The organism is Pelomonas caseinilytica, assembly GCF_021353235.1.
Taxonomy (GTDB): Bacteria; Pseudomonadota; Gammaproteobacteria; order Burkholderiales; family Burkholderiaceae_C; genus Pelomonas; species Pelomonas caseinilytica.
In genome coordinates, this window is record NZ_JAJTWT010000016.1 from 1 (window position 1) to 57,283 (window position 57,283).

Below are 57,283 nucleotides of genomic sequence, written 5' to 3' on the forward strand. Positions count from 1 at the left end.
CCACGCTTCCTTCCCACGCTCGGTCGCCCTCACGCAGTTGCGCTTCGCTTCGCTCACTGTGACCAGCTCGCGGGAGGACTTGCACCTCCAGGATGTGCGCCCATGCTGGGCGCACACAAAAAAGAGCCCGCCAAGGCGGGCTCGAAAGTCGGGAGTTGACGTTCCCTGGATCAACCGTGCTTGGCGTCGAAGAACTGCTCGTCTTCCGTCGAGCCCTTGAGGGCGGCCGTCGAAGCCTGGGCTTCGATGGTGGTGGTGACGGCGTCGAAGTAGCCGGTGCCGACCTCGCGCTGGTGCTTGACGGCCGTGAAGCCCTTCTCGGCTGCGGCGAACTCGGCTTCCTGCAGCTCGACGAAGGCGCTCATCTGGTTGCGGGCGTAGCCGTGGGCCAGGTTGAACATCGAGTAGTTCAGGCTGTGGAAGCCGGCCAGCGTGATGAACTGGAACTTGTAGCCCATGGCGCCGAGCTCGCGCTGGAACTTGGCGATGGTGGCGTCGTCGAGGTTCTTCTTCCAGTTGAAGCTGGGCGAGCAGTTGTAGGCCAGCAGCTTGCCGGGGAACTTGGCGTGGATGGCCTCGGCGAAGGCCTTGGCGTAGGCCAGGTCGGGCTTGCCGGTCTCACACCAGATCAGGTCGGCATAGGGCGCATAGGCCAGGCCGCGGCTGACGGCCTGCTCCAGGCCGTTGCGGGTGCGGTAGAAGCCTTCGACCGTGCGCTCGCCGGTGCAGAAGGGCTTGTCGTTGTCGTCGATGTCGCTGGTGACGAGGTCGCCGGCTTCGGCATCGGTGCGAGCCACGAGGAGCGTGGGCACGCCCATGGTGTCGGCGGCCAAGCGGGCGGCGACGAGCTTGTTGACGGCTTCACGGGTGGGCACGAGCACCTTGCCGCCCATGTGGCCGCACTTCTTGGCGCTGGCGAGCTGGTCTTCGAAGTGCACACCGGCGGCGCCGGCCTCGATCATGGCCTTCATCAGTTCGAAGGCGTTGAGCACGCCGCCGAAGCCGGCTTCGGCATCGGCCACGATGGGGGCGAAGAAGTCGATGTCGCCCTTGCCTTCGCTCCACTGGATCTCGTCGGCGCGCTTGAAGGTGGCGTTGATCTTGCGGACGACCTTGGGCACCGAGTCCACCGAGTACAGGGACTGGTCGGGGTACATCTCGCCGTTGCTGTTGGCGTCACCGGCGACCTGCCAGCCCGACAGGTAGATGGCCTTGAGGCCGGCCTTGACCTGCTGCATGGCCTGGTTGCCGGTCAGGGCGCCGAGGGCGTTGACGAAGGGCTCGGTGTTGACGAGGTTCCACAGCTTCTCGGCACCGCGCTTGGCCAGGGTGTGCTCGATCTCGACGGAGCCGCGCAGGCGCACGACGTCGGCGGCGGTATAGCCGCGCTGGATGCCCTTCCAGCGGGGGTTCTCGGCCCAGTCCTTCTCGAGGGCTGCGATCTGTTGTTCACGGGTCAGGCGGCTCATGGAAATCTCCTTGCAAACATCGAAAACCGATGGCGCAAGACTAGTCCTGCCCCGGGCGCTTGTGGAGGGTCAAGTCTTATATAAGACAAAAAACTTTATCTTTAAAAAACAGTGACTTAGATTGTATTTTTCAAATCGCAAAACGTCATTCACCATAATGAGAAAAATTGCGGCGCCGCAACATCGCTGCTTTTCACGATCTGAAAGGTGACTTTCGAATCGTGAGAACGGGTCGTTTCAGAATGGCCCGCTCGCTCACACTTGCCATGCCTGTCCTGCAGCCCCCCCGCCTTCGCCTCGAGCCGCTCGACGACCGCCATTTCGAGGGTCTGCACCGCCTCAATCGCGACCCGGTCGTCATGCGCTACATCACCGGCCGGCCCGACACGCTGCAGGACACCCAGTCCATGATCGACCGTGTCAAAGCCCGCTGGGCCGAGTTCGGCTATTCATGGTGGGGATTCATACGCCGCGAGGACGGTGAGTTGATCGGCAGCGGCTGCATCCAGCACCTCAACCGCGACCCCGAGGGACCGCTCGAAACCGGCTGGCGGCTGCGCCAGGACGCCTGGGGTCAGGGCTATGCCAGCGAGGCAGCCCGCCACATGGTGGGCTGGGCCTTCGAGACGCTGAAGCCCGAGCTGGTCTGCGCGGTTTGCCAGCCGCCCAACGTGGCCTCGGCCACGGTCATGGAAAGGCTGGGCATGCGCTACGTGGGCCTGGGGCGCTGGTACGACATGGAGTGCAAGCGCTACGACATCACCGCCGATGACTGGCCAGCCTCGCCGGGCCACGCCGCCTGGTGTGCCGACCTGGCGGGCTGAGGCATAGTCCGGCGCTACCCATTCACTTGCGAGGAGGTCCCATGGCCAACACCGAACAGCGCAGCAACAAAATGGCGAAGAAGCCCAAGAAGGACGCCGCGCCCGGCAAGACCGCCGGCTCCGACCGGCCGGTCGCGCCCATGACCGCTGTCATGCCCAAGGGCAAGGAAGCCAAGAAGCAAAAATAGGCGCTCCGCCCAAAAAATGGGGTCAGAGTCGATTTTATTTAATCGACTCTGACCCCATATTTAGAGCCCGCCGACGAAATAGCGCTTCAGGCCGGCCAGCACCATCTCGACGGCGATGGCCGTCAGAACGAGGCCCATCAGCTTCTCGATCGCCGAGACGACCGAGTCGCCCAGCAGCTTGCGGATGCGGTCCGCCAGCACCAGCACGACGCCCGACACCAACATGGCAGCGCTGAGCGCACCTATCCATTCGTAGATGCGGTCGGGCTGGCGCGATGCCAGCAGCAGCACCGTCGCCATCGCCGACGGTCCGGCAAGCAGCGGCACGGCCAGCGGAAAGATCAGGGGCTCGCGGCCCGGCTCCAACCCATAGGCCGACTCGCCCGAGCCGCCGAAGATCATGCGGATGGCGATGATCATGAGGATCACGCCGCCAGCCACTTCCAGCGAGCGCTCCGACAGGTGCATGACCCGCAGGAAGCCCTCGCCCAGGAACATGAAGGCGAAGAGCACGCTGAAGGCGATGCCCACCTCGCGCATCGCCACCCGCGTGCGCCGCTCCCGCGGCACCGAACGCATGATGGGGATGAAGATGGGCAGGCTGCCGAGCGGGTCGAGCACCAGCAGCAGCAGGATCAGGGCGGAGAGGAAGCTGTGGTCCATGCCGGCATTGTCGGCGGGCGGCAAAGCCGCGCGGCGAGGCACGGCCCGGGGCACAGGGCGGCACCGCCTCCCGGCGGGCCGCCGCGGCCAGGTCAGAAGCGGTAGTGCATCCGCGCGTAGTAGGACGCGCCGTTCAGACCGAACTGCAAGCTCTCATAGTAGAAGCCGTTGTCGGTCTCGTTGGGGTCCTGCTTGGTCGGGTGGACGTTGAAGACGTTGCTGCCGCCCACGCTGAACTTGAGCGCCGGCGTGGCCTGCCAGCTCAGGCCGAGGTCCATTGACGCCTTGGGCTTGTAGACCTGGTTGGGCACCGGCGGGCCAGAGAAGGTACCCAGGGTCTGGCCGCCGAAGCGGATGATCTTGGCCTCGCCGGTCCACGCCCCCTGGCTGTACTCGAAGCCCAGGGTCTCCTTGTCGCGCGGGCCGCCCTGCTCGATGAAGAGTCGCTCGCGCTCGGACAGCAGCACGTCCTCGAAGCCCTTCAAGGAGGCCGGCGCATTGACCGCGGTCACCAGCGTATGGCTCACGTTGAGGGCCAGGAAGGTGTTCAGCATGCCGGCGCCCACCTTGGCCCGCGTTGAGGCTGTGAGGTCCAGGCCGCGCGTGCGGGTGTTGACGGAATTGACGAAGAACTGCGCCTGACCGACTCCGAGGCCCTGCAGGATCGCCCCCAGCGCCGGATAGTTGTCGGCATCGAAGCGGCCGGACAGCACGATGCGGTCCTTGATCTTGATCTGGTAAAGGTCCAGCGTGATGGCCGTGTCGGTGCTGGGCTTGGCGGTGAAGCCGACGGTGTAGTTCCTGGACTTCTCCTGCTTGAGCGCCGGCACGCCGGCGGCGTTGGCGATGGTGCTGCCGTTGGGGGCCAGCACGACGTCCAGCGGCTTGCCGCTGATGAAGTCGGTGAAGGTCGACGAGAAGTAAAGCTGCTGCAGGCTGGGCGCGCGGAAACCGGTGCTCGCCGCGCCGCGCAGCAGGAAGCCGCTGTTGACGGCATAACTGCCGGCCAGCTTGGCAGTCGTCTCGGACCCGAAGTCGCTGTAGTGCTCCGTGCGCACGGCCGCGTCGGCCGTCAGCGACGGCGTCAGGTTGGCCTCCCAGTCCACATAGAGGGCCTGGCTGCTGCGGCTGCGGCGGGTGGCGTCCGACGGCTGGAAGCCGGGAAAGCCCTGGCTGCCGGCGTTGCCGCCGAAGCCCACGCCGTCGGCATCGATGTAGGAGCCCGGCTCGCCTGCAACGATGTTGTACTTCTCGCGGCGGTATTCGGCGCCGAAGGCGACGTTGCTGCCACCCAGCAGTTCAGGGAAGAAGCGGCTGACGTCGAAGTTGGTGGTGTACTGGTCGAAGCCGAAGCCGCCCGCATTGAAGCTCGACGGGCTGACGCCCTTGCCACCGGCCAGCAGGTCCTTGTTGGCGATGGAGGCGTTCAGCGTGTGGCTGATGTCGTAGCGCAGCTTGTTGGAGCCGAAGGTCTGGGACAGGTCAGTCTCCCAGCCGGCGAAGGAGGACTTCCAGCCGACGATGAGGTAACGGTCCTCGATCTTGCCGTTGATGAAGGGCACGAAGCCGTCGGGGTACATGGCTGCCGAATTGCGGCTCGGGATGTCGTCGGAGCCGACGCCACCGCGGGCCCAGGCCGCCGAGGATGCATCGCGGTTCTGCGCACCGGCGGTCAGGTAGAGCTTGCTGTCGCCCGCGATGGGGAACTCACCGTTGAGGTAGACCGTCTTGTTCTGCACCTTGGTGTCACCAATGATGCGGGGGTAGAAGTCCTGACCACCGCGGCTCGAGCGCCCGCGATCCTGCCACTCGCCGGTGATGCCGAGCGTGCCGCCGCCGAGCTTGACGCCGCAGTAGGCCGAGGCCAGCCAGTTCTTGCCGTCGCCGGCCGAGTACTGGCCATAACCGGCCACCGCCTCGCAGCCGGCCTTCTTCTTGAGCTGGATGTTGATGACGCCGGCGATGGCGTCCGAGCCGTATTGGGCCGCGGCACCGTCGCGCAGCACCTGCACGTTGTCGATGGCCAGCAACGGCAGGGAATTCATGTCCGTCCCAGTGGAGCCCCGGTTGCGGGCGCCGAAGAGGTTGACCAGGGCCACCGTGTGGCGGCGCTTGCCGTTCACCAGCACGAGGGTCTGGTCGGAACCCAGGCCGCGCAGGGCTGCCGAGTCGATCAGGTCGGCGCCGTCCGCCCCCGTCTGGCGGGTGGAGTTGAAGGACGGCGACAGGTATTGCAGCGACTGGGCAAGGTCGAATTGCCCACCGCTCTCGGCGACCTTGCTCATCGAGTAGATGTCGACCGGCACGAGGGTGTCGGTCGAGGAGGCCGCCGGCAAGGACTTGCGCGAACCCAGGACGGTGACGCGTTCCAGGTTGTTGGCCTCCTGGGCCAGCACGGCGGACGAGCCGAAGAGGCTGAGAGCGGCCAGGGCGACCGGCAGAAGGCGGTGAACAGGCATGACGACTCCGTGAAGCTTTGTGATGGCGGCGGAGTTTGCCCCGGTCCACCGTGGCCTGGCCCCTCGGTGTTGTGGCCCGCCGACAGCTTGAAACCAACGAAACCATCGAAGCCCCGGGGCAACCCGAAGCCCTCGGCCTCGGCACGGTGCGTGCGCACCAGAGCGAGGCAAGACCGGCCCTGGCTGGTCGCCGCTAACCGCGGGGATGGTGCTGGGCGTGCAGTGCCTTCAGCCGCTCACGCGCCACATGGGTGTAGATCTGCGTCGTCGACAGGTCGGCATGCCCCAGAAGCAGCTGCACTGCGCGCAGGTCCGCCCCATGATTGAGCAGATGCGTGGCGAAAGCATGGCGCAAGGTATGCGGCGACAGCGGCACCGTGATGCCGGCGGCGAAGGCGTGCTTCTTGATCAGCGTCCAGAACATCTGCCGGGTCATGCCGGCGCCGCGCGCGGTGACGAAGAGGTCATCGCTGCTCTGCCCGGCCAGGATTTCGGCCCTGGCCTCCCTCAGGTAGCGCGCCAGCCAGTCGCGTGCATGCTCGCCGAAGGGCACGATGCGGCTCTTGGCGCCCTTGCCCGTCACGTGCAGCACCGCATCCTTGAAGGCCAGGTGGGCGCTCTTGAGGGTCACCAGTTCCGAGACCCGCAGGCCGCTGGCATACATCAGCTCGAGCATGGCGCGGTCGCGCAGGCCCAGCGGGGTGTCCACGTCCGGCGCGGCCAGCAGGGCCGTCACCTGGGTTTCGCTGAGCAGCTTGGGCACACGCAGCGGCTGGCGCGCGGTGGTCAGCTTGAGCGTGGGGTCCGCCTGGATGCGGCCCTCGCGCAGCGCCCAGCGGAAATAGCGCTTGAAGACTGACAGCCGCCGATTCGCGCTGGTCGCCTTGCCGGCCGGCCGGGCCACCGCGTATTCGAACAACTGCGCCTCGGTGCAGGCGTCCAGCGGCGTCGGTGCCAGCCAGGCGGCGAGCGCCGCCAGGTCGCGCCGGTAGGCCGCCTGCGTGTTGGCGCTCAGGCCGTCTTCCAGCCAGAGCGCCTCGACGAAGGCCTCGATGCCCGGGTCAGTCAAGTTTCAGTTTCTGCGCCGCCACGACCTTCCGGTAGACGTCGAGTTCGGCCGCGATCTGGGCCGCGAATTCCTGCGGCGTGTTGGCGATGATGAGCGAACCGGTGTCCTCGATGCGCTTCTTCACGTCGGGGAGTTCGGTCGCCTTCTTGACGGCGCCGTGCACCTTGTCGACGACTTCCTTGGGCAGGTTCTTGGGCCCGTGGATGCCGTAGTAGGCCATGCGGTTGACCGGCTCCAGCCCCACCTCCTTGAAGGTCGGCACATTGGGCAGGGCCGCCAGTCGCTGCGGCGCCGCGACGACGATGGGGATGAGGCGGCCGTCCTTGATGAAGGGCAGCGCCGAGGGCAGGTTGTCGAAGATCATCGGCACCTGACCGGCGACGGTGTCGTTCAGCGCCGGGCCGGCGCCGCGGTAGGGGATGTGCAGCACGAAGACGCCGGCGAGCGTCTTGTACAGCTCCATCTGCAGGTGGCCGATGCCGCCGGTGCCCGAGGTCGCATAGCTGTGCTTGCCGGGGTTCTTCTTGAGCTCGGCGACGAAGCCCTTGTAGTCGCGCGCGGGGAAGCTCGGATGCACGGCGATCACGTTGGGCGTGGCCGCGATGTTGATGATGGGCGTGAAGTCGGTCAGCGGGTTGTAGGCGATCCTCGGGTTGATGGCCGGGTTGGCGGCCGTCGTCGAGACGGTCGCCACGCCGAGGGTATAGCCGTCGGGAGCGGCGCGCGAGATCTCGGTGGCGCCCACCGTGCCGCCGCCGCCGGCCTTGTTGTCCACCACCATGGTCTGGCCGAGCAGGCTGGCCATGCGCTCGGAGACGATGCGGGCAATGATGTCCGTCGTGCCGCCAGGCGCGAACGGCACGATCAGGCGCACGGGCTTCGCGGGATAGCCCTCGGCCCAGGCGAGAGGGCTGAGGCCGGCCAGCGCGGCGGCTTGGAGGACGGAACGGCGTTGCATGTCATCGGTCTCCGGTGTTCTGGAGAGCCGATGCTAGCCCTAGATCAGGACGCCGGCTGTCCGAGCAGCCCGGCGCGCAGCCGGTTGTCGGTGACCTTCTCGCCGAGGAAGACCTTCAGGAAGGCGGTGTAGAAATCCTGGCCCTCGATGGGCTTGCCCCACACCTTGCCGTTCACCGTCAGCACCGTGCCGCCCTGGGCCGGCAGGTAGTCGATGCGCAGCAGGTCGCCCTTCTTCACGCGGCCGACCTCGGTGATGGCGGCATTGAACTGCCGCACGCGCTCCGCCACCGCAGCCTTCTCGGCCTCCGTGCAGTTGCGCTGCACGCCCTTGTCGACGGCCTTGACGAACTCCTGCGTGGAGACGTCCTTCACGAGCGGGATGACGATGCGCATCTCCAGGCGCTTGGGCCCGGGCTGGGCATAGACCGCGTCCGGCGTGGTCGTCTTGTGCGGCAGGTACAGGGCTGCAAGGTAGAGCGGGTAGATGGCCACCTGGCGCTTGCCGGCACCGTTGAGCTGGAGACTGGTGCCGTCGAGCTGCAGCGTGTCGGCGAAATCCTGGCCCTCATAACGCAACGCCTGGGCGGGCAGGGAGACGGCGGCGGCCAGGGCCAGGACGGCGGCGTGGCGGCGGATCGGCAGGTTCATTCGAGGGCTCCAACGGAAGGCGGTGCGGACGATAACGCGCCGGGAGGCTGCGGCGCGGACAGGGCCCAGGCGACATGCTCCGCCACCACCGGGTCGGCACCCTCCCCGGCCCGCTGAAGCGCCGCCCGCAGCGCCGCGTCGTCCACCTTGCGCAGCGCATTGCCCGCGGCCACGGCGAGGTTGCGGCGCCAGCGCACAAAACCGATGCGGCGGATCGCAGACCCTTCGGTGCGGCGCAGGAACTCGGCCTCGTCCCAGCCCAGCAGCGCGGCAATCGGCGTGCCCGCCAGGCCCGGCCGCACATCGAAATCCGCCAGCACCGCCGGCGCGGCGAACTTGTTCCACGGGCAGGCCAGCTGGCAGTCGTCGCAGCCGTAGACACGGTTGCCCATGAGCGGGCGCAGCTCCGCCGGAATGGGGCCGTCGTGCTCGATGGTGAGGTAGGAGATGCAGCGCCGCGCGTCGACCCGGTAGGGCGCCGTGATGGCCGCCGTCGGACAGACGTCCAGGCAGGCCCGGCACTCGCCGCAATGGCCGCTGATGGGCGGTGTGAGCGGCAGGGCCAGGTCGACGAAGAGTTCGCCGAGGAAGAACATCGAGCCGGCGTCGCGGTGCAGGGTCAGGGTGTGCTTGCCGCGCCAGCCCAGGCCCGAGCGGGTGGCCAGTTCGACCTCCAGCACCGGCGCCGAGTCGGTGAACACCCGATGCCCGAGCGGGCCCACCTCGCCCTGCAGCCGCTCGGCGAGCTTCTGCAGCCGCTGGCGCAGCACCTTGTGATAGTCCCGGCCACGGGCGTAGATCGAGACCTGGGCCTGGCGAGCGTCGGCCAGGCCGGCCCATTCGATGGCCTGCCAGCCCGGCGGCGTGGAGCGCGGCAGATAGTCCATGCGCGCGGTGACGACGCGCAGCGTGCCCGGAACCAGTTCGGCCGGCCGGGCGCGCTTGAGGCCGTGGGCGGCCATGTAGTGCATGTTGCCGTGATGGCCGGCGGCCAGCCAGGCCAGCAGCCCGGGTTCGGCGCTCGACAGGTCCACATCGGCCACTGCGATCTGTGAGAATCCCAGCTCATGCGCCCAGCCGCGCAAACGCTCCAACAGCGCGGCGGCATCGACAGTGGACGGGACATCCTGCATTTGGCCTTGATTCTAGAAACGCGCTTGCACTGGCCCGACGAGGCCGCCGCCGAAGCCACCGCCCAGCGCCTGGCCCGGGCCCTGCTCCCCGCCCCGAACGCCCTCATCGAACTGCACGGCCCGCTCGGCGCCGGCAAGACCACCTTCGTGCGGCTGCTGCTGCGCGCCCTCGGCGTGCAGGGCCGCATCAAGAGCCCGAGCTACGCCGTCATGGAAAGCTATGCCCTGCCCTGCGGCGCCACGGCCAGTCATTTCGACTTCTACCGCTTCGGCGACCCGCGCGAGTGGGAGGACGCGGGCTTGCGCGACGTCTTCGCGGCGCCGGGCCTCAAGCTCTGCGAATGGCCCGAGAAGGCCGCGGGCCAACTGCCCGCCCCCGACCTTCAACTCTTCATCGAACCGACATCCGGCGATGGCCGCGACGTGCGGGCCGTCGGCGCGCCGCGCCTCGTCGAGGCGCTGGCATGACGACGATGCGCCGCCGCTCCTCGCTCGGCCTCCTCGCCCTGCTGCTCAAGGCGCCGCAAACCCTGGCCGCGCCGACCCAGCCCGGCCAGGCCAGCATCGTCGCCGTGCGCGTGTGGCCGGCGCAGGAGTACACGCGGGTCACCATCGAGTCCGACCAGGCGCTGGCGGCCCGGCATTTCCTCGTCGACTCGCCGCACCGCCTCGTCATCGACATCGAGGGCCTGGCACTGAGCCCCGGGCTGCGCGAGCTGATCGGCAAGGTCAAGCCCGACGACCCCTACATCAGCGGCGTGCGCGTGGGCCAGAACACGCCCACCGTCGTGCGCATCGTGCTCGACCTGCGCCAGCCGGTGGCGCCGCAGATCTTCACGCTGACGCCGGTGGCGGCCTACAAGCACCGCCTCGTCTTCGACCTCTATCCCAAGTTCCAGGCCGACCCGCTGCTGGCCCTGGTGCAGGAGCGCGAGAAGGCGCCAGCTCCCGCGACGACGCCGGCCCAGCGGGCCGAGGCCGCGGCCAGCGCGGTCAACGACGCACTGGGCGAGCTGATCCAGAAGATCGAACGTCCGCCGGCGCCGCCCGCCTCCTCGGCCCCCTTGCCGCAGCCGCTGCCGCAGCCACCGGTGGCTGCCGCGTCCAAACCCGCGCCGCCCCCGCCGCCCGCGGCGGCGGCCGAACCCAAGATCGACCGCCTCATCATCATCGCCCTCGACCCCGGCCACGGCGGCGAGGACCCGGGCGCCGTCGGCCCGTCGGGCCTGCGCGAGAAGGACGTGGTGCTGTCGGTGGCCCACAAGCTGCGCGAGCGCCTGACGGCCAACGCCAACATCCGGGTGCTGATGACGCGCGATGCGGACTTCTTCGTGCCGCTGCACGAACGGGTTCGCAAGGCGCGGCGCGTGCAGGCCGATCTCTTCGTCTCCATCCACGCCGACGCCTTCTTCACGCCGCAGGCGCGGGGCGCCTCGGTCTTCGTGCTGAGCGACGGCGCCGCCACCAGCGCTGCCGCGCGCTGGATGGCCAACCGCGAGAACGCGGCGGACATGGTCGGCGGCGTCAACGTCGGTGCGGCCACCAACGACGCCAACGTGCTGCGTGCCCTGCTCGACATGAGCACGACGGCCCAGATCAAGGACAGCCTCAAGCTCGGCGGCGAGGTGCTGGGCCAGATCGGCAAGGTGGGGCGGCTGCACAAGGCCAAGGTGGAGCAGGCCGGCTTCGCGGTGCTGAAGGCGCCGGACATCCCGAGCATCCTGGTGGAGACGGCCTTCATTTCCAACCCGGAGGAAGAGAAGAAGCTCCGCGACCCGGACTACCAGGACCAGCTGGTGGACGCGCTGGCGACGGGGATCGCCAAGTACTTTGCGAAGAATCCGCCGATGGCGAGGCGGCGGAGTACGACGCTCTGAGTCTGGCGGGGAGCCTTTGCGACCTCGGTGCTCTGGTTTTTGTCGGGTAGCTTCTGTTGAGAGCCTTTCGGCTCGGTGCTTTGGTTTTGGTCGGGTGGCTTTTGCTGAGAGCCTTTGCCACTCTCTGCACCGCCGCGGGAATCCGCCCCGCGAGGGCGGGTAACTTTCTTCTGTCAGCGCCAGAAGAAAGTCACCAAAGAAGAGGCGCTCTAAACCCAGCGCCCTGCTGCGTTGAACGCCGAGAAGCGCCCCGAGGCGACCCGCTGCGCTCTCGCCGCTGTCCCTATCCCGAGCACCACAAATCGGACCTCCACGCCGCTTAACGCCGGCTGCACGCCGGGCTCACCAATGAAGACACCACATGCCACGACGCGCCGCCCGAGCGGCGCTTGCGTTGAACTCGTGAGTTCGGCGTGCAGCCGACGTTAGGCGCACGGACAGTGGCGGCATCGGGCTCGTCACAAGGACAGCGGCGAGAGCGAAGCGGGTCGCCTGTAGCCCGGTCCGAGCCTCAAGCGCGCTGGGATGCTCGCTTTAAAGCGCCTCTCTTTTGGTGACTTTTCTCTGGCGCCGACAGAGAAAAGTTACCCGCCCTCGCGGGGCGGATTCCCGCGGCGGTGCAGAGAGTGGAAAAGGCTCGATGCAAAGGCAACCCGACCAAAACAAGCCCCCGGGTCGGAAGGCTTTCAGCAACGGCGACCGAACCCGCCCATTCACTCCGCCACCACCACCGGCAACTCCACCACGCTACGCCGATACACCCTCTGCGTCGCCACCCGATAGTCCTGCGGCCTCGCATCGAAGATGCTCGGCACGAAAGTCTGCGGATTGCGGTCGTAGAGCGGGAACCAGCTCGACTGCACCTGCACCATGATCCGGTGCCCCGGCAGGAAGACGTGGTTGGCGTTCGGCAGCGAGAAGCTGTAGGCCAGCGGCTCGCCCGGCTTCAGCGCCTTTGGCTGCGACCACGACTCGCGGTAGCGCCCGCGGAAGATGTCGCCCGACACCATCAGCTGGTAGCCGCCCAGCGCCGGCTGGGCCGGCACTTCGTCGGGGTAGACGTCGATGAGCTTGACCACCCAGTCGCTGTCCGTGCCGCTCGTGGATGCGACCAGGCGGGCCACCGGCTCGCCGGCGATCTTGACCGCGCGGGTCAACACCTCGCTGGTGTAGACCAGCACGTCCGTGCGGCCCGAAGCCTCGCGCTGGTCGTCCACCAGCCAGCGCGGCCAGGTGAGGCCCTTGGCCTCGTCATAACCCATGGGTCGGATGGGCCGCTGGCGATAAGGCACGGGCTTGGCGGGGTCGGAGACATATTCATCGAACCCGGCGTCCCCACCGCGCGGCGCGCCGCCGAGGGTCAAGGCACCGCCGGGCTGCAGCGCGAGCGGCGTGGGCTGGATGCGGCAGCCGGCCGTGCAGCCTCGCGGCCAGCCGTCGAGCCCCAGCCAGCGCCCCGTGCCGGTCTCGTAGGCCGTCACCCGCGCCAGCGGCCGGGCCGGCTTGATGCCACGCAGATGCTCGTCCAGGAAGGGCTTGAGCACCTGCTGGCGGAACTCCCAGGCGGTGTCGCTGCGGAACTTGATCGCGCCGATGAAGCTGCCGTCACCGATGGCGCCTCCATGCACCCACGGCCCCATGGCCATGCGCACCAGCGGGGCCGAATCGGCCCGCGCCGTCAGCGCCTTGTAGACGGCCGGCGCGCCATAGATGTCCTCGGCATCCCAGAGGCTGTGCACCAGCAGGGTCGGCACGGTCAGGGGCCGGGCCGCGAGCAGCTTGTCCATGGCCTGCTGCTGCCAGAAGTCGTCATAGCCCGGATGGGCGAGCAGCTTGCGCCAGTAGCCGCTCTGGCCCAAGCCGCGGCGACGGCCGAGCTCACCGGCCGAGCCGGCCTGCAGGAAGGTGTCGTAGTCGTCGTAATGGCTGCTGAACCACTTGGCTTCGTTCTTGCGCGTCACGACCTGCTCGTAGACATAGCCCATGCCCTGCTGGCGGAAGGCGCCGTGGTGGAACCAGTCGTCGCCGCGCCAGCCGTCCACCATGGGGTTCATGGGCACGGCGGCCTTGAGCGCGGGATGCGGGTCCACCAGCGCCGCCAGCGACAGGAAGCCGTCGTAGGAGATGCCGATGATGCCGACGCGGCCGTTGCTCTCGGGCAGGTTCTTCACCAGCCAGTCGATGGTGTCCCAGGTGTCGGTGGCGTGGTCGACCGGCGTGGGATTGAGCGGGCCGCGAAAGGGGCGGGTCAGCACGTAGTCGCCCTCGGACTCGTACTTGCCGCGGATGTCCTGCACGACGCGGATGTAGCCGCCCTCGACGATGACGTCGGCGGCGTGGTCATAGCCCTGGATCAGCGCGGCGAGGTGGGAACTCTCGTTGTGGCTGGTCAGCTCGGCCGCGTTGTAAGGCGTGCGGGTCAGCAGGATGGGCGCGTCATGGGCGCCCTTGGGAATGAGGATGACGGTGCTGAGCTTGACGCCGTCGCGCATCGGGATCTGCACCACGCGCTTCTCGTAGTCGAAGCTGTCGGTCGCCGGGGTGACGGACTCCGGCGTCTCGCTCGGCAGGCCCGGGTAGGCCGGCGGGTCGGCCGCCAGGGCGGCTCCGCCGGCCAGGGCCAGCACCGTCAGCAAGGATCGCAGCATCTTCATCGTCAACGCTCCCAGGTCATCGTCGTGTGATCCTAGGGGCGTTGGCGCCGAGGGCGCCACGGGGTTGACCCGTCAGCAGCACTTGCCCTGGCGGGCCGAGTAGCGCGCCGCCTGGCGCTCGCGGAAGAAGGCCTCGTAGCTCATGGGCTCGCGGTCGGGATGGGTGGCCCGGTGATGGGCCAGGTAGGTGCCGTAGTCCGGCACGCCCACCATCAGCCGCAGGCCCTGGGTGAGATACCGCCCCGCGCGGGCGGCATCGCGGGCCAGGTCACCCAGCTCACGCATGCTGGCCCGCCGGCAGCGGCACGAAGGCGGTCTCCTGCGCCGTCGGACGGCCCTGGCGGCGCGCCGCCAGGATGCTCTTGACGCTGTACACGAGCACGCTCAGCACCACGCCCATGAAGACGGCGCACAGCGCCGCGTCGAGGCGGTCGTTGAACACCACGCGCTCCATGGCCGCCAGCGTCTTGGCCGGTGCCAGCACCTTGCCCTCGGCGACGGCCGCGGCGTACTTGCCGGCGTGCGCCAGGAAGCCCAGCTTGGGGTCGGGCGAGAAGATCTTCAGCCAGCCTGCCGTCATCGTGCAGGCGAGCAGCCAGGCCGCGGGCAGGGCCGTCACCCAGGCATAGCGGTCCTTCTTCATCTTGAAGATGACGACGGTGCCGAGCAGCAGGGCCACGGCAGCGAGCATCTGGTTGGCGATGCCGAACAGGGGCCACAGCGTGTTGATGCCGCCCAGCGGGTCGACCACGCCCTGGTAGAGGAAGTAGCCCCAGGCCGCCACGCAAAGGCCCGTGGCGACGAGGTTGGCCACCCAGCTCTCGGTGCGCTTGAGCGAGGGCACGAAGCTGCCGAGCAGGTCCTGCAGCATGAAGCGGCCCGCGCGGGTGCCGGCATCCACGGCCGTCAGGATGAACAGCGCCTCGAAGAGGATGGCGAAGTGGTACCAGAAGGCCATCATGGCCTTGCCGCCCACCACCTGGTGCAGGATCTCGGCCATGCCGACGGCCAGGGTCGGCGCCCCGCCGGCACGGGCCAGGATGGTCTTCTCGCCCACGTCGGCCGCGGCCTGGGTCAGCATGTCGGGCGTGATGACGAAGCCCCAGGTGGACAGCGTCTGCGCGACGGTGCCGGCGTCCTTGCCGACGACGGCAGCCGGGCTGTTCATCGCGAAGTACACGCCCGGCTCGATGCACGAGGCCGCGACCAGCGCCATCACCGCGACGAAGCTCTCGGCCAGCATGCCGCCATAGCCGATGTAGCGGGCGTGGGTCTCGTTCTCCAGCAGCTTGGGGCTGGTGCCCGAGGAGATCAGCGCGTGGAAGCCCGACACCGCACCGCAGGCGATGGTGATGAAGAGGAAGGGAAAGAGGCTGCCTGCCCACACCGGGCCGGTGCCGTTCGCGAACTGCGTCAGCGCGGGCATCTTCAGCGGCGGCGCCACGATGACGATACCGATGGCCAGGGCGACGATGGTGCCGATCTTCAGGAAGGTGCTGAGGTAGTCGCGCGGGGCCAGCAGCAGCCACACGGGGATGCAGGCGGCGACGAAGCCGTAGCCGATCAACGCCCACACCAGGTTCACCGGCGTGAAGGTGAACAAGGGCGCGAGCGTCGCGCTCTCGCTGACCGCCTGGCCGCCGAAGATGGCGCCCATCAGCAGCACGAAGCCGATGACCGACACCTCGCCGATGCGCCCCGGGCGGATGAAGCGCAGGTACACGCCCATGAAGAGGGCCACGGGGATGGTGGCGGCCACGGTGAAGGTGCCCCAGGGCGAATCGGCCAGCGCCTTCACGACGATCAGGGCCAGCACCGCGAGGATGATGATCATGATCATGAAGGCGCCGAACAGGGCGATCAACCCGGGCACCGTGCCCATCTCCTGCTTGACGAGGTCGCCCAGCGACCTGCCGTCACGGCGCGTGGAGATGAAGAGGACGATGAAGTCCTGCACCGCCCCGGCGAAGACCACGCCGGCCAGGATCCACAGCAGGCCCGGCAGGTAGCCCATCTGCGCCGCGAGCACCGGGCCCACCAGGGGGCCGGCACCGGCGATGGCCGCGAAGTGGTGGCCGTAGAGCACGTGCTTGTTGGTGGGCACGTAGTCCAGGCCGTCGTTGTACTTCCAGGCGGGCGTCTGGCGCTGGGCGTCCAGCCCCAGCACCTTGTCGGCGATGAACAGGCTGTAGTAGCGGTAGGCAATGAGGTAGGTGCACAGGGCGGCAGCCACGACCCACAGGGCGCTGATCGTCTCGCCGCGGCTCAGGGCCACGGTGGCGAGGGATGCGGCGCCCAGGATCGCGACACCCGCCCAGGCGAGGTGGCGGCGCAGGTTCTGCATGGGGGCTTGTCTCCGATGCGGTGCGCACGTCGAAGGGCGGCGCTACCGTCCGGGCAGTGTCGAAAAACACCAGCCGAAGGGCATCGGTCAAGCCACGCGCACCATCCACGCGGCACCACCTAAGGGTCAACCCTCAAGCCATCCGCACCACCCCTAGCGGCCCGCAGCCTTTTTCATCTTCACGTGCGCTGCAAGCGCCCACGCGTTGAGCGACTCGGCGTACTCCCGGATCAGCTGTGACTGTTTCGAGCCCGCCGCCAGCGCCTTGTCCTGAGCCTGCGCGGCCGCTTTCATCTTCGCGTTGGCTGACGCCGCCCATTTGTCCAATTCAACGGCGTAGTCGCGGAGCAATTTCGACAGCTTGGCGCCCACCGCGCTTCGCTTGCTGTCCAGCTCGGCGGCTCGCAGCATCTTTGCATTTGCCGAGCCAGCCCATGCATCCAGCTGCCTGGCGTACTCTCGTATTGCAGAACTCTCCATGGCCGCACCTCCTCATACGCCCGGCGGCTTGGGGGGCGGCGGTACATCCTTGCCGCCTGAGCCCACATACGCCTTGTATGCCGTCGTGCAGTCCTTGTACACGTCCTGCATGTCTTTGAAGCACTGCTTGCGTTCAGCGTCCGTCGCGGTGTCAGGAAGTTCCATGCATTTTTTCCACTTGGCGACGTTCGCCGCCCCTTTCAAACACGACGGCCCCTTCGTCAACAAGGTGTAGGTGTCACCCCAGGTACGTTTGTCAGCCATTTGAATCTCCCTTCATTGCGTCAATGACAGGGTAGGCGTCCGGCAAAGTCATCTTGAACGAGGGGTCGCCCACGACAAGGATGCTGTCCACGTAACGATAGGTGGACGCGATGACAAGCGACAAGAAGACGAGGCGGCGGTACAGCGAGGCGCAGAAGGCGCAGGTGCTGGCTGAGTGTGACGAGCCGGGCGCGTCGGTCGCCAAGGTCGCGATGGTCCACGGCATCAATGCCAACATCGTCCACCGCTGGAGGCAACTGTCTCGGGGCGAGGGTCTTGCCGGTCCCGCCAAGGCAAGTGGGTTCGTGGCGCTGTCGCTTCCGGCTCCTGCGGTGCCCAACGCCGTAGCGGCTGATGTCCGAGTCGAGCTCCGTCGCGGGCCCGTCGTGATCACCGTCACTTGGCCAGTCAGCGGGGCGGCTGAGCTGGCCGCGTGGATCCGCGAGCTGCTGCGGTGATTCGCATCGACGCCGTGTGGCTGGCTGTGCAGCCACTGGACATGCGACTGGGCACCGAGGCGGCGCTGGCCCGAGTCGTGAACGTGTTCGGCGCTGCCAAGCCACACCACGCCTACCTCTTCGCCAACCGCCGCGCCAACCGCATGAAGGTTCTCGTGCATGACGGCATCGGCGTGTGGCTCGCGGCCAGGCGGCTCAACGCCGGCAAGTTCTCGTGGCCGCTGGGCGGCACCAGCACGCAAAGCCTGACGCGCGTGCAGCTCGACGCGCTGGTGCTCGGCCTGCCGTGGCAGCGCCTGGGCGAGGCCGGCATCATCCGCACGATCTGAAGAGCAGTGCCCTGGCACGGGCAATTGCTGGATGTGCCGATGTGCTGAGAGCGACGCTGCGGCACGATGGCTGTCCATGATCAGCGCGCAGCAACTGGACGCCTTGGACCCGCAGATGCGGCAGGCCGTGCAGTCGCTGCTCGCCGAGGTCCAGCAGCGTGACGCCGAGATCGCCTTCAAGCAGGCGCTCATCGACAAGCTCACGCACGAGATGGCGATCCTCAAGCGGATGAAGTTCGCCGCCACCAGCGAGCGCTTCGCCAGCACCCTCTCGCCCGAGCAGCGAAGCCTGCTGGAAGAGACGCTGGACACCGACATCCATGAGCTCGACGGCGAGCTGCAGCGCCATCGCAAGAAGACCGACCATAAGGACGAGGACGAGAAGAAGGCGCCCAAGCGCGCGCCGCTTCCCGCCCACCTGCCGCGTCGCGACGTGCCGCACGAGCCTGCCGACACGACCTGCGGTTGCGGCAAGGCCATGCAGCGCATCGGCGAGGACGTGTCCGAGAAGCTGGACTACCAACCTGGCGTCTTCACGGTCGAGCGCCATGTCCGTGGCAAGTGGGTCTGCAAGTGCTGCGAGCGCCTCGTGCAGGCACCGGTTCCGGCCCACGTGATCGACAAGGGCATCCCCACGGTCGGCCTGCTGGCCCACTTGCTGGTGGCCAAGTTCATGGACCACTTGCCCCTGTACCGGCAGGAGGCGGTCTTCGCCCGCGCCGGCCATCTGATCGCCCGCTCGACGCTGGCCCAGTGGGTCGGGGAATGCGGCGCGCAGCTGCAGCCCCTGGTGCAGGCCCTGGCCGACGAGCTGCGGCGCCACATGGTGCTGCATGCCGACGAGACGCCGGTGGCGATGCTCAAGCCCGGTAACGGCAAGACCCACAAGGCCTACATCTGGTCGTATTGCACGCCCAGCACCGACCCGGTCAAGGCGGTGGTGTACGAGTTCAGCGAGACCCGCAGCGGCGAGAACGTGCGGGACTTCCTGCGGCTGGACACGTCCGATGCCTGGCAGGGCACGCTCGTCACCGACGGGTTCAGCGGCTACTCGGCCTGCGTCGACAAGGGGGTCACCTCTGCCCAATGCATGGCGCACAGCCGCAGGAAGTTCCACGAGCTGTGGGCCAACCACGGCAGCAAGGTCGGCGAGCAGGCGCTGCGCTTCTACCAAGTCCTGTTCAGCATCGAGCGCCAGGCCGAGCAGATCACCCCTGAAGAGCGACGGCGCATCCGGCAGCGCAAGTCACGACGGGTCCTCGCCGTGTTCCACCGATGGCTGCTGGGGCAACGGCAGTTGGTGCCGCCTGGCTCCGCCACCATCAAGGCCATCGACTACAGCTTGAAGCGCTGGAAGGAACTCACACACTTCGTGAATGACGGCGACGTGCCAATCTCGAACAATTGGGTCGAGAACCAAATCCGCCCAATTGCCGTCGGCAGATCGAATTGGCTCTTCGCCGGCAGCCTGCGGGCGGGCAAACGCGCCGCGGCCATCATGAGCCTGCTGCACTCGGCCCGCATCAACGGTCATGACCCGTACGCCTACTTCAAGGACGTGCTGGATCGCTTGCCGACGCACCCCGTCAACCGGATCGACGAGTTGCTGCCGCATCGCTGGTCACCGAGCTGAAGACCGTTCGCCGTTGGACGGCGATTCCCATCCCCGGTGTCAAGGGCTGGGAATCTGCACCGTGCTCCGGAGGGCAACCGTCAAGGTGTGTTTGGCGGACGCATACATGACAGGCGCTTGACGCAGGCGCCATTCGTAATCGACATAAGTACACGCTTGCGTGGTGCGTATAACCCGCTTGGCGCGAAAGCCGCTGGCCTCGTAGAACCCGCCTACGCGTTCGCGAATGCACGACAGGGACAGCCGGGTCCATCCTTGCGCCTTGGCCCAACCGAGGAGCGCGGTCCCGATGCCGCGGCGTTGCCAGGCGGGCGCCACGTGCAGCTGTGCGACATGGTTCCTGCGCAGCGCGAGGAAGCCGACCGGCACGCCACCGCTCGCAGCGACGATCACTTCGTGCAATGGCAGCAGGACACAGTCGATGTAGCGCCTCGTCGCCTCGAGATCCAACGTCTCATCGCCGTCGTCGTGGGCATCCACCTGTGTGACGTGCCAGATGCGCGCCAGCGCAGACGCCTCATCGCTGCCCTGCATCGGGCGGACGGAAAAGCCAGGCGGCTTCTCCGTGAAGCTTTGGGCACCAACCGCGGATGCACGCGGTACATCGACTTCGACCACCCGTTTCTCCCGCTTACTTTTATCGTTATGTCTCGGCGGCAAAGATACAGCTGCGCACGGGTCTTCGCAACCTTGCTGCCGTGTGAAAACGGGCTCCGTGGGCCCTTCTTTTAGGGAGGCGGTGCGCCCCGCTATCCCGCAGTTCGTACGCCGTCACAGGCCCCGGAACACACTCCCTTACGAACCCGGCCCGAGGGGCGTCAACGAGCGGCATCGGCAGACGTTGATCAGCCATCGAAAAGCCCCTCGCACGGCTTTGCAGGAGGTTCACATGCTTCGTCACATCCTCGCCACCACCCTCGCGACCGCCGCCCTCCTCGGCGCCGGCTCCGCCCATGCCGGCGGACATTGGTCGGTCGGCATCGGCATCAACCTGCCCGCACCCGGCGTCGTCGTGGCGCCCGCCCCGGTCTACGTGGAGCCGGCGCCCGTCTATTACGCCCCGCCCCCGGTCGTCTACGCGCCGCCGCCCCCACCCCGCTACGTCTACCGCGACGTCTACTACGCCCCGCCGCCGCAGATCGTCTACGAGGCGGGCTACCGCGACCGCCGCTGGGAACACCGCCACGACGACTGGCAGTGGCGCCGCGAGCACGAACGCCATGAGCGCTGGGAACGCGACCGCGACGGCTACGGCCCCTACCGCCGCTAATCAGGGCGCCGCTGATCAGGGCTCGCGCGAGCGCTCGACCGCGTAGCGGATGAGCTCGGCCTGCCCGTCGAGTTCCAGCTTGCGCTTGATGCTCTGCCGGTGGGCCTCGACGGTGCGAACCGAGAGGTCGAGCTGACGCGCGATCTGCTTGCTCGAGGCGCCCTGCCCCAGCAAGGCGAGGATCTCGCTCTCACGCGGCGTCAGCACCGGCTTCGGGCTCTGCCCGCGGAACAGCCGGCCGGAGACCGCTGCGCTCAGGAACGTGCCGCCCGCCGCCACGGCATCGATGGCCGAGACGATCTCGGTCGCCGGCGCGTCCTTGAGCACATAGCCCCGCGCTCCGGCCTGCAGCGCCCGCTGCACGTATTCGGGGTTGTCATACATGCTGAACATCAGCAGCTTGATGTCCGGCCGCGCAGCCAGCATCTCCGCGCCCAGCGCGATGCCGTTGACCTCCTTCAGCCCCACGTCCATCAGCACCACGTCCGGCGTGGTGCGCGCCAGCTGCTCCAGCGCCTCGGCGCGGTTGCCGGCCTCGCCGACGACCTCGAAGCGCAGCACCGCCTGCAGCCGCGCGACGAGGCCTTCGCGCACCATCGGGTGGTCGTCGACGAGCAGGATGCGGATGGGGGTCGAGGTCATGCGGCGGCGCGGGCGAGGTCGGCAGCCGAGAGTTTGACGGCAAGCCGGCAGCCCACCCCCGGCGCCGTGACGAGGCTGAGTCGCGCACCGAGCGCATCGGCCCGCTCGCGCATGCTGCGCAGGCCGAGGCCCCGGTCGGCCACCGCCTGGGCCGCCTCGGCGTCGAAGCCCCCGCCGTCGTCGGCCACCTCCAGAGCCAGCCCGCCGCCGCCGTCGAAACGCAGGGTCAGGCCAACCTGCGTTGCGCCGGCGTGGCGGGCGGCATTGTTCAGCGCCTCCTGGGCGATGCGGAACAGCGCCGTCTTGACGGCCTCCGGCAGCTCGGTCTCCTCGCCCTCCACCGTCGCCGTGAAGCGCGTGCCCCCGGCCGCGTCGAACTCGCCGGCCAGGTGCTGCAGCGCGGCAGGCAGGCCCAGGGTGTCCAGCAGGGCCGGCCGCAGGGCGTGGGACAGGTGGCGCACCTCGGCCAGCGTGGTGTTCAGGCGCTTGAGCGCGAGGTCCTGCAGCCGGGCGGCGCCTGCAGGCTCATGCTGGGCCGATTCGATCAACAGCTTGGTCGCAACCAGGGCCTGGCTGACGCCGTCGTGCAGCTCCCGCGCGAGGCGCGCGCGCTCGTCTTCCTGGCTCTGCACCACCTCGCGCGCCAGGGCGCGGAGCTTGGCCTCGGCGCTGCGATGCTCGCTCAGGTTGAGGGCCAGGGCGCCCGCGCTGATCAGCGCCACGCCCAGCACGGCCACGGCGCCCACCCACAGCAGCGTGGTGGTGATGTTCTGGCGCGCGCCGCGCTCCAGCTCGGCCATGGTGGCCTCGATGCCGTCGAGGTACAGGCCCGTGCCCAGCATCCATTGCCACTCGGGGACCATCACGACATAGCCCAGCTTGGGCGCGAGCAGGCTGCTCGATGGCTTGCGCCACAGGTATTCGACATAGCCGCCGCCGGCCTTGGCCTGGGCGATCAGTTGCTGGATGGTGGGCCGGCCGAGCGGGTCGCGCAGCTCCCACAGGTTGCGGCCGATCAGCTCGGGCTGGCGCGAGTGCATGAGCACGCGGCCGTCGAGCGAATAGACGAAGAAGTAGCCGTCGGTGCCATAGTCCAGCGAGGACAGCAGCTGCAGTGCCTGCTGAGGACCGCCGGGCTGGCCTTGCAGCGGTTTCAGCGTGCTGACGGCCAGGTCCACGTAGTGCTTGAGCTCGGTGCGCCGCGCGTCCATGTAGCTGGCGCGCACCAGGGCATGCTCGCGCGCGGCCAGTGAGCTTTCCTGCTGGCGCACCGCCAGCGCGATCAGCGCCAGCGAGGCCAACAGCGGCAGCAGCGCCAGCAGCAGGAGCTTGGCCCGCAGGGAGAGGCCGCGCGTCACGAAGGTGCGCAAGCGTTGGCGCAAAGATGATGCCGTGGCAGCCATCATCGCGCTCAACGCCCTCGTCGTGCTGCCGCGCTCACCGCCCCAACGTCGCTGCGGCCGGGGCCGTCCTGCGCTGGATGGGCTTCCACGCGTCCAGGCGCTTCATCACGTCGGCGATGGCGGCGTCGAGCTGGGTGTCCTCGCCGCGGTTGACGGCGGCGGGGTCGAGTTCGACGTCGAGGTCGGGGGCGACGCCCTCGTTTTCGATGCGCCATTCGCCCTCGGGCGTGAAGAAGCGGAAATAGGGCACGGTCAGGAAGCCGCCGTCGATGAGGTCGGGGTTGACCGAGATGCCGATCAGGCCGCCCCAGGTGCGCTTGCCGACGAGGGGCCCCAGGCCCACGCGCTTGAAGGCATAGGGCATGAAGTCGCCGCCGGAGCCGGCGTCCTGGTCGATGAGCATGGCCTTGGGGCCGTAGATGGCGCCGCCCGGCGTGTCGAACACCAGGCCGTCGCGGTCCTTCCAGCTGCCAAGGTAGGGCCGGGCGAGCAGCTCGGTCACGTAGTTGGCCGCCTGGCCGCCGCCGTTGCGGCGGTCGTCCACGATCAGGGCCTGCTTGTCCACCTGGGCGAAGAACATGCGGTTGAAGTGCTCGAAGCCCTGGCTTCCTGTGTCGGGCATGTAGACGTAGGCCACCTTGCCGCCCGTCTTCTGCTCAACCTTGCGGCGGTTGCCCTCGATCCAGGCCCAGCGGCGCAGCAGGGCTTCGCTGGCGATGGGCTCGACCGTGACCTCGCGCCGGCCCTTGCCCGCCGCGTCCTGCGCGACGGCGACGACGACCTGCTTGCCGACGGTGTTCTCCAGCCGCGCGTAGAGGTTGGTCTTCGCGTCCAGCTCGTGGCCGCCGATGGCGAGCACGTAGTCGCCCTCCTTCACGCCCAGGCCCGGCACAGCCAGGGGCGAGCGCAGGTTGGGGTTGAGACGGTCGCCGGCATAGAGCCGCGTGATGCGGTAGCGGCCCTGCTCGACGGTGAAGTCAGCGCCCAGCAGGCCCACGGCCACCTTGGGCTCCTCATGCACGTCGCCACCGCCCGTGCGGTTGTGGCCGACCTGCAGCTCGGCGATCATCTGCACGAGCAGGTCGTTCAGGTCCTCGCGGCGCTGCACGTGGGCAAGCTGCGGCAGGTAGCGGTCGTACACGGCCTGCCAGTCCAGGCCGTGCAAGGCGGGGTCGTAGAAGAAGTCGCGCTCCATCCACCAGGCCTCGTCGAAGATCTGCTTCCACTCGGCGCGCGGGTCGACGCGGGCACGCAGGCCCGAGGTGTCCAGCGGCTTGCTCTCGCCCTTGTCGTTGGCATCGCCCACCTCCAGCTTGTCGCCGGCCACGCGCAGCAGCAGCTTCTTGTGGTCTTCGCTGAGCGAGAAATCGGCGACGCCGCTGCGCAGCAGCTTGGGCTTGCGCTCCTCGAAGTCGAAGCGCCAGAGTTCGGCCGTCGCGCGCTTCTCGGCCTGGGGCGGCTCGACGCTGGCGCCGGGCTGCGGGCGCTGCAGGTAGAAGAGCGCGCCGTCGGCGGCCACGGCGAGGTTGTCGTAGTTGCGCTCGGCCACGGGCAGGGCGACGAGGCGATCCGCCAGCCCGGCGAGGTCGACCTTGATGGGCTTGACCGGCTCGGGCCGGGCGTCCTCCGCCTTCTTGCCGTCGGCCTTCTTGCCGTCAGCCTTCTTGTCATCAGCCTTCTTGTCATCGGCCTTCTTGTCGTCGTCCTTCTTCTCATCCTTGTCCTTCTTGCCGTCCTCGTCGCCCGCCTTGGGCGCCAGCGGCGACTTGCCGTCGGCCGCCAGCACCAGGGCATAGAGGCCGGCGCGACGCGGGCGCTCCTGGGTGGACAAGTCCAGGCCCACGGCGGCGGGGCCGGTGTTGATGGACGCCGTGAAGTAGAGGTAGTCGCCCTTGGCCGAGAAGGTGGGCGTCGCCGCATGCGCCAAGCCGTCAGTCACCGCATGGTTTCTGCCGGTGGCGATCTCGTGCAGCCAGACGCGGCCGAAGTAGTTGTCGCCCGAGCTGGTGAAGGCCAGCCAGCGGCTGTCCGGCGAGAAGGCCACGTCGACGCCGCCGCGGCGCACGTCGGTGGCGATCTTGACGAGCTGACCCCGCTGTGGCCCGGCCGCCAGGCCCATGCGGTAGAGGTTGAGGTGGTTGTCCTGCAGCACGAGGTGGTGGCCATCGGGCGACCACTCCAGCAGCGTGAAGTAACCCTCCTTGGGCAGCAGGAAGCGCTCGCGGGTACCGAGGCCCGTCTGCGCCACCAGCACGAGTTCATGCCGCATGCCGGGGGCGTCGGAGATGAAGGCGATGTGGCGGCCGTCGGCGCTCCACAGCGCGTCCTTCTCGCGCGCGCCGGAGGTCTCGGTCAGGTTGCGCACGCTGCCGTCCTTCACGGGCACCGTGAACACCTCGCCGCGGGCGCTCACCACCACGCGCTTGCCGGTCGCCGACAGGCGCGCCGAGGTGATGGACTTGCCGGCGTCCTTCCACTGCGTGCGGGCCTGCGGCGCGATGCTGTCCAGCCGGATGTCCAGCACCGCCGGCGTGCCGCCGGCCAGGTCGATCTGCTTGATGCGCCCGCCGGCCTCGTACACCAGCGTCGTGCCGTAGGCGTCGACGGCGCGCACGTCCCACTGCGTTTCGCGCGTGAGCTGGCGCAGGGCCTTGGTGGCGGGGTTGTAGGCGAAGAGGTTGGCCGCGCCATCGGCCCGGTCCGAGATGAACACGACCTGTCCCCCGGCCCAGACCGGCGCCGAGTCGGTGGCGTTGACGTGGGGCACCTGCTCCCAGGCCTGGGTGGCCATGTCCATGATCCACACCGGCGGCGTCGTGCCGCCGCGGCTCAGCCGCCAGCCGCTCGCCCCCGCGTAGGCCGCGCCGTAGGGCCGGTAGGCCAGGCGCTTGCCGTCGGGCGACCAGGCGCCCTCGTAGGCCACGGCCTTCATGACCTGCTTCTCGTAGCCGCCGTCGATGCCGACCTCGTAGAGCTGGTTGCTGCGGTTGTTCAGCACCTCGCGCGGCGACGCGAACAGCACCCGCTGGCCGTCCGGGCTCCAGCCGCTGACGACGTCGGGGCTCGGGTGCCAGGTCAGCCGCCGGGGCTGGCCGCCGTCCAGACCGATGACGTAGACGTCGGTGTTGCCGTCGTAGCTGGCCGAGAAGGCGATGCTGCGGCCATCGGGCGAGAAGCGCGGCGCGAACTCGCTGGCCGCGTGGCTGGTGAGCCGGCGGGGATGCCCGCCGTCGCGGTCGGCCAGCCACAGGTCGCCAGCGTAGACGAAGGCGAGATGGTCCTTGGAAACGGCGGGCTGGCGCAGCATCAGCGTCGGCTCGCTCGCCGCGGCCGGGCCGGAGGTCATCCAGGCGCAGGCCAGCGCAAGTGCGAAACGGGACGGGGTCATCGGGATCTCCGACAGTCTCGAAAAACCCGCGACTCTAGTCCTGAAGCCCGTTCGAACTGAAAGTCAGCCCGTCTGGCGCTTGAACTTGCCGCGCAGGCTCCCGCCGATGACCACGAGGCCGGGGATGAGGATCATGGCCCAGATGATCTTGTCCAGGTGGGCCTTCACCCAGGGCACGTTGCCGAAGAGGTGGCCGATGGTGGTGACGCCGCAGACCCACAGCGCGCCGCCGGCCACGTCGTAGAGGGTGAACTTGCGGCGCGTCATCTGCGCCACGCCGGCCACGAAGGGCGCGAAGGTGCGCAGGAAGGGCATGAAGCGCGCCGCCACGATGGTGATGCCGCCGTACTTCTCGTAGAAGTCGTGGGCCTTCATGAAGGCCGCCTTGTTGAAGAAGCGCGACTGCTCCCACTGGAAGACCCGCGGCCCGAAATGCCGCCCGATGGTGTAGTTGCTCTGGTTGCCCAGGATGGCCGCCAGCGTCAGCAGGCCCATGGACAGGCCCAGGTCCATCAGGCCCACGCCGCACATGGCGCCGACGACGAAGAGCAGCGAATCGCCCGGCAGGAAGGGCATCACGACGACGCCCGTCTCCACGAAGATGATCAGGAAGAGCAGCGCATAGACCCAGGCGCCGTGGGCCTGGACGAAGTCCGCCAGGTGCTGGTCGACGTGGAGGATGAAATCGAGGAGGAAATGCAGCAGGTCCATGGGGCGGGATTATCCCGGCGGCTTCATGACGGCCACCCCGCCGCGATAATCCCGCCGATGGATGTGTCCCTCCCCGAAGTCGCCCCGCCCCGCACCATCCGCGAGCTCCCTGACGAGCTGATCAGCCAGATCGCCGCCGGCGAGGTCGTCGAGCGCCCGGCCTCGGTCGTGCGCGAGCTGGTGGACAACGCGCTGGACGCCGGGGCCCGCCACATCCAGGTCAAGCTGATGGCCGGCGGCGTGCGTGCCATCGTCGTCGAGGACGACGGCTGCGGCATCCCCGTCGCCCAGCTGCCGCTGGCCCTCAAGCGCCATGCCACGAGCAAGATCGCCAGCCTCTCGGACCTCGAATCGGTGGCGACCATGGGCTTCCGGGGCGAGGCCCTGGCCGCCATCGCCTCGGTGTCCGAGATGGCCATCGCCTCCCGCACGGCCTCCGACGCGCACGCCAACCGCCTGGACGCCCGCAGCGGCGAGCTGCAGCCGGCGGCCCGCGCCCGCGGCACCAGCGTGGAGGTGCGTGAGCTCTTCTTCGCCACGCCGGCCCGCCGCAAGTTCCTCAAGACCGACGCGACCGAACTCGCCCATTGCGTGGAGGCCGTGCGCCGCCACGCCCTGGCCCGGCCGGACGTGGGCTTCGCCATCTGGCACGAGGGCAAGCTCGTCGACCAGTGGCGCCCGGCCACGCCCGAGCAGCGCATCGCCGACGTGCTGGGCGAGGACTTCATCGCCGACAGCCGCGCCTTCTCGCACAGCGCCGGGCCGCTGGCCCTGACCGGCCGCGCCGGCCTGCCCGAGGCCGCCCGTTCGCGGGCCGACCAGCAATACGTCTGGGTCAACGGCCGCTACGTTCGCGACAAGCTCATCGCCCACGCCATCCGCTCCGCCTACGAGGACGTGCTGCACGGCCAGCGCCAGCCGAGCTATGTGCTCTTCATCGAGATCGCGCCGGAGCTGGTGGACGTGAACGTGCACCCCACCAAGATCGAGGTGCGCTTCCGCGACGGCCGCGCCATCCACCAGAGCGTGCGACGCGCCTTCATCGACGCGCTCGCCGCGTCGCGCAGCGCCGAGGCCGAAGGCGTCGATTCGGCCATGGCGCCGCTGTCCTTCGCGCCGACGACGCCGGCCACGCTCTACGTCGCCGAGCCGCGGCCGGCCTACGTGGCACCCGTGCCGCCAACGGCGGAGCAGGTGCGGCTGTCCCTCGTCCAGCACGAGACGCTGTGGGAGCCCACCCGGGCCGCCACGCCCGCCCCGGCCGCATCGTCGGCGCCGCCCTCGGTCACCCTCAAGCTGCCCGACGAGGACTGGCCCCTGGGCCGGGCCATCGCGCAGATCCAGGGCGTCTACATCCTGGCCGAGAACCGCCAGGGCCTGGTCATCGTCGACATGCACGCCGCCCACGAGCGCGTCGTCTACGAGCGCCTGAAGGCCAGGCTGGGCGCCACGCAGATCGAGAGCCAGCCGCTGCTGATCCCGGTCAGCTTCGCCGCCACGGCCGAGGAGGTGGCCGCCGCCGAGCAGCACGCCGAGACGCTCGCCAGGCTGGGCCTGGACGTAGCGCCCTTGTCCAGCCGCACCCTGGCCGTGCGCTCGCGCCCGGCGCTGCTGGCCGCGAGCGACCTGGTCGCGCTGACCCGCGAGCTGCTGGCCGAGATGGCCCAGTTCGACGCCAGTTCCGTGCTCGAACGCGCCCAGCACGAGATCCTCGCCACCATGGCCTGCCATGGCGCGGTGCGCGCCAACCGCCAGCTCACGCTGGAGGAGATGAACGCCCTGCTGCGCGACATGGAAGCCACCGAACGCGCCGACCAATGCAACCACGGCCGCCCCACCTGGCGCCAGCTCGACATGCGTGAGCTGGACGCCCTTTTCCTCCGCGGACGCTGAATTGAGATTCAAACAAAGCCACAGAGGCACAGAGGCACAGAGGCCGCGGATTGACGCCCTCTCTGTGTCTCTGTGCCTCTGTGGCTGTGTTCAATCGACCCGAGCCCGCAACGGCAAGATCGACGACTGACATGGCCACGCTCACCCTCAAGAACAAGAAACCCGCCGCCAAGACCCGCACCGCGGAGGGCGAGAAACGCGCCCCGGTGCGTGGCAAGGGCGTCTCCAAACCGCGCCCGACGCTGGCCCAGGCGCAGGCCGAGCGGGCCGAGCGCGAAGAGCAGTTCCTGCAAAGCCAGCAACGGCGCGAGCGCCCCGCGCCCCTGCGCGAAGAGCACCCGGCCCGACCCAAGGCCGGCGCCTTCAAGCCCGAACGGCCGCCGGCAGGCCACCCGCCGCGTGGCGATGCGCCACCGCGAGGCCCACGCGCCCGCCCCGACGAGCGGCCCGCACCGGGCCGCCCGCCGCGCGTCGACCAGCGCCGCGTGGCCAACCGCGGCCCGGGCCTGGAGCCGCCCCAACGCCCGCAGCAGCGCCTGAACCCGGCGCGCCAGGTCGACGCCGAGGACGGTGACCGCCTGTCCAAGCGCATGAGCGAGCTGAAGATGGCCTCGCGCCGCGAGGCCGACGAGTGGATTGCCGCCGGCTGGGTCCGCGTCAACGGCAAGGTCGCCGTGCTGGGCCAGCGTGTCGTCGGCGACGTGCAGATCGACATCGACCCCGCCGCGCGCCAGGCCCAGGCCCAACTCGTGACCGTGCTGTTGCACAAGCCGATCGGTTATGTCTCCGGCCAGGCCGAGGACGGCTACGAGCCCGCCGTCGTGCTCTTCCAGCCCGAGAACCGCTGGAAGGACGACCCCTCCGGCATCAAGCCCCATCCCAACCACCACCGCCACCTCGCCCCCGCGGGCCGGCTGGACATCGACTCCACCGGACTGCTCGTGCTGACCCAGGACGGCCGCATCGCCAAGGCCCTGATCGGCGACGACTCGCTGATCGAGAAGGAGTACCTCGTGCGGGTGGAATTCGTCGGCCACGCGGTGCCGGAGGGCACCCTGCCCAATGCGGCCCTCGCACCGGAGAAGCTCGCCCTGCTCAACCACGGCCTGGAACTCGACGGCGAGCCGCTCAAGCCCGCCAAGGTGAGCTGGCAGAACGAGCAGCAGCTCCGCTTCGTGCTGCGCGAGGGCAAGAAGCGCCAGATCCGCCGCATGTGCGAGCTGGTCGGCCTCAAGGTCGTGGGCCTCAAGCGCGTGCGCATCGGCCGCATCCCGCTCGGCCACCTGCCCGTCGGACAGTGGCGTTATCTGGCGCCGTGGGAACGGTTCTGACCGCGGTCCCGGGAAAACCGGCCACTGAGACACAGAGACACAGAGAAATCGGGGAATAGACGCGTGCAACCGAGCTTCTCTGTGCCTCTGTGTCTCTGTGGCCGTGTTCGGCTGTTTTCGGCATGATGGCGCGCCCCCCCATCTGCCTGGCCGGTCCCACCGGTTGCGGCAAAACCGCGGCAGCCCTGGCCATTGCCGAGGTGCTGCCCGTCGAGATCATCAGCGTCGACTCGGCCCTGGTCTACCGCGGCATGGACATCGGCACCGCCAAGCCGAGCGCCGCCGAGCGGGCCGCCGTGCCCCACCACCTGATCGACATCCTCGACCCGACCGGCAGCTACTCGGCCGCCGAGTTCGTGCGCGACGCCAGGCGCCTGGCCGGCGAGATCGCCGCACGCGGCCGGCTGCCGCTGCTGGTGGGCGGCACCATGCTGTATTTCAAGGCGTTGTTCGACGGCCTGTCTGCCCTGCCCCAGGCCGATGCCGAGCTGCGTGCGCAGATCGACGCCGAGGCCGCGGAGCTCGGCTGGCCGGCCCTGCATGCCGAGCTGGCGCGCCTGGACCCACCCACGGCCGAACGCCTGGCGCCCAATGACAGCCAGCGCATCCAGCGGGCCCTCGAGGTCATCCGCCTCACTGGCCAGCCGCTGAGCGCCCTGCACGCCGCCTCGCGCGACGAGGGGGTCGACTGGCCGCTCTTCTCGCTGGAGCCCGCCGACCGCGGCTGGCTACACGAGCGACTGGCGCAGCGCTTCGACGCCATGCTGGCTGCGGGCCTGGTCGAAGAAGTCCGGGCCTTGCGGGCGCGCGGCGACCTCAGCCTCGCGCTGCCGTCCATGCGCTGCGTGGGCTATCGCCAGGTCTGGGAGGCGCTGGATGCCGACGACTTCACCACGCTGCGCGAGCGCGGCATCGCCGCGACGCGCCAGCTCGCCAAGCGCCAGGTCACCTGGCTGCGCAGCATGCCGCGCCGACGCGTCATCGCCTGCGACGGCCCGCAGCCGGTGCCCGAGCTGCTGGCCGGGCTGCAAAGGTTGCTGAACGCATGACGGTGCTGTCCGCCCGAGGGCTGGCCAAGAGCTATGCCGACACGCCGGTCTTCGCCGGCATCGACCTGGACCTGCAGGCCGGCGAGATCGTCGCCTTGCTGGGCGAGTCGGGCAGCGGCAAGTCGACGCTGCTGAACTGCCTGGCCGGGCTGGACGAGGCCGATGCCGGGGCCATCACGCTGGCGGGGCAGGACCTGCGCGGTCTCGACGACGAGGGCCGCTCCGCGCTGCGGCGCCGTTCGCTGGGCTTCATCTTCCAGGCCTTCCACCTGCTGCCCCACCTGAGCGTCGCCGACAACGTGGCCCTGCCCTTGCGGTTGCTCGGACAGCGCGACGACGGCCGGGTCGCGGCCATGCTCGAGGCGGTCAACCTCGCCGCACTGTCGGCACGGATGCCGCGGCAGCTCTCGGGCGGCCAGTTGCAGCGCGTGGCGATCGCCCGGGCGCTGGTGCACCGGCCCGTGCTGGTGCTGGCCGACGAGCCGACCGGCAACCTCGACGCCCGGCATGCGGCCGAGGTGCTGGAGCTGCTGAGGCGGTGCACGCACGAGGCGGGGGCGGCGTGCCTGCTGGTGACGCATTCGGAGGTGGCGGCGCAGGCGGCGGATCGGCGGCTGCGGCTGGATGCGCGCGGGTTGCACGTCGCATGACGGTGGGGAGGTGTTGCTTGCTTTTGCGTGCGGCGCCTTGGTGGCCAGGCCCATGCCGGGAATTCGCCCCGGCGGGCGACCTACTTTCTTGGGCGCCCAAGAAAGTAGGCAAAGAAACCGCCCCCGAACCGCCCGCCCCGCCGCTGCGCGGCGGGGTTCCCTGCGCTGCTCAGGCCTTGAGGGCCCGCGCAAAACTCGCTTCGCTACGCTCCGCTCAAACAGTTGCGCGGAGTCAGTTGTTGAAGCGAGCTTCGCTCGCGCCCTCAAGGCCTTGCGCTGCTCGGCGGGCTCAAAGGGGGAGTGAAGGAACAGCCGGCGCCAGCCGGCTGGCGCGTTTGGCTGTTGGCTGTTTCGGCTGTTTGGGGCCTCCCCTTCTAAACCGCCGAGAAGCGCAGAAGCCCGAGGCGCGCGCGCAGCGCGCTTCAACAACTGACTCAGCGCCACTGTCTGACCGTAGCGAACGCAGTGAGCGAAGGGAGTTTGGCGCTGGCCTCGGGCTTCGAGCATCGCAGGGCACCCACCCGCATCGCGGGTGGGCGGTTTTGCAGGGGCCGCTCTTTGCCTACTTTCTGGCGGGCCAGAAAGTAGGTCGCCCGCCGGGGCGAACTCCCGGCACGGTGCTCCGAGTCGAAAGGCTTTCAGCAAAAGCGACCCACCAGCCGCGCCAGCAAAGCACACGCGCCCTCGTCTCATGACCCTCTGGCGCCACTTCACCTGGCCCGCCTGGCGCGACCACCCCGGCCGCGTGCTGCTGGCCATCCTCGCCGTGACCCTGGGTGTGGCCCTCGCCTTCGGCGTGCACCTCCTCAACGGCGCCGCCCTGGCCGAATTCGCGCGCGCCGCCCGCGGCGTCAACGGCCAGCCCGACCTGGTGCTGCGCGCCCGCTCCGGCCCGCTCACCGATGCCGACCTCGTCGAGCTGCTGGAGCGCCCCGCCGTGGCAGCCGCCAACCCGGTGCTCGAGGCCGTGGCCCTGTGGCCCGGCCAGGCCGGGCCCGATGGCCGGGCCCTGTCCATCCGCCTCGTCGGGCTGGACCCCCTCGCCCTGCTCGCCTCGGCCGCAGGCGCCCGGCCGCTGGCCCCCGAACTCGTGCCGCAGGTGGAAGGCGGCACCGCCGAGGCCCTGGCCGCCCGAACCGTGCATCTCAACGGCGCCGCGCGCGCCCGCCTGCCCGCGGGCGCCACCACGCTCAGGCTGCGCCTGCCACAGCCCGGCAGCGGCGCCCCGCGCGACGTGGAGCTGCAGGTCGGCGGGCGCATCGCCGCCGGCAGCACGCCGCTGGGCGTGCTCGACATCGCCGATGCCCAGCTCCTGTTCGGCCGCCTCGGCAGCCTGGACCGCATCGACATCCAGCTCGCGCCCGGCATCGACGCCGCCGCCTTCACCGCCAGCCTGCCACCGCGCTGGCGCGCCGAGCCTCCCGCCGACGAGGGGGCCCGGCTGTCCGACCTGACCCGGGCCTATCGCGTCAACCTCGGCCTGCTCGCGCTGATGGCGCTCTTCACCGGCAGCTTCCTGGTCTACGCCGTGCTGTCGCTGGCCACCGCCCAGCGCCTGCCGCAGTGGGCGCTGGTGGGCGTGCTGGGGGTGTCGGCACGCATGCGCTGGCGGCTCATCCTCATCGAAGGCCTGGTGATCGGCAGCCTGGGCACCGTGCTCGGCCTGGCCCTCGGCGTGGGCCTGGCGGCGGGTGCGTTGAAGCTGCTGGGCAGCGACCTCGGCCTGCACGCGGCCGGCGGCTCGTCGGCCGACCTGCTCTTCGCCCAACCGCTGCTGATGCCTGCCGTGGTCTACGCCGGGCTGGGCCTGGCCGCGGCGCTGGTGGCCTCGCTGGCCCCGGCGCTGACCGTGCGGCGCATCGCTCCGGCCCTGGTGCTCAAGGGCCTGGGACTGCCTGCGGGGCGTACCCTGCCTGCCTGGGCCGGCCTGGGCCTGCTGGCTCTCGGCGCGGCGCTGGCGTGGGTGCCGCCGCTGTGGGGCGACACGCCGGTGGCCGCCTACCTGGCCATGCTCTGCCTGCTGGCGGGCGGGCTGGCCCTGGTGCCGGCCCTTGTGCGCGGCATGACGGCCCTGCTGGAGAGACTGCCGGCCGGCCCGCTGCTGCTGCTGGCCCGCGAGCGCAGCCGCGACCAGGCCACCGAGGCACGGCGCTCGCTGGCCGGCGTGCTCGTCGCCCTGGCGCTGGCGGTGGCGATGACGGTCATGATCGGCAGCTTCCGCGAGTCGCTGACGCGCTGGCTGGACCAGGCCCTGCCGGCCGACCTCTACGTGCGCGCCGCCCTGCGCGGGGCGGACGGCCTGCCGGCGCCACTGCAGCCGGCCGTGCTCGACGCCCTGGGCCGCCTGCCCGAGATCGCCCGCAGCGCGCCACAGCGCACCGCTCGCCTGCGGCTGCGCCCCGAGGCCGAGCCGGTGGCGCTGACGGCACGTCAGCTGGACACCGGCGGCCTGCCCTTGGTGGAACGCTGGACGGGCGCCGCAGCGGCGGACACCCTGGCCGTGTGGGTGAACGAAGCGGCCCGCGACCGCGATGGACTGGTACCGGGACGCGTGTTTACCGCCGAGCTGGTGGACGGAGACCGCCGGCTGCGCCTGCAGGTGCGCGGCGTCTGGCGCGACTACTCGCGCCAGAGCAGCGCCCTGTGGATGGACCTGGCCGACTACCGCCGTGCCAGCGGCGACACCGGCACCAGCGAGCTGGCGCTGTGGCTGGCGCCGGGCCGCAGCCTGGACGCCGCACGGGCCGCCGTGCGCCGCGTGGCCGGCGACGACGTGGAAATGGCCGCCGCGGGCGAGCTGCGCACCTTGTCGCTGCAGATCTTCGACCGCAGCTTCGCCATCACCGTCTGGCTGCAGGCCGTGGCCCTGGCGGTGGGCCTGTTCGGCGTGATCGCCAGCCAGTCGGCCCAGGCCCTCGCCCGGCGCCGCGAGTTCGGCCTGCTGCGCCACCTCGGCCTGTCGCGGCGCGAGCTGCTGCGCCTGCTCGGGCTGGAGGCCGGCCTGCAGGCCGGCGCGGGCGCCCTGGCCGGGCTGGCCCTGGGCCTGGGCCTGAGCCTGGTGCTGGTCTATGTCGTCAACCCGCAGAGCTTTCACTGGACCATGGACCTGCACCTGCCGCTGGCGCGGTTGGCCGCCCTGGTGGGCCTGGCCTTCGCCGCGGCGGTGGGCGCTTCGCTGCTGGCCGGCCGCCGCGCCCTCGGCCCCGACGCCGTGCGCGCCGTGAGGGAGGACGCCTGATGTCCGTGCGGCCCTTGCCACTGCCGTTGCCCCGCCGCGCCCTGCTGCTGGCGGCCCTGCCCCTGCCCGTGCGGGCGGCGGCGACCGAGCTGCGCTTTCCGGCCGACTTCGGCGCCCATCCCAGGCAGGCCATCGAGTGGTGGTACCTGACCGGGCTGCTGTCGGACCTGGATGGCGGGCCGCCGCGCTTCGGCTACCAGCTGACCTTCTTCCGCATCCCCGGCCCAGCCGCGGACGACCATCCCAGCGGCCTCGCGGCCCGGCAGCTGCTGCTGGGCCACGTCGCCTTGTCGGACCTCGGCGCCCGGCGCCAGCGCCACGCGCAGCGGCTGATGCGGGGCCTGCCCGGCGCCGTTTACACCACCGTGGGCGACTGCCGGGTGAAGCTGCGCGACTGGCTCCTGCAGCGGCGCGGCACCAGCTACCGCGCCGCCTTCACCGGCCCGGGCTTCAGCCTCGACCTCGAAGTGCTCACACCCCTGCCGCCGCTGCTGCAGGGTGAGGCCGGCCTCTCGCGCAAGGGGCCGCAGCCCGAGCAGTTCAGCTTCTACTACTCCCGGCCCCAGTTGACCGGCGCGGCGACGCTGGAGGTCGACGGCCGCAAGCTCGCCCTCGGCGCCAAGGGCTGGCTGGACCATGAATGGAGCGACAACGTCCTCGGCGACGCCGTCGGCTGGGACTGGCTGGGCGTCAACCTCGACGACGGCCGGGCGCTGACCCTCTTCCAACTGCGCCATGCCGACGGCCGCCGCTCTTTCGCGGGCGGCAGCCTGCGCACGCCCGGCCAGCCCGACCGCAGCTTCGCGCCGCAGGAGGTGCAGATGACGCCCCTGCGCCACTGGACCAGCCCCGCCACCGGCGCCCGCTGGCCGGTCGAATGGCGGCTGCAAAGCCCCGCGGGCGAGATGCGCCTGGCCGCCTTCTTCGACGAACAGGAGATCGACGCCCGGCGCAGCAGCGGCCTGGTCTACTGGGAGGGCGCGGCCCGGCTGTTCGACACCTCGAACCGGCCGCTCGGCGCCGGCTACCTGGAATTGACCGGGTATGTCGGCAAGCTGCCGCTCCCGTAGCCCACAATCGCCGGCCCATGGCCCCACATCCCGCACGCCAACCCACGCGGCCCACCTTCGGCTGGGACAACCTGCGCGGCGAACGCGCCGCCGGCCTACCCGCCGTCGACGACCTGCCCCACCGGCACGCCCTCACCAGCGGCCGGGCCGCGCTGTTCGCGGCGATGCGTGCGCTGGGCGTCGGCCCCGGCGACACCGTGCTGGCGCCCAGCTACCACTGCCCGACCATGATCGCGCCGCTGCGCGCGGCCGGTGCCACCGTGCAGTTCTATCCGCTGGGCCCCGACGGCCTGCCCCGGCTGGACACCATCGCCGCGGCGCCGGGCGCCAAGGCCATCGTCGTCGCCCAGCTCTTCGGCCTGCCCCGCTCGCTCGCGGCCGTGCGGGCCTGGTGCGACGCCCACGGCCTCGCCCTCGTCGAGGACTGCGCCCACAGCTTCTTCGGCCAGGCAGGCGAGCGGCCCGTCGGCCGCTGGGGCGACCTCGCCACCGCCAGCCTGACCAAGTTCTTCCCCGTGCCCGAGGGCGGCCTGCTGGCCGCCGCCGCGCCGCTGCCGGCCCAGGCCCTGCGGCCCGCGGGCGCCAAGGCCCAGGTCAAGGCCTGGGTGGATCTGCTCGAACGCGGCAGCGAGCAGTCCCGGCTCACGGGCCTGAACACACCGCTGCGCGCCCTGTTCCGGCTGAAGAACGGGCCGCCGCGACCTGCCTCGGGCGGTGCGCCGGTGGAGCTCGACGAGGCCGGCTTCATGGCCGACTGCGACCTCGCTCGCATCGAGAGCGCGCCGACCGCCCTGGCCCGGCGCCTCTTCGCCGGCCTGCCGCGCGGGCGCATCGTGGCGCGCCGCCGCGCCCACTACGAGGCCCTGCACCGGCTGACGCAGGCCCTGCCCGGCGCGCGCCCCCTCCTCGGCCCGCTGCCCGCCCAGGCCGCGCCCTACGCGATGCCGCTGTGGCTGGACGACCCCGAACCCGCCTACGCCGCCCTGCGCGCCGCCGGCTGCGCCGTCTTCCGCTGGGACCGTGTCTGGCCCGGCGTGCCGCGTTTCGACGACGACCACGGCGCGCGTTGGCGCCACCACGTGCTGCAGTTGCTCTGCCAACAGGACCTGACCGAGCCCATGCTCGCCCGCACCGCCGAGGTGCTGACCCGAACGCTGACCCGATGAGCTCCACCTCCGACCGCCCCGCCTCCAAGCAGGCCCGCTCGCTCAGCGGCCTGCTGCCCTTCCTGCGGCCCTACCGCGTCCAGATCGGCCTGGCCCTGGTGATGCTGGTGCTCGCCGCCCTGGCGACGCTGGCCTTCCCCATCGCGCTGCGCGGCCTCATCGACGCCGGCTTCGGCGCCAGCAACCCCGGCGAGCGGCTGATGGCCCTGCGCGAGCACTTCCTCGCCATGTTCGGCGTGGGCGCGGCCCTCGGGGTGTTCTCGGCTTCGCGCTTCTACATGGTGACCTGGCTGGGCGAACGCGTGACCGCCGACCTGCGCAACGCCGTCTACACCCACGTGCTGCGGCAGAGCCCCGAGTTCTTCGAGACCACGCAGACCGGTGAGGTGCTGTCGCGTATCACGACGGACACCACCGTCGTGCAGACCGTCGTCGGCTCCAGCCTTTCCATGGGCCTGCGCAACACGGTGATGGGCGTGGGCGCCCTGGTGATGCTCGTCGTCACCAACCCCTACGTGATGGGCCAGGTGCTGGGCATCCTGGTGCTCATCGTCGCGCCGGCCCTGTACTTCGGCCGCCGCGTGCGCAAGCTCTCGCGCGCCAGCCAGGACCGCGTCGCCGACACCTCGGCCATCGCCGCCGAGGTGCTGAACGCCGTCACCGTCGTGCAGAGCTACACCCAGGAGGGCGCCGAGGCGCGGCGCTTCGCCGCCGCGAGCGAAGCCGCCTTCGACACGGCCCGCAAGCGCACCAAGGTCCGCAGCTTCCTGGTGGCCTTCATCATCACGGCCGTCTTCGGCGCCATGCTCTGGGGCCTGTACCAAGGCACCCAGGCCGTCATCGCCGGCAAGATCACCGCGGGCCACCTGGGCCAGACCGTCGTCTACGTGACCCTGTTGGTCAGCTCGGTGGCGGTGCTCGCGGAAGTGTGGGGCGACGTGCTGCGCGCCGCCGGCGCCACCGAGCGCCTCGTCGAGCTGATGGAGGCCCGCTCGCCCGTGGCCGACCCGCCGACGCCCCAGGCCCTGCCCCTGCCTTCGGGCGGCAGCCGCGTCGAGTTCGACGCCATCCGCTTCCACTACCCCTCGCGCCCGCTGACGGCGGCACTGGACGGCATCTCGCTGACCGTCGAACCCGGCGAGACCGTCGCCCTGGTGGGGCCCAGCGGCGCGGGCAAGACGACGCTCTTCCAGCTGCTTCTGCGCTTCTACGACCCGCAGAGCGGCCAGATCCGACTGAACGGCCTGCCCACGCAGAGCCTCAGCCTGGCCGACCTGCGCGCCAGCGTCGGCCTGGTGCCGCAGGACAGCGTCATCTTCTCGACGACGGCGCTGGAGAACATCCGCTACGGCCGCCCGAATGCCAGCGACGAGGAGGTCATGGCCGCCGCCCGCGCCGCCTTCGCCGACGACTTCATCCGCGCCCTGCCCGAGGGCTACCAGAGCTTCCTCGGCGAGCGCGGCGTGCGCCTGTCGGGCGGCCAGCGCCAGCGCATCAGCATCGCCCGCGCCATGCTCAAGAACCCGCCGCTGCTGCTGCTCGACGAGGCGACGAGCGCGCTGGACGCGGAAAGCGAACGCGTCGTCCAGGCGGCATTGGAGGCGGCGATGCAGCACCGCACGACGCTGGTCATTGCCCACCGCCTGGCCACCATTCAGAAGGCCGACCGCATCGTCGTGCTGGAAGCGGGCCGCATCGTCGACATCGGCCGCCACGAGGAGCTGGTGGCACGCGGCGGGCTGTATGCGAGGTTGGCGGCGATGCAGTTCGGGCTGGAGAACGAGGGCGTGACGGGCTGAGGGGCGCGACGCGCCAAGCCCTCAGAGGTTCAGGAAGGGATCGAACACCTCCATCCCCAACGCCTTGAAGTCCGCCACGTTGCGCGTGGCGACGGTCAGGCCATGCACCTGGACGGTGGCCGCAATCATGGCGTCCTCGTACAGGATGTCGGACTTCCGGTGCATCAGACGGGCCCAGGCCCGGAACGCCGAGGCGTCCATGGGCAGGACGTCCAAGGGAACGTCAAGGCAGACGGCGCAACCGCGCATTCGGTCACAGACCGCGCCTGAATAGCCGACCGCGACTGAATGGTTATTCACTTTCTCCTTGCCTTGGCTCTGTCGATAAATAGAATGAACGATCATTCACTTTTCAAAACGTTCGACGGTGCCCGCGCCTGACCGGCCGCGACGCCCGCCGGTCCACCGTCCTCCCGGAGCGCCTCATGCCCACATCGCCTGCAACCCTTCCCCCGCCTTCGGCGCCGGCCCGCTGGCCCCTCCTCGCCACCCTGGCCTTGTCGCTCACTGCCGCCGCCGTCCTGACGGCCTGCGGACCTGCCGACGCCCAGGGCGGGCCGCCGGCGCAGGGCCCGGCGCCGGTGGGTGTCGTCAAGCTCCAGCCGCAGCGCGTGGACTTGAATGCCGAACTCGCCGGCCGCACGGTGGCCACCCAGGTGGCCGAGGTGAGGCCGCAGGTCACCGGCCTCGTCAAGGCCCGCGCATTCACCGAGGGCAGCGAGGTCAAGGCCGGCCAATTGCTCTACCAGATCGACCCCGCCAGCTACCAGGCCGCGCTCGACAGCGCAAAGGCGACGCTCGCCAAGGCCGAGGCCAATGCGACGACGGCGCGCCTCAAGGCCGGCCGCTACGTGGAACTGGCCGGCATCGACGCCGTCAGCAAGCAGCTGAGCGACGACGCCCAGGCCGCGCTCAAGCAGGCGCAGGCCGACGTGGAGGCCGCCCGGGCCGCCGTGCGCACCGCCCAGATCGACCTCGACCGCACCCGCGTGACGGCGCCGGTGGCCGGCCGCATCGGCCGCTCGGCGGTCACGCCCGGCGCCCTGGTCACCGCCAACCAGGCGACCGCCCTGGCCACGGTGCAGCAGCTCGACCCCATCTACGTGGACGTGACCCAGACCAGCGCCGAGCTGCTGCGCCTGCAGCGCCAGCTGGCCGACGGCACGCTGCAACGCGACGCCGCCGGCCAGGCGCGGGTGAAGCTGCTGCTGGAGGACGGCAGCAGCTACCCGCTGGAAGGCCGGCTGCAGTTCTCCGAGGTGCAGGTGGACCCGGGCAGCGGCAGCGTCACGCTGCGCGCCCAGTTCCCCAATCCGAAGCGGCAGTTGCTGCCGGGCATGTATGTGCGCGCCCAGGTGCAGACCGGTACCCAGGCCCAGGCCCTGCTCGTGCCGCAAGCGGCCGTCTCGCGCGATGCCCGCGGCAACGCCACGGCCTTGGTGCTGAAGGACGGCAAGGTCGAAGCCCGCCTGCTGCAGACCGCCGGCGTCGTGCAGGGCCAATGGCTGGTGACCGGCGGCCTGGCCGCTGGCGAGCAGCTCATCGTCGACGGCCTGCAGCGCCTGCGCCCCGGCATGCCGGCCCAGGCCGTGCCGGCCAGCGCCGCGGCGGCCCGCTGATCGGGAAGGAGCCCACCCATGTCACGCTTCTTCATCGACCGCCCCATCTTCGCGTGGGTGCTGGCCATCGTCGTCATGCTGGCCGGCGTGCTGTCCATCCGCGCGCTGCCGGTGTCGCAGTACCCCAGCATCGCGCCGCCGCAGGTCAGCATCAACGCGCGCTACCCGGGCGCCTCGGCCAAGACGCTGGAAGACACGGTCACCCAGGTCATCGAGCAGAAGCTCAAGGGCCTGGACGGCATGACCTACATGTCCTCCACGTCGGACTCGCAGGGCAACGCCACCATCACCGTCACCTTCAACGCCGGCACCAATCCCGACATCGCCCAGGTGCAGGTGCAGAACAAGCTGCAGGCGGCCACGCCGCTGCTGCCGCAGGAGGTGCAGCGCCAGGGCGTCACGGTCACCAAGTCGACCATCAACTTCCTGCTCGTGCTGGGCTTCGTGTCGGAGGACGGCAAGCTCTCGCAGGTGGACCTGGCGGACTACGTCTCGTCCAACGTGCTGGACCCGCTCAGCCGCGTCGACGGCGTGGGCGAGGTGCAGCTCTTCGGCGCGCAGTACGCCATGCGCATCTGGCTGAACCCGACCCAGCTGGCCCAGTACGGCCTGACGCCGGACGACGTCTCCGCCGCCATCCAGGCGCAGAACGCCCAGGTCTCGGCCGGCCAGCTCGGTGCGGCGCCGGCCGCTGCCGGCCAGCAGCTCAACGCCACCGTCACGGCGCAGTCGCGGCTGCAGACGGCCGAGCAGTTCCGCGAGATCGTGCTCAAGACCCAGGCGAGCGGTGCCACCGTGCACCTGCGCGACGTGGCCCGCGTGGAGCTGGGCGCGGAGAACTACGCCACCGTCTCCCGCTACAACGGCAAGCCCGCCGCCGGCGTGGCCGTCAAGCTCGCCACCGGCGCCAACGCCCTGGCCACGGCCAAGGCCGTCGAGGCCGAGGTCAAGCGCCTGGAGGGCTTCATGCCGGCCGGCATGAAGGCGGTGCTGCCCTATGACAGCACGCCCTTCGTGCAGGTGTCCATCGAGGAGGTGGTGAAGACGCTGGCCGAGGCCGTCGTGCTGGTCTTCCTGGTGATGTACCTCTTCCTGCAGAACTTCCGCGCGACGCTGATCCCGACCATCGCCGTGCCGGTGGTGCTGCTGGGCACCTTCGGCGTCATGGCCGCGGCGGGCTTCTCCATCAACACGCTGACCATGTTCGGCCTGGTGCTGGCCATCGGCCTGCTGGTGGACGACGCCATCGTGGTGGTGGAGAACGTCGAGCGCGTGATGACCGAGGAGGGCCTGCCGCCCAAGGAGGCCACGCGCAAGTCCATGGGCCAGATCAGCGGCGCCCTCGTGGGCATCGCCCTGGTGCTGTCGGCGGTGTTCGTGCCCATGGCCTTCTTCGGCGGGTCGACGGGCGTCATCTACCGCCAGTTCTCCATCACCATCGTGTCGGCGATGGTGCTGTCGGTGCTGGTGGCCATGGTGCTGACGCCGGCCTTGTGCGCCACGCTGCTCAAGCCGGCTGGATCTGGCCATGAGGGCCCCGCCACGCACGGCTTCTTCGGCGCCTTCAACCGCCGCTTCGAGGCCCTGACCGGCGGCTACGAAGGCCTGGTGGCGCGCATGCTGCGCCGCTGGGGCCGCCAGCTCGTCGTCTACGGCCTCATCGTGGCCGGCATGGCGGTGCTCTTCCTGCGCCTGCCCACGGCCTTCCTGCCCGAGGAGGACCAGGGCATCCTGTTCTCGCAGATCCAGCTGCCCGCCGGCGCCACCCAGGGCCGCACCCTGGAGGTCGTGCAACGCGTGGAAGACCACTTCCTGAACAACGAGAAGGCGAACGTGGAGTCCGTCTTCGCCGTGACCGGCTTCAGCTTCGCCGGCCAGGGCGAGAACATGGCCATCTCCTTCGTGAAGATGAAGGACTGGTCCGAGCGCAAGGGACGCGACCAGTCCGTGCAGGCCGTCGCCGGCCGGGCCATGGGCCGCTTCATGCAGTTCCGCGACGCCATGGCCTTCGCCTTCGCTCCGCCGGCCGTGCTGGAGCTGGGCAATGCCAACGGCTTCGACGCCTACCTGCAGGACCAGGCCGGCGTGGGCCGCGAGACGCTGATGGCCGCGCGCAACCAATTCCTCGGCATGGCTTCGCAGGACCCGCGCCTGATGGCCGTTCGCCCCAACGGCCTGGAAGACGCCCCGCAGCTGCGCCTGGACATCGACACCGCCAAGGCCGGCGCCCTGGGCCTGTCGGTGACCGACATCAACAGCCTGCTCTCCACCGCCTGGGGCGGCAGTTATGTCAACGACTTCATCGACCGCGGCCGCGTGAAGAAGGTCTATCTGCAGGCTGACGCGCCCTTCCGCATGCAGCCCGCCGACCTCGACAGCTGGCGGGTGCGCAACGCCTCGGGCCAGATGGTGCCCTTCCCTGCCTTCGGCACCGCGCGATGGGAGCTGGGCTCGCCCCGCCTGGAGCGCTACAACGGCCTGCCCGCGGTGGAGCTGCTGGGCCAGCCGGCACCGGGCCTCAGTTCGGGCGCGGCCATGCAGGCCGTGCAGGAGATTGCCGCAAAGCTGCCGCCCGGCGTGGGCCTGAGCTGGACGGGCCTGAGCTACCAGGAGCGCCTCACCGGCGGCCAGGCGCCCATGCTGTATGCGCTGTCGCTGCTGGTGGTCTTCCTGTGCCTGGCGGCGCTGTACGAGAGCTGGTCGGTGCCCGTGGCGGTGATGCTCGTCGTGCCGCTCGGCGTCATCGGCGCCCTGCTGGCGGCCATGGGCCGCGGCCTGGCCAACGACGTGTATTTCCAGGTCGGCCTGCTGACCACCATCGGGCTGTCCGCCAAGAACGCCATCCTCATCGTGGAGTTCGCCAAGGCACAGATGGAGGCCGGCAAGGACGCCGTCGCCGCCACGCTGGAGGCGGTGCGCCTGCGACTGCGGCCCATCCTGATGACCTCGCTCGCCTTCGGCCTGGGCGTGCTGCCGCTGGCCCTGGCCCATGGCGCCGGCTCAGGCAGCCAGAACGCCATCGGCACCGGCGTGCTGGGCGGCGTGGTCTCCGCCACGGTGCTGGGCCTGCTGTTCGTGCCGGTCTTCTTCGTCGTCGTGCGGCGCTTCTTCCCGGGCCGCCCGGCCGCTCCCGTTGCAACCCCGCCGCAGGGCATGACGCCCGCGGCTTCCCCGGAGGGCCTCTGACATGCGCCCCACGCTGAACTTCTTCCTGCCCACGCTGCTGACCGTGAGCCTGGCCCTGGCCGGCTGCATGTCGCTGGCCCCCGCTCACGAGCGCCCTGCCGCCCCGGTGGCCACTGACTGGCATGCGCCGGCAGCCGGCAGCACCGACGCCAAGGCCGCTGCCGACCTCGGCTGGCGCGAGTTCATCACCGACGCGCGGCTGCGCGAGGTCATCGAGCTCGCCCTGACCCAGAACCGCGACCTGCGCGTGGCCCTGCTGAACGTGCAGCGCGCCCAGGCCCAGTACGGCGTGCAGCGGTCCGAGCAGCTGCCCAACGTCTCGGCCAGCGGCGGCCAGACGGCCCAGCGCGCGCCCGCCGGCCTCAGCGCCACCGGCCAGCCGGCCATCAGCCGGCAGTACACGGCCACCCTCGGCGTGAGCGCCTTCGAGCTGGACCTCTTCGGCCGCGTGAAGAGCCTGAGCGACGCGGCCCTGCAGCAGGTCCTCGCCACCGAAGAGGGGCGGCGCAGCACGCAGCTCAGCCTCGTCGCCCAGGTCGCCGCCGGCTGGCTGACCGTGGCCGCCGACCAGGAGCGCCTGCAACTGACCGAGCAGACGCTCAAGGCCCGCGAGGACAGCCTGCGCCTCACGCAGCGCCTGCAGGCGGGAGGCGTGTCCTCGACGCTGGACCTGCGCCAAGCCGAGATCGCCGTCGAGCAGGCCCGCACCGACCTGGCCACCTTGACGCGGCAACTCGCCGGTGACCGAAACGCGCTGGAGCTGCTCGTCGGCGCGCCGCTGCAGGCCCGCCACTGGCCCGTGGCAGCAAGCGCCGACGCGGCGACCCTGACGACCGAGCTGCCCGCCGGCCTGCCCTCGGAAGTGCTGCTGCAAAGGCCCGACGTGCAGCAGGCCGAACACAGCCTGCAGGCGGCCGAGGCGCAGATCGGCGCGGCGCGCGCCGCCTTCTTCCCGCGCATCAGCCTGACGGCCAGCGCCGGCAGCGCCAGCCCCGCGCTGGACGGCCTCTTCCGCAACGGAACCGGCCTGTGGAGCTTCATGCCGCAGCTCAGCCTGCCGATCTTCGACGCCGGTCGCAACCGCGCGCAGCTCAAGACGGCGCAGGTGGACCGCGACATCGCCGTGGCCCAGTACGAGAAGGCCATCCAGGGCGCCTTCCGCGAGGTGGCCGACGGCCTGGCCGAACGGGCGACGCTCGTCCAGCAGGGCCAGGCCCAGCGGCGGCTGGTCTCGCACAGCGCCGACGCGCTGCGGCTGGCGGAGGCACGCTTCCGTGCCGGCGTGGACGACCGCCTGGCCACGCTGGACGCCCAGCGCTCCCTCTACGCCGCCCAGCAGGGCCTGGTGCAGGTGCAACTGGCGCAGCAGCTCAACCGCGTGACGCTGTACAAGGCCCTCGGCGGAGGCGCACTGGCCGACGCGGATGCAGCTTCCGCACCGCGACAATCGGGAGGCTGAACTCACGCCCGCCATGACCACCGCCCCCACCGAACGCGCCCAGGCCCGCCGCCAGCAGGTGCTGGACGCCGCCTCCGATGCCTTCCGCCGCCGCGGCTTCCACGCCGCCAGCATGGCCGAGATCGCCAAGCTGGCCGGCATGAGCCCGGGCCACATCTACAACCTGTTCGAGAACAAGGACGAAATCATCGCGGCCATCGTCGAGCGCGACTGCGAGGAGATCGTGCGGCGCATCGCCGAGCTGCAGCAGGAGGGTGATGTCCTGCAGTCCATGCTGGGCCAGACGGAAGTGGCCATCGACGAGTCCACACAGATCGCCGACGCCGCCCTGGAGCTGGAGGTTCTGGCCGAGGCCAGCCGCAACCCCAGGCTGGCCGCGGTGATGCACGCCAACGAGGCGGTAGTCAACGCCAAGGCCCAGGGCCTCATCCGCCAGTCGCTGGGCGCGGCGGCGGACGAACTGCCCGCCGCGGAGATCGAGGGCCGGGCCCTGCTGCTGGCGGCGCTGTTCAACGGCCTGACCGTCATGAGCGTGCGCCAGCCCAACCTGGGCTCCCGCGCGGGCGACATCGCGCCGGTGATGCGCCGGGTGCTGCGGGTGCTGTTGGCACCCTGAGGACACGCCCGGCCGGGCGGGCGGCCAGTCGACGGAGAATGCGGGCCATGAGCACGCCTCCCCGTCAGTACGAAGACTTCATGCGCCATGTGTTCGAGCATGGCGTGCAGAAAAGCGACCGCACAGGCACCGGCACGCGCAGCGTGTTCGGCCACCAGATGCGCTTCGACCTCGCCGCCGGCTTCCCGCTGGTGACCACCAAGAAGGTCCACCTCAAGTCCATCATCCTGGAGCTGCTGTGGTTCCTGCGCGGCGACGGCAACGTCAGGTGGCTGCAGGAGCGCGGCGTGACGATCTGGGACGAGTGGGCACGGCCCGACGGCGACCTCGGCCCCGTCTACGGCGTGCAGTGGCGCAGCTGGCCCACGCCCGACGGGGGCCACATCGACCAGATCGCCGAGGTGGTCAAGCAGCTCAAGACCAACCCCGACAGCCGCCGCATCATCGTCAGCGCCTGGAACGTGGCCGACCTGCCCAGGATGGCCTTGATGCCCTGCCACGCCTTCTTCCAGTTCTACGTGGCGGACGGCAAGCTTAGCTGCCAGCTCTATCAGCGCAGTGCCGACATCTTCCTCGGCGTGCCCTTCAACATCGCCTCCTACGCCCTGTTGACGATGATGCTGGCCCAGCAGTGCGACCTGCAGCTCGGCGACTTCATCTGGACGGGCGGCGACTGCCACATCTACGACAACCACGTCGAACAGGTACAGACCCAGCTCGCCCGCGAGCCGCGGCCCTACCCGACGATGACGATCAAGCGCCGCCCCGCCAGCCTCTTCGACTACGAGTTCGAGGACTTCGAGCTGAGCGGCTACGACCCCCACCCCGCCATCAAGGCGCCGGTCGCCGTATGAGCGCAGCGCAGGGCCGCCTCAAGCAAGCTCGCTCCCGCTTGGCGGGACGGGCCGCAGGACCCAGGGTGCACCCATGAGCCAAATCACGCTGGTCGCCGCCGTCGCCCGCGACGGCGCCATCGGACGCGACAACGCCCTGCTCTGGCGCATCCCCGAGGACATGGCCCGCTTCAAGGCGCTGACGGCCGGCAAGCCCGTCGTCATGGGGCGGCGCACCTGGGATTCAATACCGGCCAGGTTCCGCCCGCTGCCCGGCCGGCGCAATCTCGTCATCAGCCGCAGCCTGCGGGAACTTCCAGGGGCCGAAGTGTTCCCAAGCCTGGACGACGCCCTGGCCGCCTGCGCGGCGGAGCCCGAGGTCTGCGTCATCGGCGGCAGCGAGATCTATGCCCTGGCCCTGCCCCGCGCCGACCGGCTGGCGCTGACGGAAGTGGATGTCGTCTGCCCCGATGCGGACCGCCATTTCCCTGCCTGGCCTCGCGACCGCTTCACCGAGGCCGCGCGCAGCGCCCATGCCAGCGCGGACGGCCAGCGCTTCGAATTTGTTGATTACCTTCGCAAGGAGTGACTTTCATGTCCGGACACGGTTTCCACGTCCACGGCCCGCACGACCACGAGCTGGAGCATGCGGCCCAGCATGAGCCCAAGGGCTTCGCCGGCCAGCTGGCCGTCATCACCGCCGTGCTGGCCACCGTTGGCGCCTTCTTCTCCTACATGGGCGGTGCGACCCAGGCCAATGCCGGCATCCTGAAGAACGACGCGGCCATCAAGAAGACCGAGGCCAGCAACCAGTGGAACTACTACCAGGCCAAGAGCAGCAAGCAGAGCCTGGCCGAGCTGGCCGTCGAGCTCGCCCCGGCAGAGGAACAGAAGGCCCGCTACCGCGACAAGGTGGCCCGCTACGAGAAGGAGAAGGCCGACATCAAGGCCCAGGCCGAAAAGCTGGAGGAAGAGGCCAAGCACTTCGACGAGCAGAGCGAAGCCCAGCTGCACATGCATCACCGCTGGGCCCAGGCGACGACCGCCCTGCAGGTCTCCATCGCCCTGGCGGCCATCGCCCTGCTGACCAAGCGCCGCTGGATGGAGTGGGCCACGGTGGGCGTCGGCGGCGTGGGCGTGGTGCTCGGCGCCCTGGCCTGGATGCACATCTGACGGCGCTGCCGCGAGCGTTCGGCCGGGCTCAGCCGGCGGGGGCGGTCGCGGCCTCGCGCGCCGCCTCCATCAGCAACACCTCGAACTCCGCCGCGGGCATGGGCTTGTAGAACAGATAGCCCTGGCCGAACTGGCAGCCCTCGTTTTCGAGGAAGGCGAACTGGGCCGGCGTCTCGATGCCCTCGGCCGTCACCAGGAAGCCCAGGCTGCGGCTCATGGAGATGATGGCGCGCACGATGGCCGCGTCGTTGGCTTCGTCGGGCAGGTCGCGGACGAAGGCGCGGTCGATCTTGAGGTGGTTCACCGGCAGGGTCTTGAGATAGGCCAGCGAGGAATAGCCGGTGCCGAAGTCGTCGATGGCGATGGACAGGCCCAGGGCCCGGATGCCGTTGAGCGTCGTGCGGGCCCGCTCTGCATCAGCCATGAAGACGCTCTCGGTCACCTCGATCTCCAGTGCCGACGGCGGCACCCTCGTATCGGCCAGGATGCCCTGCAGCTCGCTGGCGAGGTCGCCGCGCTCGATCTGCGGCGTGGCGACGTTGATGCTGAGCTTGCCGAAGGGAAGGCCCGCCGCATGCCAGCGGTCGGCGTGGGCGACGGTCTGGCGGATCACCGTGTCGCCCAGCTTGTGGATGAGGGAGGACCGCTCCGCCAACGGGATGAACTCAACGGGCGAGATGAGGCCGCGCTCGGGGTCGCGCCAGCGCACCAGGCCCTCGGCGCCGATGATGCGGCGGGTACGCATGTCGACGCGCGGCTGGAACCAGACCTCGAAGTGCCCCATGTCCAGGCCCTGGCGCATGCGCTGCTCCAGCAGCAGGCGGTCGCGCACGGCCCGCGTCATCTCCCAGCGGTAGAAGCGGTAGGTGCTGCGTCCGCCTTCCTTGGCGGCGTACATGGCGGCATCGGCATTGCGGGTGAGCAGCACCTCGTCGGCCCCGTCCTCAGGGCAGCAGGCGATGCCGATGCTGACCGAGACGTGGACGAGGATGTCGTCCACGTTGAAGGGCACCTGCAGGTCGCTGATGATGCGGGAGGCGGCTTCGACGACGGTGTCGCGGCTGTCCAGGCCGGTCAGGATGACGGCGAACTCGTCGCCGCCCAGGCGGGCGACGGTGTCGCGGGCGCGCACGCAGCCGAGCAGGCGGCTGGCAATGTCGCGAAGCAGGCGGTCGCCGACGTGGTGGCCGAAGCTGTCGTTGACGCTCTTGAAGCCGTCGATGTCGAGCAGCAGCAGCGCGCAGAAGGAGTCGCGCGTGGCGGCGCCGATGTCCTGCACGAGGCGCCTGCGGAACAGCAGCCGGTTGGGGAGGGCCGTGAGGATGTCGAAATGCGCGAGCCGGTCGAGTTCCTGCTCGGTCTGCTTGATGGCCGAGATGTCCGAACAGACGGCGACGTAGCGCTCGGCGGCGCCGTTGCCGGACGCGACGGCGTTGATGGTCACCCAGGTGGGGTAGCGCTCGCCGCTCTTGCGCAGGTTGACGATCTCGCCCCGCCACCTGCCGGCGCCGCTCAGCGAGGCGACGATGCCCTGGGCATTGCCGCCGTCGCCCTGATGCGGATCGAGAAAGGGAAGGACCGCGCCGACGACCTCGGACTCGGCGTAGCCCGAGATGTCGGTGAAGGCCGCGTTCACGGACATGACGCGGAATGCCGAGTCCATGATGACGATGGCTTCGCTGCTGCTCGAAAAGGCCGCACCGGCGATCTTGAGCCCCTCTTCCGCCGTCTTGCGCACCTGCACCTCCTCGTGCAGGGCGGCGTTCTGGCGATCGCTGCGGCGCAGCGAAGCGCCGAGCAGGGCCAGCATGCCCGCCATGAGGGCCCCGCCGAAGAGGCCGAAGTACAGGAAGGGCGAGGCCCCGAGAGAGGTGCGCGGCCAGCCGTTGGCCGGGATGGCGCCGAGCTGCCAGCTGCCGCCGGGAACCTGCACGTCGGACAGCACAGGCTCGCGCTCGAACACGCTGGCATCGCCACCGATCAGCTCGCCGGTGGGCTTGCGCAGCCCCACCTGCAGCACCGCTCCCGCGCCCACCCCCGAAGCCTGGGTGATGGAGTCGATGTGGGTGATGACGCCGAGGATGCCCCAGTAGGTGGCGTCGTCGTGGATGTAGACGGGGATGCGGAAGATGAGCGCCCGCCCGCCTTCCACGAGCTGGATGGGGCCGGCAAGGACAGGGATGCGTTGCAGCCTGGCCTTGATCACGTCATCGACCTCGTCGTAATGGTCGGCATAGCGCAGGCCGATGGCGGCCTCGTTGCCGGCCAGCGGATACACCGAGGAAATGACGTCCTGGGGCGCAAGGGTGATCGAGCGGATGTGGTGGTTCACGAGGATGGTCTTGCGGGCCAGGGTCTCGAAGACGGCCGGCTCGAACTTGCCGTCCTGCGTTTCCAGCCAGTTCGACAGCCCGACGGTCAGGCTGGACGTGGCCTCGACGATGCCCTCCAGGCGGGTGCGAACGACGGACAGCTCGGTGGCCACCTTGGCCCGTTGCTCGGCGTCCTGGCGCTTTTGCTGCAGGTCGGCGACGAGGAGGCCGGCCAGCAGGCACAGCAGGCCCGCGGGCAAGGCCATCGCGAAGGCGATGCGGTGCAGCTTCAGGGTCGGGGTCATGGATGCTCCAAAGGGGCGCCGGCGGTCAGCCATCGGTGCGGACTTCGAGCCGCGTGCCCAGTTGCAGGGCGGACCGGCTCCAGCCGCGCGGCGACGCCGCCAGCGTGGCCTGTACGCCTTCAGGCACGCCGGCCACCGTGACCTGGGCGACGGCGAAGCGGCCGGCCCCGGCCCGGTCGTCGGGCGTGATGCGGATGGAGACGTCGGCCGACGGGCTGCCTTCGAGTTCGCGCAGCACGCGGGTCAGCGCCTCGCAGAGACGGTAGAGGGCCTGCGGCGCGAGGTCGGGCACCTGGGCGTCCAGGTGCAGGGCGTCGCTGCGCCGGCCGTGCAGCCACCGGCTCAGGCGCCAGTAGCTCGACACCTGGTTCACGAGGGCGTTCTGCCCGGGCCGCCGCTGCAGTTCGTGAGAGGCCCGGAGGTAGTCGGCCATCTCGGCGACGCCGTCCTGGACGTGCTCGTTGGCGTTCAGCGCCATGACGACACGATTGAGGACGTTCATGACGAGGTGCAGTTCCAGCAGCAGCCCGCTGCCCGCAACGTCGGCTGGCGCCGCCTCGGCCGCCGTGGCCGCGGGGTCGGCCGTTGCGGGGCCGCCGGCGCGGCGCCGGCCCAGCAGGGAGGCGCAGGCAAAGCCGCCGGCAAAGCTCACCAAGCCGACAGTCAAGGCCATGAGGCTGGGGTCCATTCGAATCCTCCCGGAAGTCGTTCAGTCGTGAGGGCGTCCCGCCTCGTTCAGCCGCCCGCGGCCACGAAGGCCGGGGGTGCCGGGGGCAGGGGTTGGGGGCTGCGCAGCAAGGCCAGGCGTTCGCGCAGCCGACGCACGGAGATGGGTTTGTAGGCCAGGGCCACGCCGAGTTCCTCGGCGATGGCGCCCACCTCCTCGCGCACATCCCCAGTCAGCAGCAGGACGGGAACGTCCCGCCATTCGGGGCGCCTCCTGAGCTGGCGCAGTGCCTCGGTGACCGGCCCTTTCTCGCCCAGGTTGAGGTCGGTCACGAGCACGCCGGGCACCCCGTGGCTGAAGCGCGAGGCCGGCGCCACCAGTTCCTCGATGGACGCGAAGCCTTGGGCGTCCATGCCGGCATCCAGCAGCGCGTTCATGAGAGTGATGCGGCCGAAGGCGTCGTCCTCGACGATGGCGACGGTCCGGTCGACGGTCAGGGCGTCGTCGCGCATCTCGGCCGCCGAGGGCACGAAGGCGCGCGGCAGGCTGAGGCGGTACAGCACCCCGAGCGATGGCGAGCGCTGCACGCTCAATTCGTGGCCCAGCATCTGGCAGGCCTGGCTCGCCGTGGCCAGCCCGAGGCCGAGTTCATCGGGGTCCGCGTCGGCCGCCGCCTCGGGCGGAGTCTCCTCGCTGGCGACGATCTCGATGCAGGTGTTCTGCTCCGAGGGCATGACGTGGACCTGGACGCTGCCGCGAGAGGCGTGCTTGACGACGTGCCCGACGAGGTTGACGACGATGCGCCGCAGCAGGTGGCGGTCGCTGAACACGCCGAACTGCGAAGGATGGACCGCCCAGGCCAGCCCCTTCTGTTCGGCCAGCGGACGGAACTGGCGATCGACTTCGTCGAGCAGGTCGCCAAGCTCGAAGCGCTCGGCATGCGGCACATAGGTGCCTTCCTGCAGGCGGGTCATGTCCATCAGGGCATCGAGCATGTCGGTCAGCGTGCGGCTGCTCTGGCGGACGGCCTCCATGTAGCGCTGGCGGGCCTGCGGCTCGCTCAGCGGCCCGGCCCCGGGCTCGGCCAGGTGGCTGAGGGCGTGAGCGGGCTGGCGCAGTTCCCGGCAGGCGGCCGCGAGCTGGCGGCTGCGCGCGTCGCTCAATTGCCTGAGCTGGGCATTGGCGGCGCCCAGGCTGTCCGCCAGGGATGCGATGAGGCGATGGCGCCGCCGCTGGCCGACATAGAGCGCCGCGATGGTCAGCAGCGCGACGCCCAGCAGCGCGGCCCCGACTGCCAGGGCGGTCCGGCGGGGCGCCTCCGCGGTGGCCCGCGCTTCGTGCTCGGCGGCGTCGACGCGGGCCTGGGTCAGCCGCTCCTGGGCTGCCGAGGCGGTGGCCAGGCGGATGGAGGCGGCATGGGCCAGATCCTCGAGCGCCTTGCCGGGCTCGTTCAGTACCTGCCAGGCACGCGCCGACGCCTCGTAGTAGGCGGCCAGGCCCGCCTTGTTGCCCCCCTCGAGGGACTGCGCCAGGGCGCGGCCTTCCACCAGCACCGAGCGGGCCCCGCTGTCTCCGAGGCGAGCGAGGGCCAGGGCGCGGCCGGACAGGGCATCGAGCTTGTAGGCGTTGTTCAGCGCCTCGAAGGTGACGGCGTTGAAGTCCGCCAGTGCCGCCCCGTACTCCCCGGCGGCCAGGTAGGCCTGGCCTCGGGCCACGTAGGCGCGGGCCAGCGGGGTGGCCAGGCCGGCGCGCTGGGCGGCGTTGAGCGCCCGCTGGGCCAGTTCCAACGCCTCGACCTGCCGGTCCAGCCGGCCCAGCAACTGGCTCAGGCGGATGGCAGGCGTCAGCAGGCCGGGGTATTTCTCGGGCGGCAGGGTGCGGACGACCTCGTCCAGGTAGGCGGCCGCCAGGTTCGCCGCGGAGCGGGTCGGGTTGTCGAACAAGGCCAGCGCCATGTAGACGAGCAGTTCGGCCCGCTCGATCTGGCCGGTCAGCAGGGGCAAGGCGCGCTGGAACTGGTAGAGCGCCTCACCTTCCTGCCCCGACTGGCTGGCGATGATGCCGCGCAGCTTGCGCACCAGGCCCTCGTGCAGCGGTCCGCCGATTTCGCCGGCCAGTTGCTGCAGCAGGTCCAGGCGGGCCGGCCGGGGTGCCCGCGAGAACTGCAGGACGCTGGTCGACTCGGTCATGAGGACGAGTTCGAAGGTGGCCAGCGGGTCGGCCGCCGCGCGGGCGTCGCCGATGGCGCGTTCGGCCTGGTCCAGCAGCGGCACGGCCGACTGCAGGTCGTAGGCCGCGGTGTGGTTGGCCAGCCAGGCGAGGTGGATCCATTCGGCATGGCGGTCCCCGCGCCGGCGAGCGGTCTCATAGGTCGATCGCAGCTGTGCCAGTTCGGACTTGAGGTCGCGGTAGGCCAGGTCGCGCCACTGCTGCCGCAGCGAGCGGATCTCCTCGAGCGCCTGCGCCTGGGCCGCCGAAGCGGGCGTGACCTGCGGCGGCGCCTCGGTGGCCGCCCGCAGGGGTTGGACGCAGGTGGCGAACACGGCCAAGGCGAGCAGCCCCGAGCGGGTGGCGCGGCCGAGGCGGCGCCCGGGCCATGAACACCGGTGGGCCGTCATATGACTCGCGCCTCGGCCGCGTGGAGCATTCCACCGGCATGGTCCGCGTCCAGCCTCTCCATGCCGAGGCGGACCACGGAGCCTCGGGGCGAGGAGAGCGGCACGGAGATTTCGTGGCCGAGCACCCGGCAGGCCTGGCGCACGATGGACAGGCCCATCCCCAGGCCGACGGCGCCGCCCAGGCTGACGCCGAACTCGGGGTCGGTGGCATCGCCGGTCAGCTTGTCGACCGGGATGCCCGGGCCGGTGTCGGCGATCTCGACCAGGACCCGCTGCTCCGTCACCGCCGCGTGGATCTGGACGCCGCCGTGGGTCGAGTAGCGCACCGCGTTGGACGCCAGGTTGAAGAGGATGCGCCGGAGCAGGTGACGGTCGCTGCTCACCAGGGCCGAACGGCGCTGACCTGCCAACCCAGGCCCTTGGCCTGCGCGGCCTGGCGGTATTGCAGGTCGACCTCGACGAGCAGCTCGCCGAGGTCGACGATCTCCGCGTGAGGCACGTAGGTGCCACGCTCGAGCTGCGTCATGTCCATCAGCGCGTCGAGCATGTCGGTGAGCGTGCGGCTGCACCGCTGCACCGCCTGTACGTGCGCCTCGACGTCTTCGGGCCGCTGGGGCTCGGCGGGTTGGGATTCGGTGAGCAGCCCCAGCACATGGGCCGGCTGGCGCAGGTCATGGCAGGCGGCGGCCAGGTGGCGGCTGCGTGCGGCGTTGAACTGCTCGAGCTGGGCATTGGCCGACTGGAGCTGGGTCACCAGCCGGGCGATCTGGCGGCGTTGGCGGAACTGATGGGCGTAGAAGCCTCCCGCGAGCAGGACGGCCGCCGCCAGGCCGAGCACGCCGATCACCAGCCACCGGCGATGGGCGGCTTCGACCTGGGCCTCCGCCGCCCGCGCCGCGCCGTCGACGCGCGCCTGAAGCAGCTTCTCCCGCGCGGTGTTGGCCATGGCCGAGCGGATGGCGCCGGCGCGCGCCAGGTCGTCCAGCGCGCCGGCAGCGTCGCCGAGGGTCTGGCGCACGCGGGACGAAGCCTCGTAGAACTGGGCGATGGCCAGGCTGTTGGTGTTGCTCTGGGCCTGGGCCAGCACATGGCCACGCTCCAGCAGCCCCGTGGCGCCGGGGTCGCCCAGTTGCGCCTGCGCGAGCCCCCATCCCACCAGGCAGCTCAACCGGCCGGCGACGTTGAGCGCATCCATGGAAGCCGACTTGAAGGTGGCGAGCGCCAGGGCGGGACTGCCGGCGCCGAGGTAGGCATGGCCCAGGGCCACCTGCGCCTGGGCCAGAGGCGTGGCCAGGCCGAAGCGGCGCGCCACCGAGGCCGCCCGCTGTGCCGCCGCGACGGCGTCGCTGTTGCGATCCAGCCGGCTCAGCAGCTCGCTCTGCCGGACCAGGGCCTCGACGAAGCTGGGATAGCGCTCGGGCGGCAGGGCTTCGTCCAGCTCCCGGAGATAGCCCAGCGCCTGCCGGGCCGCCGGGACCGTGGGGTTCTCGAACAAAGCCTGGGCCATGGCGAACAGCAGCTCCGCCCGGTCGAACCGGCCGGACAGCAGCGGCATGGCGCGCTGGTACTGGAACAGGGCCTCGCCGTCCTGGCCGGCCTGCGCGGCAGCCAGGCCGCGGAGTTGCCAGACCAGGCCTTCACGCAGCGGGTCGCCCAGCTTGCCGGCCATGGCCGCGGCCTGGGACAGCAGGGACTCACGCGGCAGCTCGTACTGCTGGCCCACGCGCGTGGCCTCCACCATCCACAGCAGCTCGAAAGCGGCCATGGTGTCCCCGCCCTGCCGGGCCGTCTCGATGGCCTGCTCGGCGAGGGTCAGCAGCGGCGCACTGGTGGCGTAGTCGACGGCGGCGGTCTCGCGCGCCAGCCAGGCCAGGTGCATCCATTCGGCGTGACGGTCGCCCCGGGCACGGGCGCCCTCGTACTGGGCACGCAGTTGCCCGAGCGCCCCCTGGGCGTCTCGATATCTCAGCTCGAGCAGCGCTTCGCGCCAGGCGCGCCAGTCGTCGTTGCTGCGCAGCTCGGGCGTCGCGGGGGTCGGCTGGGCCACGGCGCATAGCGGGCCGAGGCTGGTCCACAGCAACACCAGCCACAGCAGCGCGGCCAGCAGCCGCGTCGCCGCGCCGGCACCGCAGAAGCGGCGTTCGGCCCCGTCGGCGGACGATGAGACGGTTTGCGACAGCAAGGCTGACAGCCCCTTGTGTGTTGCGGTCGACAGGGAAGGCCCGCTGAACCACGCTTGCAGTATGGGGCCGCCACGCGGGCCCCGGATGGGGGTTGACGAGGGGACTCCGCTGCGCTGGCACTCCAGCGCGCCGGACGAACCCTGGTCGATCGTCACCGCGCGAGCCCGGGCTGGCCCGCGCCACCGTCGGCCAGCTTGAACGTGGTGACCATGCGCACGAGTTCCGCGGCCTGGCCGCTGAGTCCCGAGGCCGCGGCGGCCATTTCCTCGACCAGGGCGGAGTTCTGTTGCGTCACTCTGTCGAGCTGGTGGATGGCCAGGCCGAGCTGCGAGACGCCGGTGCTCTGTTCGGAGCTGGCCACGCTGATCTCGCCGACGATGTGGGCGACCCGCTGGATCTCGCCGACCACCTCGCCCATGGCCCGGCCGGCGCGGTCGGCCAGGCCGGCACCCTTCTCGACGCGCTCGACGCTGTCCTCGATGAGTCCCCTGATCTGCTTGGCGGCCTCGGCGCTGCGCGTGGCCAGGCTACGCACCTCCGCGGCGACCACGGCGAAGCCGCGCCCCTCCTCGCCAGCCCGCGCCGCCTCGACGGCCGCGTTCAACGCCAGGATGTTGGTCTGGAAGGCGATGCCGTCGATCACCCCGGTGATGTCGGCGATGCGCTGGCTGGCGCCGTGGATGTCACGCATGGTGGTGACGACCTCCGCCACGACCCGCCCGCCCTGGACGGCGACACCGGCCGCCGTCTGGGCCAGCAGGCTGGCCTCTGAGGCGTTGTCGGCGTTGTGCCTGACGGTCGAGCCCAACTGCTCCATCGAGGCGGCGGCCTGCTGCAGCGAACTGGCCTGGCTCTCGGTGCGCGCACTGAGGTCGGCGTTGCCATGGGCAATCTCGGCGCTGGCATGGGCCACCGTCTCGGACGAATTGCGCACCCGGTGCACCAGATCGGACAGGCTGTCCCGCATCTCGCCGAGCGCGCCCATCAGCTGGGCGGTTTCGTCCCGGCCCTGCGGATGGACGGCCTGGCGCAGGTCGCCGGATGCGAACGTCCTGGCCACGCGCACGGCGTCTCCCACCGGGCCGACCACGCTGCGCGTGATCAGGGCCACCAGCAGCAGGCTGGCGCCCAGCGACGCCGCGAAGATGGCGCCCATGGTCCAGGTCGCCGATTCGTTGCTCTCGCGGGCCTCGGCTTCGTCCGCCACGGCGCGCCGGTTGGCGATCTCCACCACCTGGTCGATGGCCGCG

General features: G+C 70.3%; 47 protein-coding genes (1 of these 47 cut by a window edge). 23 read left to right on the forward strand and 24 right to left on the reverse strand.

Translation table 11 applies throughout. The annotated features are described in order from the left end of the window. Positions 1-170 precede the first annotated feature (170 nt). Positions 171-1,469: an isocitrate lyase gene (gene aceA / locus LXT12_RS24155; protein ID WP_419964793.1), complete on the reverse strand. Its 1,299-nt coding sequence runs from the start codon at positions 1,467-1,469 to the stop codon at positions 171-173. A gap of 266 nt (positions 1,470-1,735) precedes the next feature. Between aceA and LXT12_RS24160 the strand changes: the two genes are divergently transcribed. Further along, a complete protein-coding gene (locus tag LXT12_RS24160) occupies positions 1,736-2,293 on the forward strand; it encodes a GNAT family N-acetyltransferase (RefSeq protein WP_233394865.1) in 558 nt (185 codons plus the stop codon). A 41-nt stretch (positions 2,294-2,334) separates the two neighbouring features. After that, positions 2,335-2,481, forward strand: a complete 147-nt coding sequence (locus LXT12_RS24165) for a hypothetical protein (RefSeq protein ID WP_233394866.1) — start codon at positions 2,335-2,337, stop codon at positions 2,479-2,481. 60 nt (positions 2,482-2,541) lie between these two features. On the opposite strand, the gene LXT12_RS24170 is transcribed toward LXT12_RS24165, so the two are convergent. From LXT12_RS24170 to queG, 6 genes are all read right to left on the reverse strand, one after another. Further along, positions 2,542-3,144: a MarC family protein gene (locus tag LXT12_RS24170; protein ID WP_233394867.1), complete on the reverse strand. Its 603-nt coding sequence runs from the start codon at positions 3,142-3,144 to the stop codon at positions 2,542-2,544. Positions 3,145-3,236: 92 nt separating this feature from the next. Further along, on the reverse strand, positions 3,237-5,603 hold the full coding sequence (locus tag LXT12_RS24175; RefSeq protein ID WP_233394868.1) for a TonB-dependent receptor plug domain-containing protein: 2,367 nt from the start codon (positions 5,601-5,603) through the stop codon (positions 3,237-3,239). 193 nt (positions 5,604-5,796) lie between these two features. Beyond that, entirely contained in the window at positions 5,797-6,672 is an 876-nt protein-coding gene (gene xerD, locus LXT12_RS24180; RefSeq protein WP_233394869.1) for a site-specific tyrosine recombinase XerD, read from the reverse strand. Further along, a complete protein-coding gene (locus tag LXT12_RS24185; RefSeq protein ID WP_233394870.1) occupies positions 6,665-7,630 on the reverse strand; it encodes a tripartite tricarboxylate transporter substrate binding protein BugE in 966 nt (321 codons plus the stop codon). Before LXT12_RS24185 ends, xerD begins: the two co-directional genes overlap by 8 nt. 44 nt (positions 7,631-7,674) lie before the next feature. Beyond that, complete coding sequence (locus tag LXT12_RS24190) at positions 7,675-8,280, reverse strand: chalcone isomerase family protein (protein ID WP_233394871.1); 606 nt, start codon at positions 8,278-8,280, stop codon at positions 7,675-7,677. Then, positions 8,277-9,413: a tRNA epoxyqueuosine(34) reductase QueG gene (gene queG / locus LXT12_RS24195; RefSeq protein ID WP_233394872.1), complete on the reverse strand. Its 1,137-nt coding sequence runs from the start codon at positions 9,411-9,413 to the stop codon at positions 8,277-8,279. Before queG ends, LXT12_RS24190 begins: the two co-directional genes overlap by 4 nt. A 24-nt stretch (positions 9,414-9,437) precedes the next feature. On the opposite strand from queG, the gene tsaE reads away from it, so the two are divergent. Beyond that, positions 9,438-9,881 carry a tRNA (adenosine(37)-N6)-threonylcarbamoyltransferase complex ATPase subunit type 1 TsaE gene (gene tsaE, locus LXT12_RS24200; RefSeq protein ID WP_233394873.1) on the forward strand — a complete coding sequence of 148 codons (444 nt, stop codon included), beginning with the start codon at positions 9,438-9,440 and terminating at the stop codon, positions 9,879-9,881. Positions 9,882-9,886: 5 nt separating this feature from the next. Continuing rightward, positions 9,887-11,290 (forward strand): N-acetylmuramoyl-L-alanine amidase, encoded by a 1,404-nt coding sequence (locus LXT12_RS24205; protein ID WP_233394942.1) that lies wholly within the window; start codon positions 9,887-9,889, stop codon positions 11,288-11,290. Between the two features lie 713 nt (positions 11,291-12,003). Here the strand turns inward: LXT12_RS24205 and LXT12_RS24210 are convergent. The 5 genes from LXT12_RS24210 to LXT12_RS24230 all read right to left on the reverse strand — a co-directional run bounded on the left by LXT12_RS24210 (position 12,004) and on the right by LXT12_RS24230 (position 17,032). Beyond that, positions 12,004-13,944, reverse strand: a complete 1,941-nt coding sequence (locus LXT12_RS24210) for a CocE/NonD family hydrolase (RefSeq protein WP_233394874.1) — start codon at positions 13,942-13,944, stop codon at positions 12,004-12,006. Positions 13,945-14,016: 72 nt separating this feature from the next. Continuing rightward, on the reverse strand, positions 14,017-14,229 hold the full coding sequence (locus LXT12_RS24215) for a YbdD/YjiX family protein (RefSeq protein WP_233394875.1): 213 nt from the start codon (positions 14,227-14,229) through the stop codon (positions 14,017-14,019). Continuing rightward, on the reverse strand, positions 14,222-16,288 hold the full coding sequence (locus LXT12_RS24220; protein ID WP_233394876.1) for a carbon starvation CstA family protein: 2,067 nt from the start codon (positions 16,286-16,288) through the stop codon (positions 14,222-14,224). The genes LXT12_RS24215 and LXT12_RS24220 overlap by 8 nt, the downstream gene beginning before the upstream one ends. Positions 16,289-16,441: 153 nt before the next feature. Continuing rightward, positions 16,442-16,699, reverse strand: a complete 258-nt coding sequence (locus LXT12_RS24225; RefSeq protein ID WP_233394877.1) for a hypothetical protein — start codon at positions 16,697-16,699, stop codon at positions 16,442-16,444. A gap of 81 nt (positions 16,700-16,780) precedes the next feature. Continuing rightward, a complete protein-coding gene (locus tag LXT12_RS24230) occupies positions 16,781-17,032 on the reverse strand; it encodes a hypothetical protein (RefSeq protein WP_233394878.1) in 252 nt (83 codons plus the stop codon). Positions 17,033-17,142: 110 nt separating this feature from the next. On the opposite strand from LXT12_RS24230, the gene tnpA reads away from it, so the two are divergent. From tnpA to tnpC, 3 genes are all read left to right on the forward strand, one after another. Then, positions 17,143-17,490, forward strand: coding sequence for an IS66-like element accessory protein TnpA (gene tnpA, locus LXT12_RS24235; RefSeq protein ID WP_233394879.1), 348 nt, complete (start codon positions 17,143-17,145; stop codon positions 17,488-17,490). 14 nt (positions 17,491-17,504) lie between these two features. Then, the gene (tnpB, locus tag LXT12_RS24240; protein WP_349255049.1) at positions 17,505-17,819 is read left to right on the forward strand and encodes an IS66 family insertion sequence element accessory protein TnpB; all 315 of its coding nucleotides are present in this window, start codon (positions 17,505-17,507) and stop codon (positions 17,817-17,819) included. Positions 17,820-17,895: 76 nt separating this feature from the next. Continuing rightward, positions 17,896-19,452 (forward strand): IS66 family transposase, encoded by a 1,557-nt coding sequence (gene tnpC, locus LXT12_RS24245; protein ID WP_233394881.1) that lies wholly within the window; start codon positions 17,896-17,898, stop codon positions 19,450-19,452. 39 nt (positions 19,453-19,491) lie between these two features. Here tnpC and LXT12_RS24250 read toward each other — a convergent pair whose 3' ends face one another. Next, the gene (locus tag LXT12_RS24250; RefSeq protein WP_233394882.1) at positions 19,492-20,070 is read right to left on the reverse strand and encodes a GNAT family N-acetyltransferase; all 579 of its coding nucleotides are present in this window, start codon (positions 20,068-20,070) and stop codon (positions 19,492-19,494) included. Between the two features lie 271 nt (positions 20,071-20,341). Here LXT12_RS24250 and LXT12_RS24255 point away from each other — a divergent pair, with 271 nt between their 5' ends. Next, a complete protein-coding gene (locus LXT12_RS24255) occupies positions 20,342-20,722 on the forward strand; it encodes a hypothetical protein (RefSeq protein WP_233394883.1) in 381 nt (126 codons plus the stop codon). A gap of 15 nt (positions 20,723-20,737) precedes the next feature. Here LXT12_RS24255 and LXT12_RS24260 read toward each other — a convergent pair whose 3' ends face one another. The 4 genes from LXT12_RS24260 to LXT12_RS24275 form a co-directional block, all read right to left on the reverse strand. Then, positions 20,738-21,364, reverse strand: coding sequence for a response regulator transcription factor (locus LXT12_RS24260; RefSeq protein ID WP_233394884.1), 627 nt, complete (start codon positions 21,362-21,364; stop codon positions 20,738-20,740). Continuing rightward, on the reverse strand, positions 21,361-22,734 hold the full coding sequence (locus tag LXT12_RS24265; RefSeq protein ID WP_233394885.1) for a cache domain-containing protein: 1,374 nt from the start codon (positions 22,732-22,734) through the stop codon (positions 21,361-21,363). The genes LXT12_RS24260 and LXT12_RS24265 overlap by 4 nt, the downstream gene beginning before the upstream one ends. Positions 22,735-22,801: 67 nt before the next feature. Further along, complete coding sequence (locus LXT12_RS24270) at positions 22,802-26,155, reverse strand: S41 family peptidase (protein ID WP_233394886.1); 3,354 nt, start codon at positions 26,153-26,155, stop codon at positions 22,802-22,804. 63 nt (positions 26,156-26,218) lie between these two features. Further along, the gene (locus tag LXT12_RS24275) at positions 26,219-26,866 is read right to left on the reverse strand and encodes a VTT domain-containing protein (RefSeq protein ID WP_233394887.1); all 648 of its coding nucleotides are present in this window, start codon (positions 26,864-26,866) and stop codon (positions 26,219-26,221) included. Positions 26,867-26,923: 57 nt separating this feature from the next. On the opposite strand from LXT12_RS24275, the gene mutL reads away from it, so the two are divergent. The 8 genes from mutL to LXT12_RS24315 all read left to right on the forward strand — a co-directional run bounded on the left by mutL (position 26,924) and on the right by LXT12_RS24315 (position 39,062). Continuing rightward, positions 26,924-28,759, forward strand: a complete 1,836-nt coding sequence (gene mutL, locus LXT12_RS24280) for a DNA mismatch repair endonuclease MutL (protein ID WP_233394888.1) — start codon at positions 26,924-26,926, stop codon at positions 28,757-28,759. A gap of 131 nt (positions 28,760-28,890) precedes the next feature. Next, positions 28,891-30,090 (forward strand): pseudouridine synthase, encoded by a 1,200-nt coding sequence (locus LXT12_RS27080; protein ID WP_349255046.1) that lies wholly within the window; start codon positions 28,891-28,893, stop codon positions 30,088-30,090. Between the two features lie 125 nt (positions 30,091-30,215). Beyond that, a complete protein-coding gene (gene miaA / locus LXT12_RS24290) occupies positions 30,216-31,139 on the forward strand; it encodes a tRNA (adenosine(37)-N6)-dimethylallyltransferase MiaA (RefSeq protein ID WP_233394943.1) in 924 nt (307 codons plus the stop codon). Continuing rightward, a complete protein-coding gene (locus LXT12_RS24295; protein ID WP_233394889.1) occupies positions 31,136-31,789 on the forward strand; it encodes an ABC transporter ATP-binding protein in 654 nt (217 codons plus the stop codon). Before miaA ends, LXT12_RS24295 begins: the two co-directional genes overlap by 4 nt. 691 nt (positions 31,790-32,480) lie before the next feature. After that, complete coding sequence (locus LXT12_RS24300; protein ID WP_233394890.1) at positions 32,481-35,027, forward strand: FtsX-like permease family protein; 2,547 nt, start codon at positions 32,481-32,483, stop codon at positions 35,025-35,027. After that, positions 35,027-36,097 carry a lipocalin-like domain-containing protein gene (locus tag LXT12_RS24305; protein ID WP_233394891.1) on the forward strand — a complete coding sequence of 357 codons (1,071 nt, stop codon included), beginning with the start codon at positions 35,027-35,029 and terminating at the stop codon, positions 36,095-36,097. Before LXT12_RS24300 ends, LXT12_RS24305 begins: the two co-directional genes overlap by 1 nt. A gap of 17 nt (positions 36,098-36,114) precedes the next feature. Further along, on the forward strand, positions 36,115-37,263 hold the full coding sequence (locus LXT12_RS24310; RefSeq protein ID WP_233394892.1) for a DegT/DnrJ/EryC1/StrS family aminotransferase: 1,149 nt from the start codon (positions 36,115-36,117) through the stop codon (positions 37,261-37,263). Next, a complete protein-coding gene (locus tag LXT12_RS24315) occupies positions 37,260-39,062 on the forward strand; it encodes an ABC transporter transmembrane domain-containing protein (protein WP_233394893.1) in 1,803 nt (600 codons plus the stop codon). The genes LXT12_RS24310 and LXT12_RS24315 overlap by 4 nt, the downstream gene beginning before the upstream one ends. 21 nt (positions 39,063-39,083) lie before the next feature. On the opposite strand, the gene LXT12_RS26825 is transcribed toward LXT12_RS24315, so the two are convergent. Then, positions 39,084-39,407 carry a PIN domain-containing protein gene (locus LXT12_RS26825; RefSeq protein ID WP_349255047.1) on the reverse strand — a complete coding sequence of 108 codons (324 nt, stop codon included), beginning with the start codon at positions 39,405-39,407 and terminating at the stop codon, positions 39,084-39,086. A gap of 80 nt (positions 39,408-39,487) precedes the next feature. On the opposite strand from LXT12_RS26825, the gene LXT12_RS24325 reads away from it, so the two are divergent. The 7 genes from LXT12_RS24325 (at position 39,488) to LXT12_RS24355 (ending at position 47,948) form a co-directional block, all read left to right on the forward strand. Then, entirely contained in the window at positions 39,488-40,681 is a 1,194-nt protein-coding gene (locus LXT12_RS24325) for an efflux RND transporter periplasmic adaptor subunit (protein WP_233394895.1), read from the forward strand. A gap of 18 nt (positions 40,682-40,699) precedes the next feature. Further along, positions 40,700-43,867, forward strand: coding sequence for an efflux RND transporter permease subunit (locus tag LXT12_RS24330; RefSeq protein WP_233394896.1), 3,168 nt, complete (start codon positions 40,700-40,702; stop codon positions 43,865-43,867). Position 43,868: 1 nt separating this feature from the next. After that, complete coding sequence (locus LXT12_RS24335) at positions 43,869-45,326, forward strand: efflux transporter outer membrane subunit (protein WP_233394897.1); 1,458 nt, start codon at positions 43,869-43,871, stop codon at positions 45,324-45,326. Between the two features lie 13 nt (positions 45,327-45,339). Further along, the gene (locus tag LXT12_RS24340; RefSeq protein WP_233394898.1) at positions 45,340-45,942 is read left to right on the forward strand and encodes a TetR/AcrR family transcriptional regulator; all 603 of its coding nucleotides are present in this window, start codon (positions 45,340-45,342) and stop codon (positions 45,940-45,942) included. A 47-nt stretch (positions 45,943-45,989) separates the two neighbouring features. Further along, entirely contained in the window at positions 45,990-46,796 is an 807-nt protein-coding gene (locus tag LXT12_RS24345; protein WP_233394899.1) for a thymidylate synthase, read from the forward strand. 73 nt (positions 46,797-46,869) lie between these two features. Continuing rightward, positions 46,870-47,364 (forward strand): dihydrofolate reductase, encoded by a 495-nt coding sequence (locus tag LXT12_RS24350; protein ID WP_233394900.1) that lies wholly within the window; start codon positions 46,870-46,872, stop codon positions 47,362-47,364. A gap of 5 nt (positions 47,365-47,369) precedes the next feature. Continuing rightward, positions 47,370-47,948 carry a DUF4337 domain-containing protein gene (locus tag LXT12_RS24355; RefSeq protein ID WP_233394901.1) on the forward strand — a complete coding sequence of 193 codons (579 nt, stop codon included), beginning with the start codon at positions 47,370-47,372 and terminating at the stop codon, positions 47,946-47,948. A gap of 28 nt (positions 47,949-47,976) precedes the next feature. Here LXT12_RS24355 and LXT12_RS24360 read toward each other — a convergent pair whose 3' ends face one another. The 6 genes from LXT12_RS24360 to LXT12_RS26985 form a co-directional block, all read right to left on the reverse strand. Further along, entirely contained in the window at positions 47,977-50,565 is a 2,589-nt protein-coding gene (locus tag LXT12_RS24360) for a bifunctional diguanylate cyclase/phosphodiesterase (protein ID WP_233394902.1), read from the reverse strand. A gap of 25 nt (positions 50,566-50,590) precedes the next feature. Next, positions 50,591-51,253, reverse strand: coding sequence for a hypothetical protein (locus LXT12_RS24365; RefSeq protein ID WP_233394903.1), 663 nt, complete (start codon positions 51,251-51,253; stop codon positions 50,591-50,593). Positions 51,254-51,300: 47 nt separating this feature from the next. Continuing rightward, on the reverse strand, positions 51,301-53,850 hold the full coding sequence (locus LXT12_RS24370; RefSeq protein WP_233394904.1) for a hybrid sensor histidine kinase/response regulator: 2,550 nt from the start codon (positions 53,848-53,850) through the stop codon (positions 51,301-51,303). Further along, positions 53,847-54,233 (reverse strand): sensor histidine kinase, encoded by a 387-nt coding sequence (locus LXT12_RS24375; RefSeq protein ID WP_233394905.1) that lies wholly within the window; start codon positions 54,231-54,233, stop codon positions 53,847-53,849. The genes LXT12_RS24370 and LXT12_RS24375 overlap by 4 nt, the downstream gene beginning before the upstream one ends. Beyond that, complete coding sequence (locus LXT12_RS24380; protein WP_233394906.1) at positions 54,230-56,032, reverse strand: ATP-binding protein; 1,803 nt, start codon at positions 56,030-56,032, stop codon at positions 54,230-54,232. Before LXT12_RS24380 ends, LXT12_RS24375 begins: the two co-directional genes overlap by 4 nt. A gap of 152 nt (positions 56,033-56,184) precedes the next feature. Continuing rightward, on the reverse strand, positions 56,185-57,283 hold the 3' portion of the coding sequence (locus LXT12_RS26985; RefSeq protein ID WP_304622787.1) for a methyl-accepting chemotaxis protein. 491 nt of this gene lie beyond the right edge of the window; 1,099 of the gene's 1,590 nt are visible here — the last part of the coding sequence; its start codon lies beyond the right edge, outside the window; its stop codon occupies positions 56,185-56,187.

Bases quoted from the DNA above. Each gene is read 5' to 3' on its own strand.
- LXT12_RS24170 (WP_233394867.1), bottom strand. From the start codon at position 3,144: ATGGACCACAGCTTCCTCTCCGCCCTGATCCTGCTGCTGCTGGTGCTC.
- LXT12_RS24165 (WP_233394866.1), top strand. From the start codon at position 2,335: ATGGCCAACACCGAACAGCGCAGCAACAAAATGGCGAAGAAGCCCAAG.
- LXT12_RS24325 (WP_233394895.1), top strand. From the start codon at position 39,488: ATGCCCACATCGCCTGCAACCCTTCCCCCGCCTTCGGCGCCGGCCCGC.
- LXT12_RS24220 (WP_233394876.1), bottom strand. From the start codon at position 16,288: ATGCAGAACCTGCGCCGCCACCTCGCCTGGGCGGGTGTCGCGATCCTG.
- miaA (WP_233394943.1), top strand. From the start codon at position 30,216: ATGGCGCGCCCCCCCATCTGCCTGGCCGGTCCCACCGGTTGCGGCAAA.
- LXT12_RS24335 (WP_233394897.1), top strand. From the start codon at position 43,869: ATGCGCCCCACGCTGAACTTCTTCCTGCCCACGCTGCTGACCGTGAGC.
- LXT12_RS24305 (WP_233394891.1), top strand. From the start codon at position 35,027: ATGTCCGTGCGGCCCTTGCCACTGCCGTTGCCCCGCCGCGCCCTGCTG.
- LXT12_RS24255 (WP_233394883.1), top strand. From the start codon at position 20,342: ATGCTTCGTCACATCCTCGCCACCACCCTCGCGACCGCCGCCCTCCTC.
- LXT12_RS24350 (WP_233394900.1), top strand. From the start codon at position 46,870: ATGAGCCAAATCACGCTGGTCGCCGCCGTCGCCCGCGACGGCGCCATC.
- LXT12_RS24310 (WP_233394892.1), top strand. From the start codon at position 36,115: ATGGCCCCACATCCCGCACGCCAACCCACGCGGCCCACCTTCGGCTGG.
- LXT12_RS26825 (WP_349255047.1), bottom strand. From the start codon at position 39,407: ATGATCGTTCATTCTATTTATCGACAGAGCCAAGGCAAGGAGAAAGTG.
- LXT12_RS24225 (WP_233394877.1), bottom strand. From the start codon at position 16,699: ATGCTGCGAGCCGCCGAGCTGGACAGCAAGCGAAGCGCGGTGGGCGCC.
- LXT12_RS24345 (WP_233394899.1), top strand. From the start codon at position 45,990: ATGAGCACGCCTCCCCGTCAGTACGAAGACTTCATGCGCCATGTGTTC.
- LXT12_RS24340 (WP_233394898.1), top strand. From the start codon at position 45,340: ATGACCACCGCCCCCACCGAACGCGCCCAGGCCCGCCGCCAGCAGGTG.
- LXT12_RS24355 (WP_233394901.1), top strand. From the start codon at position 47,370: ATGTCCGGACACGGTTTCCACGTCCACGGCCCGCACGACCACGAGCTG.
- LXT12_RS24260 (WP_233394884.1), bottom strand. From the start codon at position 21,364: ATGACCTCGACCCCCATCCGCATCCTGCTCGTCGACGACCACCCGATG.
- LXT12_RS24160 (WP_233394865.1), top strand. From the start codon at position 1,736: ATGCCTGTCCTGCAGCCCCCCCGCCTTCGCCTCGAGCCGCTCGACGAC.
- LXT12_RS24205 (WP_233394942.1), top strand. From the start codon at position 9,887: ATGCGCCGCCGCTCCTCGCTCGGCCTCCTCGCCCTGCTGCTCAAGGCG.
- LXT12_RS24210 (WP_233394874.1), bottom strand. From the start codon at position 13,944: ATGAAGATGCTGCGATCCTTGCTGACGGTGCTGGCCCTGGCCGGCGGA.
- LXT12_RS24300 (WP_233394890.1), top strand. From the start codon at position 32,481: ATGACCCTCTGGCGCCACTTCACCTGGCCCGCCTGGCGCGACCACCCC.
- queG (WP_233394872.1), bottom strand. From the start codon at position 9,413: ATGCAGGATGTCCCGTCCACTGTCGATGCCGCCGCGCTGTTGGAGCGT.
- LXT12_RS24185 (WP_233394870.1), bottom strand. From the start codon at position 7,630: ATGCAACGCCGTTCCGTCCTCCAAGCCGCCGCGCTGGCCGGCCTCAGC.
- tnpC (WP_233394881.1), top strand. From the start codon at position 17,896: ATGATCAGCGCGCAGCAACTGGACGCCTTGGACCCGCAGATGCGGCAG.
- mutL (WP_233394888.1), top strand. From the start codon at position 26,924: ATGGATGTGTCCCTCCCCGAAGTCGCCCCGCCCCGCACCATCCGCGAG.
- LXT12_RS24365 (WP_233394903.1), bottom strand. From the start codon at position 51,253: ATGGACCCCAGCCTCATGGCCTTGACTGTCGGCTTGGTGAGCTTTGCC.
- aceA (WP_419964793.1), bottom strand. From the start codon at position 1,469: ATGAGCCGCCTGACCCGTGAACAACAGATCGCAGCCCTCGAGAAGGAC.
- LXT12_RS24215 (WP_233394875.1), bottom strand. From the start codon at position 14,229: ATGCGTGAGCTGGGTGACCTGGCCCGCGATGCCGCCCGCGCGGGGCGG.
- LXT12_RS24175 (WP_233394868.1), bottom strand. From the start codon at position 5,603: ATGCCTGTTCACCGCCTTCTGCCGGTCGCCCTGGCCGCTCTCAGCCTC.
- LXT12_RS24295 (WP_233394889.1), top strand. From the start codon at position 31,136: ATGACGGTGCTGTCCGCCCGAGGGCTGGCCAAGAGCTATGCCGACACG.
- LXT12_RS24315 (WP_233394893.1), top strand. From the start codon at position 37,260: ATGAGCTCCACCTCCGACCGCCCCGCCTCCAAGCAGGCCCGCTCGCTC.
- LXT12_RS24275 (WP_233394887.1), bottom strand. From the start codon at position 26,866: ATGGACCTGCTGCATTTCCTCCTCGATTTCATCCTCCACGTCGACCAG.
- LXT12_RS24330 (WP_233394896.1), top strand. From the start codon at position 40,700: ATGTCACGCTTCTTCATCGACCGCCCCATCTTCGCGTGGGTGCTGGCC.
- LXT12_RS24230 (WP_233394878.1), bottom strand. From the start codon at position 17,032: ATGGCTGACAAACGTACCTGGGGTGACACCTACACCTTGTTGACGAAG.
- LXT12_RS24370 (WP_233394904.1), bottom strand. From the start codon at position 53,850: ATGACGGCCCACCGGTGTTCATGGCCCGGGCGCCGCCTCGGCCGCGCC.
- LXT12_RS24360 (WP_233394902.1), bottom strand. From the start codon at position 50,565: ATGACCCCGACCCTGAAGCTGCACCGCATCGCCTTCGCGATGGCCTTG.
- LXT12_RS24270 (WP_233394886.1), bottom strand. From the start codon at position 26,155: ATGACCCCGTCCCGTTTCGCACTTGCGCTGGCCTGCGCCTGGATGACC.
- tnpA (WP_233394879.1), top strand. From the start codon at position 17,143: ATGACAAGCGACAAGAAGACGAGGCGGCGGTACAGCGAGGCGCAGAAG.
- LXT12_RS27080 (WP_349255046.1), top strand. From the start codon at position 28,891: ATGGCCACGCTCACCCTCAAGAACAAGAAACCCGCCGCCAAGACCCGC.
- LXT12_RS24190 (WP_233394871.1), bottom strand. From the start codon at position 8,280: ATGAACCTGCCGATCCGCCGCCACGCCGCCGTCCTGGCCCTGGCCGCC.